A 57,671-nucleotide genomic window follows, 5' to 3' on the forward strand; every position below is an offset into this window, starting at 1 on the left:
CTTCTGGAATATCAAGTTCCGGTAAGCTATATCCAACTCGGCCTTCTTTTGTTATTTCAAATATTAGTGGTTGATTATCTTTATGCACGGAAAGTCCCCATTTCTTGCACAAGTGCATCGATTTCTTCTTTCGTACGTTGTTCAGTGACAGCAATTAGAGCGTATCCTTCTAACGTTCCCTCAACTTTACCTAAATCAAAGCCGCCAATTATGCCTTTTTTCAGCAATTCTTTGTTCAATGAAGTAATGGAAGTTTGAACATTTACAACGATTTCGTTAAAGTGAGCACCTTGGAACACAACTTCAAATCCAGCTGCTTCAAACGCTTTTTTAGCATAGTTCGTTTTTAATATATTTTGAGTTGCGATTTCCTGAACGCCTTTTTTACCAAGAGCTGTCATAGCTACAGCGGCTGCAAGGGCGTTCAACGCTTGGTTAGAACAAATATTTGATGTGGCTTTATCACGTCGAATATGTTGTTCGCGAGCTTGTAAAGTCAATACAAAACCACGACGGCCAACTTCATCAGTTGTTTCACCAACCAAACGACCTGGAACTTTGCGCATTAATTTTGTTGTTACAGCAAAGTAACCACAGTGAGGTCCTCCAAACGATTCGGAAATTCCGAATGGTTGAGCATCTCCAACTACAATATCTGCACCCAATTTCCCAGGTGAAGTCAAGATACCAAGGGCAAGTGGATTTGAAGAAACGACCATCAGTGCTTTAACATCATGTGTAATAGCTTCCACTTTACGTAAGTCTTCAACTTGACCATAGAAGTTTGGATATTGAACTAACACAGCAGCTGTATTGTCGTCGATCATCTCATTTAAAGCATCAATATCTGTCATTCCATCTTTGGTTGGAATTTGCACAACTTCAATCGATTGACCCAATGCATACATACGTACAACTTCCTGTGATTCTGGATGAACTGCCCCAGAAATGAGTAGTTTTTTACGTTTTGTTTGACCAGCTGCTAGCATCCCAGCTTCCGCTAACGCAGTTCCGCCATCGTACATTGACGAGTTTGCTAAATCCATCCCAGTTAATTCACAAATCATTGTTTGGAACTCGAAAATCGCTTGCAATTCACCTTGTGATATTTCAGGCTGATACGGTGTGTAAGCTGTATAGAATTCTGATCGTGATATTACGTGATCGACAATAATCGGTTTATAGTGATCGTAAACTCCAGCACCTAAGAACGAAGCATAGGCTTTATTATCTGCATTCTTTGCAGCCATTGCTGACAACTCTTTCAATAAAGCAGACTCTGATTTTGCTGGTTTAATGTTATATTGTCCCTGAAAACGCACTTTTTCAGGAATGTCTGAAAATAGTTCATCTATAGAAGAAACACCAATCGTCTCTAACATTTCCTTTTGGTCTTGCTCTGTCATAGGTAAATAACGATGTTTCATTGAGTCACAACCTCTTTCCAACAATTATTTTTGACGTTTATAAAATGGTGTCGCCACAGTGACAGCTTTTAATCGTTTCCCACGAATTTCCACTTCAACTTCAGTACCAAGCTCATTAAATTGACTGTCGATTAAGCCTAAACCAATATTTTTCTTCAATGTTGGAGACTGAGTACCAGTTGTTACTTCTCCGATTTTTTGGTCATCTTTATAGATTGCATAACCATGTCTAGGAATCCCTTTATCAATCATTTCAAGTCCTACTATTTTGCGAGGAATGCCAGATTCCTTTTGTTCAACAAGCGCTTTTTGGCCAATAAAGTCGTTCTCTTTTTTCAATTTCACCGCAAAGCCAATACCCGCTTCAAGAGGAGATATATCTTTAGACAGTTCTTGACCATAAAGTGCTAAACACGCTTCAAATCGAAGAGTATCTCGAGCTCCAAGACCACATGGTAGAACACCGTCTTCTTTCCCTTCTTCTAAAATCAAATCCCATAATGCAACGATTTCTGCTGGATCCCCATAAATCTCAAATCCATCTTCACCCGTATATCCAGTTCGCGATACTAATGCATCATAATCGCCAATTTTTACATTTGATTTAAATTTAAAGAATCCGATTTCACTTAAATCCTCTTTGGTTAATCGTTGTAATACTTTTTCAGCTAAAGGTCCTTGCAACGCAAGTTGGCCATATGAGTCTGAAACATTATGTATAGTGACATGATTTATACTATTCTTTTGCATCCAATCGAAATCTTTTTCGATATTAGAAGCATTTACAACTAGCAAATAATCATGATCAGCAATTTTATAAACAAGCAAATCATCTACTGTGCCGCCATCTGTGTAACACATTGCATTGTATTGAGCTTGCCCATCCTGTAATTTGGATACGTCATTGGTTAGTAATTTTTGTAAGTATGGCAGGCTATCTTCCCCACGAACGATAATCTCACCCATATGCGACACATCAAACATTCCAGCTTTCGTTCGAACAGCTTCATGTTCTTCTTTTATACTAGAAAATTGAACAGGTAATTCCCATCCTCCAAAATCAATTGTTTTTCCTCCGTATGTCTTATACGAATCAAATAAAGGCGTGCGTTTTAAATTTTCCGACAATTTAATTTCCTCCTCTTCGCATAACGGCACAAAAAAAGACAGAGAATCCCCTATTAATGAGAATTCTCTGTCCTGGTACCTGAAAGTTTACCTGATATCGGCTTTCCTCTTTGGTAGCTATAATAAATACTAGCATTCTCCAGAGATGCGTCCTATACGAGTCTTTTTGCCTGAGAGATTCATAGATTCTACTTGCTCCTTCGGCGACGTGACCAGCACGTTCTCTCCCCGTATACTCATCCGCCCAAAACATGTGTTTTGGCATATAAAGAAATCAATGTACAAAAGCCCTTATGGCTTTGTGTATATCCTAACATTGATTAAAAGAAATCGCAATCATTTTTGCATTTCCCATCAAAAGACGAACATTAAATGAAGTTCAATTCATATCGTTCGACTTTAACCGATTAACTTGGAATGCAGCATATTCAGTTATTTGTCTTAATGAGCGCCCCTCGGTTCTAATTAGTATATGAGCTGCAGATTTATAAAATCGTCTTCTTTTCGTAAATAATGTTTCCAGCTCTTCGCGCGACGAAGACTGCACAATAGGTCTGTTGACATCCCGAGAGATTCTTTTCCAAATATCCACAAACGTAGCATCTAAAAACAACACTAATCCTGTTTGTCGCATTAGCTTACTATTGCTTGGGTTAACCGCAACACCTCCACCAGTTGAAATGATACACCATTCATCTCGAAACGTTTTAAGATATTCGTGCTCTTGTTGTCGGAAGAAAGCCTCGCCATACTTTTCGAAAATTCTCGGAATGCTCATGCCCATTTTCTTTACAATTTCTTGATCCATGTCGTAATAAGGAATTTTAAGCAAAAAACTTAATCGTCGTCCAATTGCACTTTTACCTGATCCCATAAAACCAATTAAGTAAATTTTCTTCATCATCCTACCCCGTTCACTACAAATCATCATAAATCGACTACTATCGCTGATTTTCCATTTTTTTAATAGTAGCAGATAAATAATGACTTTCCAACATCTCATATATATTCATTTGAGATACATAAGACATTACGAAGTAAAGGAGAAGTCCAGAAACAACAAATAATAATATAATTGCCACTGGTAGTAAGAAACCGGAATCATTGCGTGGATACAAATACTTCAAATGTGCGAACCTCTTTTCCTCCATTACTAAACTCCACTTGAACCACAACTTGATCTTGGAGAACTTCTAGTTTACATAATTTTATTCCCGTTAACATTATTTCGTGCCCAAGTCTAAACTTTTGTTTTCGAATGACTGTTGAAGAGCATTCAATGTCAAATTCTTGCCCATCTTTTGTAAATCGGATCCCCGTTCGATCTTCTTGTTCTTCAAGTGTTGTGACAGAGGATAGATAACTCTCCATATCAAGCGCAAACATTTCCCATTCGATTTCTTCCGTAAGCACAAAATTATTTTCTATTTGATTGAACCAAACATAATAAAACATGAGGAGTTGTGAAAATAACAACAGGACGACTAATTGAATGATTGCGTCTACAAGTGTGTAGCCTCTATTTGTTAATACATATCGCATGATTCATAACTCACTTCAAAAAATGCATAGTTCACACATAGACTCGGCTGATTCCATTCCCATGTAAAGTCAATTCCATCTAGGATGACAACGCCTGAACCTTTTCCGTTCATAATGGCTGTAGCAGCTTGGTTTTTTGTAATGGCCACATGTAGCAATACTTTCCTTTCCGCTAAATTCATCATCATAAGATTGCTCAATGGCAATAACGAACCGAACAGCGTGAATAAAATACTCATCGTGAGAATCATTTCAACGAATGAAAAACCTCTTTCATTATTCAAGAGTCATCCGCCCTTTCCCTATATATACATGAATGATTTTTATTCCTGAAGGTGTTTCAAAAGTAAGCGTTCCAAACTTTACAATTGTCCCATTCGGATGAAAGGATAGTTCTTGTAAATTGCTTCGTGTTGACAATCTGTATCCAGGGGGGAGTTCTCTTCTAAATACCGACTCAAAAAAAGATTTTCTCCCTGCATATCGAGTTCCTCCCGAATCAAAGCTCAATGTGATATTTTTTCTTTCATTCATCGCAGTTAATTGTAAGTGTCTCGTATCCAGAATTAATTGATTATAAAATAAGTCGAAAGTATGTTTTTCAACGTACCGATTATTCATAACCAATGCACAAGAGCCAATTACTACAACGATGATGAGGACAAGTAGTAATTCAAGAAGTGTATATCCTTTGTTATCCAGTGACATCTTCAGTTACTGCTGTAACTAATCCCGTAGATGAATCGATCTCTACCTCGACTCCATTGGGACACACCGTTTCTCCTTCGATTAAATAATCATTTTGAACTAAGTCATCGATTGTAGGAATCTTTTTTTCATCAATTCGATAAGCCTCTACTTGACCTTGAACCATTTTTATATAAGCTTCGCACCCTTTATCATCTATAGTTGCTGAATGCTTCGTCACGTTAGGAATAGCAATTAAAATTAAAACAGAGATGATTAACAAAACAACCATCATTTCAATTAAAGTGAATCCTTTTTGACATGTTATTTTTTTCATTTGTCTTCCTCCTATTAAATAAAATCAATCATTCCATAAACAGGTAGCAGAATTGATAAATACGCAGCTAGTATGCAAATGGCTAATACACCAAATAATATAGGCTGAACAAAAGCTAAACACTTCGTCAAACTGCTTTCTAAATGTTCATTTAATAATTCACTATAAATTAATAATTCCCGAGCTAAATGACCACTTACTTCTCCATGGGAAATATATGTTGAAAAATCATCCTTAAAAATATCAGTTAACATGGCTGCATGTTTCAATGATTCTCCAGAAGACACCGAGTTATAAATATTTTCAGCAACATTTTGTATATACGGTTGATAGTTTTGGTGTCTAAGACTATTTAAAGCCAGTTGTAGTGATAGTCCACTGGCTAATAATGTGCCTAATTCTTGAGCAAAGTTTCTAGTGAGCGTCAATTTTATCCAATTCGAAAGCAACGGTGTTCGTTGTAAAATTTTGATTTGCTGAGACACTGGGCGTCTTTTAACCGTCCATCTGAAAACCAGAGAAATGAAAAGGATTACTAAACAACATCCTAATAACAGATCAGGAAGATGCAATAATAAGCCTGTCCAGTTCATTGATTCAGTCGACGTTGCAGATTGTCGCGATGAAGCTAGAGTTTTCATATTGGGTAGGAAATATGTCCGAAAAGCTACAAACAATCCCGCTAGCATTAAAAACAAAAAGATGGGGTACATCACAACTTTTCTCAAACTCGCTTTAGCCCTGTCGACCATCGCTATATGCGTGTGAAGTACTAGTAACGCTTGATGTAACTTACCATGAGATTCGGCCATTTGAACCGATAATAAATAACTTCTTGGAATTCCTAATGTTAGTAATATCGAAGTTACTCCTTCGCCATTTTTGAGTTGTGACGAGAGTTGATTTTGTGCCTCTGTACTGGACTTCACATGGTGTGGCAAAAGCATTGTGAGAGAAGCATAAAATGTGTAACCCTCAGCTAATAAAGAAGATAATCGATTCATGAACTGAGCTTGTTTTATTTTAGGAATTTGTCGATCCTTTACATTAGTTTGTGGTCGGAGATACTTGGATAACACCCATCTCAACCCCTTGTTCATATTGATAGAAGAGAGTTGATTCTTGGGGCATATTAAAAATTTCACCTTCTTTTAGAGTTGCAAAAGCCCGTTCAAGTGTGTGCCCATATAATATTTCATACAAAGATGAACGATTTGGTCTGATTCGGCTGTCTTCTCTCACATAGGACGTGATCACAAGTTGCTGACTTGTGATTCCAATGACTGATTGTTGTAAATCGTCAAGGGGTATTCCTAAATCCATTAACCGGTACAAACAACCAACCGGATTTTTCGCATGAACAGTAGTAATTACTAAATGTCCAGTCAGTGATGCCTGAACTGCTGCATGAGCCGTTTCAGCATCTCGAATCTCACCAATCATGATGACATCGGGTGAATGTCGTAAAATCGCTTTTAATCCAGAGGCATAGGAAATACCAGAGCGTTCATTTACTTGGATTTGAAGTAAGTGAGATTGACTATTTTCTACTGGATCTTCTAAAGAGATTACATGCCTCCTGAGTTTGTGTGCACTGTAACTAGTCAAGGAATACATGGTGGTCGTTTTTCCACAACCGGTCGGTCCTGTGATACAAATAAGTCCTTGACGAGCCATCATTAATTGGTGCAATACTTTGGTAGTTTCTTTATTAAGTGAAAGCTCATGTAAAGGTTTAGAGTCATCATGTAATTGAACTCGAATAACAAGGCTTTCTTTATTTTGGACAGATGGCAGCGTTGAAACACGAAAAGAACAAACTTGAGAGTTGAAACTTTGTTGAAATGAGCCACTTTGAGGTTTTCTTTTTTCACTGATGTCAAGAGAGGATAAAAATTTGAAGTACGATATCATGCGATCCCCAATATCCAGGTGAAGCTTACCTGCAGGGACAAGTTTGGCATGTAATCGAAAATATATCGTATAGAGATCTGTTGTTGGAATTAAATGAATATCCGAAGCCCGAGCTAATACCGCTTGCTTAATCAAATCTTCACTCTTCTTCTCAATTACATTCAATAGGTCAGTCATGAATTATACCAATCACCCATAACAGGGAAGGACCGCTCTTTTCCTGTTAAAAATAGTATAGTCAATGTAGAAGAAAAATGGAATATAATTCCCTAAAATGAAAAAATGCACGCTTATATTGCAACAAAAATCAATTTTGTTTTCCATTACTCGAAGAATAATTTAATTTTGCGGTCAAAAACTCATTTCCAATCTAGAATTACAATCATTATTCCTTATTTTTAACCTTTTAATATCATAATACTTGTAATTGTGCTATCTTTTTGGCTACACTAAAGTCATATCCATTCTATTATTCGTATATTTTTGTGGAAATTATCGAACTTCCACGGTTCTGTCACATTCAAAAGATAATCTAGAGTTTACATCTGCGAATGGAATCATTTATAATGAGTAAGAGATTACTGTATGGTTGCAAAAGGAGGGGACTACTCATGGGCAATATGTATAAAGTGATGGGTTTCTGGACAGGGATTTTCGCGGTTATGTTTTACTTAGGTGATATGTATCAGGCATCATTATTATTTTTAGCTAACACAGGTTTATTTATTCTTTTAGGTTTCTTGAACCTTTCAGAGCGTATGTATATCTATATCTTTGGAGCATATTTAACAGTGTTCTTTGCTGGCTTCACTTACTATACGACGTTTATTCACGTACCTGGTGCTGGACACTAATCAATAATAAGAAAAGACAGCCATATTGGGCTGTCTTTTTTGTTTGTCTGTTATCTAGCTGTTAAAAACGGGTTATGTCTCATTTCTTCTTGTGGAGTCGTAGGTTCCCCGTGACCAGGATAACAAATGGTCTGTTCAGGCAGCGTGAGAATCTTGTTGTGTATCGACTGGATTAACTCTTTATCGTTACCATACGGCAAGTCAGTTCTACCGACACTGCCCTGGAACAACGTATCCCCTACAATCGCAAATCCCTCTTCTTTAAACCAATAGGTAATGCTACCAGGTGAGTGACCCGGAGTATGGAACATCTGACATGAAAATGAGCCAATTTCTAGCAAACCATCTTGTTCAATCAAAACATCGGCAGGTTTAATTTCAATTAATGGCAATTCCCTATAACGGGCAGAACCATTTTTGGAAGCATCCATGAGCCAATTTTTTTCCGCTTGATGAATATAGACAGGAATGGAAAAAGCCTCTCTGACGATCTCTACAGCTCCAATATGATCAAAATGTGCATGAGTAAGAACAATCGCTAATGGTTTAAGTCGTAGTTTACGGATTTCTTTAACAAACATCTCACCTTGTTCTCCAGGATCAAAAATCAAACATTGTTTTTCTTTATTTGATACAACATAACAATTAGTTTGTAATGGTCCTAAAGGAAACGTTCGAATATTTAACATACCATTCACCTCTAGTTAATTGTAGCAGAAAGTGTACAAACTAACATGCTAGTTCATACATCCGACACTTTTAAAGCTCGACAAAGTGCATAATTAAACTTATAATAGGGTAGAAAACCTGTATTCGACATTCATTTTTTTGATGTCAAAAGGAGTGTCTATAATGAACTTATTAATGGTTATTTTTGGCCTTGTTGCAATTCTAGGTGCAATTGGTACTTACCAAGCATTTAAAGAAAAAAACCTTTTAGGTATCGTCTTTAATTTTGGTGCTTTTGCAATCTTTGGATGGTTCACAGTGATGACTGTCTTAAATCAAGGCTATCCACCTTCATTACATTAATTACTCGAAAAAAGCTGACGTTCACTATGAGCGTCAGCTTTTTTCAATTACTCCTTTATTTGAATCCAAGGCGTTTTTTGTCCACTCTCTATCATCAATATTTCCTCTAAATGCACACCTATCAAGCAACGTTGACCTGAAGGAGAACATGTAAATAAGTGATATGGACCTACAGAAATTTCTGTTGTAGTAGCATCAAGTGAAAGTTTTACTAGAGAATAGTTAGGTGAAATCGTATCCATTAACCCCGACTCTGATGCTTCATACGTGATTAATGATTCATCAGAAAGTAATTCAATATCTGGGATAAACCACTGCGAGTAATTGCTGATTGATGGAAGTTCAAAAATGGCTGACTTACCATTGAAATCTTTTAACGTATAGATAAATGATTTTTGATCTTCTGAAATACTAACAGTAACGCTAAGATCTTTAAAAGTTTCAATATAGATTATATTATTTTCTTTTAGGTCATGAAAACGCATGGTATCGGTATCGATTACTCGTTCTTTCCCACCGCTAATCGCATCGTTTTCCTCCCAATTTATCGCATGTATCGTCGAATCACTTCCCCATTTTCCAAAAGGATCAAGTGTATCTAATCGTTTCAATTCTTTCGTTTTACTTGAGTACACAAATGAATCAAATGACCAGTCCTCATAAAATGCACTAAAAAACAACTTGTCCGATTGATTTGCATGCCAATCCCAGTACATCTCTGATGACTCTATTGTCAACTCATCGATTTTTTCACCAGTTACTGAATAAATATGTATTGTTGCACTCAAGGAATTACTCGATGTAACAATTGCAATTTTAGTAAGATCCGGGTGTATTCGCACTTCGAGTATTGAATCTTTAATTGTCAGTAAATCACTAGTCACCCCTGAAGCAATGTGGTATGTGTGTAGCAAAAAATCATCGTGTTGTCGTGTTATGTATACAACCTCTTCATCAGATAGCCAACCAACCACTCGTTCAAAATTATCCACTTTTAATAACGCGATTTCAGCAATCTCTTCATTTGGCACTTTCTCAAATCCGGATGGGGTGGAATCATTAGGTGGAGTTTGCACTTCTACTGCACTGGGTTGACAACCTGCCATAAAAAGCAATAGTAGGCACATATTTATTATTCTTCGTGTCATTTTCATCCCCCCACCTCCACTATTATTAGTACGTATAACATGGAACTTTGTTTCAAAAAATAAAAAAAACTGAGCAAACTGATACCCGTCTAATATTGTTTCTTTTGCTGCGCAGAACCAGCATAGGCACCTTACAAGTGGTAGCACAGCGAGAAGACTGATTAGTGATGTTCTGCCTGGCTTCTCGCGGGAGCCTCTCTTGATGGTAGAATAAGCTTTGAACAGTGGTTCCCGCTAGTTCAAAATTAAAAAAAACCGTCAAAAAGTAGGTTCACTTTTTGACGGTTAAAGAAATGAAGAATTATTTAGATTTTGTTGTTTCTTCAGTTAAGAGATGACCGGTTTTTTCGTCGTAAAAACGAAGTAAGTCCCCAATAATAATCTGATCTGAATATCCGAGTTCTTCAGCAGCACGATCTATATACGGAGCACACGCTTCAGCGTCTGTTTCTTCACCTGTTTCTTTGTCATAACAAACATTCCCTGCGTAGACAACTTTGTCAGTAACGAATCTGCCATCACGGAAAACCGTAAATTCTTCATGATCTTCAGAGAAAATGTCCGCTCCCAATTGCATATCTTTACTCGTTTCAACACCTAATAGGTGCAGAATAGTTGGTCGAATATCAATTTGTCCAGATACTTCCTCAACAACTTCACCTTTATTTGATCCTGGAATATGAACAAACATTGGCACACGTTGTAATTGTGCACTTTCAAAAGGTGTGACTTCTTTCCCAAGATATTGAGCCATTGCCTCGTTATGGTTCTCAGAAATACCATAATGGTCACCATACATAACAATAATTGAGTTTTCATATAACCCTTTTTCTTTTAAGTCCTCAAAAAGATTTTTAACTGATTCATCCATATAACGTACTGTTTGGAAATAACGATTTAACGTACCCGAGTTAGAATCATACTCCGGGATTAATTGATCTTCTTCTTCCAAATGGAACGGATAGTGATTTGTTAGCGTAATTAAACGAGAGTAAAATGGTTGTTGCATTTCAGCCATATGATTGACGGATTGCTCGAAGAACGGAATATCTTTCAATCCCCAGTTTACTTTATCTTCTTTTGCCACTTCATAGCTATCTACATCATAAAATTGATCCACATCTAATGCATCATACATAATGTCACGATTCCAGAAACTCTTGTTGTTCGCATGCATAACATTTGTAAAATAGCCTTCATCATTTAATCTTTCAGCCATTGAGTTATACGTGTTCCCACTGTTTGTGAAAAATACTGCCCCGCCACCTAAACCATACAAACCATTTTCAACAATAAATTCCGAGTCGGAAGTTTTACCCAATCCAGTTTGATGGTATAAATTCGGGAAGTAATAAGTATCTTTGTCTGTCGTTAATTCATTTAAGAATGGAGTAATAACTTCCCCGTTCATTTCTTCATTCACTACAAACGATTGCATGGACTCTAATGATACAACAATTAAGTTTTTGCCTTTTGCAGTACCAAATACTTCATAATTTGGTTCTGCTTGATTAGAACGCACATAGTTATTAACTTCAACTAATTCACTGCCGTCTGCCAATGCACGTTGAGCATGTGATTTAGATTGAATATAAATATCGTATAAATGATAGTTATATGTCCCGATATTTTTCACCAATAATTCACGATCGAAGCTTCGTGTCAGCAATTGTGGACGTTCAGTTTCAGAAAGTCCTAAATTCAAGAATAATACTGCGGCAGCTAACACAAAATAAGCACGACGAATAGCCGGTTTGACGATTGCCACTTCTTTTGCATTTGGCAACCATTTCACTGCAGCAAATAACAGAATTACATCAATAAAGTAAATAAGATCGGTAGGGTATAGTGTTGCAGCTGCCGAAGCACCTAAATCACCGAAATTGCTCGTTTGGAATAATACCGGCAATGTGATGAAATCACTAAAGAAACGATAAAAAGCAACGTTTGCATATAAAATAATTGATAATATAGTACTTGTTATTAGTAAATATCGATTTCTGGCTTTAACGGATTTAAAGAAAAGTGAAACTCCATACGCCATTAGCAAGAAGCTTAATGGATTAATAAACAAAATTAATTGTTGCATTGGATTTTCAATTTTCATATCAAAACTTGTTTGATACACCACATATGTTTTAATCCATGTTAATAAAATGGCTACCAGTAAAATCGAATGTTTAGGGTATTTAATTTTTTTCATTTCCTAACATCCTCCTTATTACAATTGTATTTGGAATTTTTCTCTCATAACGTTGACGTAATAATTCCTCATTTATTCAATGAGGTAATCGACAGCTTTTCAATTTATGGATTTTTGAATCAGAAATGCAATTTATCCATCCTACTGTATTCAGCATGTAGTGTAAACATTAGTATATCTTAATCCTTTTTTAGTAACGATGCAACCTGTATTTAAGATCGTCAGGAAAAAACGAAATAATGACAGGCAATCATCGCTCAATTTCTCCAGTACCCTATATAAGACGAATGAAACAAAGAAAAGTTTCGTATTTTACAAAATTAAGTAGAATTCTATTTAGTTCTCCCTAAATTAACCAATTAAAAACAATCCAAGTCATTGAAACTTAGATTGTTTTTAGAATCACTTATTGAGAATCTTTTAATCGAGCCATTTCTTTTCTTAATATTAATATAGCCATTTGATAATCGCTCGTATCCATCATCTGCGATTTGTACAATACTCGGATTTCATCTTCCATGAGTATTAAATCTGCTTGTCGATCCGTTGTATAAATAAAGGTTCCAAATCTTTTTAGATATTGCATGACATCATATATAGATTTCATTTTTTCACTCCATCATCGCACATTGAATCCGTTTGCTTTCGGTCATAATATATTTTACTGGCAAATCGAACTGCTGAACAGGGACACACTCGACTACTTGGCAATCGAATGCCAACGAAATGGTTAGTCCGTGATAACGACTTAAATAGCGATCATAATATCCCCCACCAAAGCCAATTCGGTATCCACTCCTATCAAAGACTACACCAGGTACAATTAACAAGTCAATTTCTGAAGGGTCAACTTTACTAGTCACTGCCGGAATTGGTTCTTTCAGTTTCATATAAACTACTTCCAGTTGGTCGAATGAAGTAATTTTATAAAAGATCATTTCCCGGGTTGTCGGATTACATTTCGGAACAACTACGCTTTTACCTTGAACCCAAAGGCTCTCAACGATCCCCCATGTCTCTACTTCTGGAAATGACGATAACGTAATGCCGATGACTTCCGATTTTTTAACGTTTTCTTCTATTAATAGATTACTTTTTATTTGATTAGATTTAAGCTGGTGTTTTTGAGGATCCATGTTATTCAGTGTATGTATCATTTTTTTTCTTAGTGTCGACTTTTCCATATTGATTCCTCCATGAAAAAAACCAAAACCTAATTAGGTTTTGGTTAAATGTTTTTATTTTGTTTCACGGTGTAAAGTCATTTTCTTTTCACGTGAGCAATATTTTTTCATTTCAAGACGTTCCGGGTTGTTACGCTTGTTTTTCTTAGAAATATAGTTGCGCTCGCCGCAATCTGTGCAAGCTAGTGTGATGTTAACGCGCATCATTATCCCTCCCACTCTAATCAGGAATCATTTTTAAATCTTTATGAGCATGATTTATACGACTAACCTATTATATCACACTTGATTCAAAAATCTACTGCCAACTTTGATTTATTATTAGAAAATCTCAAAGTATCATTCTAGATACTTTGAGAATGTAGAACTTTAATGAAATTTTCATTCGAAAGGGCACTGCCTTTAGTCTAAACAATTAATGACTTCAATAAAAATGATCAATTATTTAATTCATAGTGTTTACCTTTTACTAAATAGAATAATTGCTCAGCAATATTAGTTGCATGATCTGCAGATCTCTCTAAGTAACGGCAAACAAATGATAGTTGTGTTACTTGACTTAACATTTGAGGGTTTTCCGTGCCAACATGCAGTAATTGTTGTATGGTTTGCCCATATAATTGATCCACATGGTCATCTAGTTCTGCAATTTTCCGGGCTTCTACTATGTCTTCTTCTATAAATGCTTTCATTACTTCAGTTAACATGTTAATTGTTCTTGTCCGCATTTCTTCAATGTTTTTAATAGGGGCAACAAAATCCGCTTTTCCTAATCGAATCGCTTCTTTTGCAATGTTCACCGCATAGTCCCCCACTCGCTCCATATCGTGGGCGGCTTTAAGCATAACGATTAAACGTCGTAAGTCTGTTGCTACAGGCTGTTGCTTGGCTAACAATAATATAACGCGATCATTTATTTCTTCTTCCCTGCGATTGATATGATAATCGTTTTCGATAATTGACAATGCGGTATCCACGTCATGGCTTAATAGGGCATCAATTGAATTGTTTAATGTTGAGATTGCTAATTTACTCAATGCTAAAAATTGTTCTTGAACATCTCTAAGATCATGTTCAAACTTTTCTCTAACTACCATCTTCGCATTTCCCCCTTATAATCAACCGAATCGACCTGAAATGTAATCTTCTGTACGTTTGTCAGAAGGTGTAGAAAAAATTGTATCTGTCTTATCGAATTCAATTACTTCTCCATTTAAAAAGAATGCTGTTTTATCGGAAATACGAGCTGCTTGCTGCATGTTATGAGTCACAATGATGATTGAATAATTTTGTTTTAGTTCCTGTACCAATTCTTCGACTTTTAATGTTGAGATTGGGTCAAGTGCTGAAGTGGGCTCATCCATTAAGATAACGTCTGGTTCAATTGCTAAAGCTCTAGCTATACAAATTCGTTGTTGTTGACCTCCAGAAAGTCCATAGGCATTTTCATTCAAGCGATCTTTTACTTCATCCCAGATTGCAGCTCCGCGCAAACTTTTTTCGACAATTTCATTTAACGTTTTTTTGTTTTTAATTCCATGAATTCGAGGGCCGTATGCAATATTATCAAAAATCGACTTTGGAAATGGATTTGGTTTTTGAAACACCATGCCGACCTTCGTGCGCAATTCCTCTACGCCGTAATCTGCATCGAGAATATTTCGATCACGGTAAATAATTTGGCCCGACGTTTTGACAGATGGCACTAATTCTACCATACGATTCAAAGTTTTGATATATGTTGATTTCCCACAACCTGAAGGTCCAATAATTGCTGTAACTTCATTTTCTTTAATGGCTAAGTCAATATTTTTAAGTGCATGATGACTGCCGTACCATAAATTCAGTTGTCGTGTATCGTACACAATGCCCGAATCTGTGACTTTTTGATTTGCCTTGTTACCATTTGTTCCATTTTGATTGTTTACATTCAGTTTAACCATTTTGAAACCCCCCATGCCTAAATTGGCTTAATACCGCTTTTGGAACTTATTTCGAATAATCACTGCGATTGAGTTCATTAGTAGCAAGAATATCATTAACACTATTATCCCCGCAGACGCCACATATTGAAACTCTTCTTGTGGTCGTTTAGCCCAATCAAAAATTTGCATTGGCATTGCAGTGAATTGACTAAGTAAGTTATTCGGTAAAAACTGAATAATCACTGGGATACCGATTACTACGAGTGGTGCAGTTTCACCAATTGCTCGTGATAGGGCTAATATTCCCCCTGTTAATATACCAGGAATCGCTGAAGGTAAAACTACTTTTGCAATCGTTTGCCACTTGGTTGCTCCCATTCCGTAAGAAGCTTCGCGTAATTCATTTGGTACTGCACGAATTGATTCTTGTGAAGCAACTATGATTACAGGCAGTATCAACAAACTCATCGTAAACCCGGCAGCTAAAATACTATTTCCAAGTGCTAAGGCACGTACAAAAATCGTTAAACCGAGTAAACCGAACACAACTGATGGAACACCTGCTAAATTCGCGATATTCATGCGAATGAAATCATTGAGTTTGCTTTTCTTCGCATATTCTTCCAAATATATAGCTGAACCAACACCTAATATCAATGAAACTGGTGCCACAACCGCCATCATCCAAAGTGAGCCAACTAGTGCCGCTTTAATTCCAGCCTTTTCCGGGAAGCGTGACCCAAAGTTTAATAAGAAGTCCAGGGATAAATACCCCACACCTTGACTGATGATTCGATAAAACAGTATTCCCAAAGCTAATAATGCAAATAAAGTGGCCAAAAAGAATATTGTTTTGAACAATTTATTTACAATCATTCTGCTATTCATTCGCTTGACAACTGCCGCATGATCAATATATCTCATCCTAATATTCCTCCCTAAACCGTTTTGAAATCGCATGAGCTAACCAGTTCATTAGCAACGTGAAGAGGAATAGAGTAAAACCGACAGCGTATATTGAGTAGTAGATTGTCGTTCCGTAACCAGCATCACCTGTTGATACTTGAACAATATAAGCAGTCATCGTCTGAATGGAACCTGTTAAATCACCATCAAATCTCGGCGTTGACCCTCCTGCAAGTGAAACAATCATCGTTTCACCAATTGCGCGTGATATAGCAAGAACAATTGAAGCCATTATACCCGATAGGGCGGCTGGTAGGACGACTTTCATAGCCACCTCAAGTTTGGTCGCTCCAAGGGCTAAGGCACCTTCTCTGATTGATTTCGGAACAGATGTCATCGCATCTTCTGAAAGAGAAGCAATCATAGGTAAGATCATGATCCCAACTACAATACCAGGACTTAATGCATTAAAGATTTTCAACCCTGGAATAAATTGTTGTAATAATGGCGTCACAAATGTTAAGGCAAAGAAACCATAAACTATTGTAGGTATGCCAGCTAATACTTCTAGAACTGGTTTTATAACACGACGCGTTTTATCGTTTGCAAATTCACTTAAGTAAACTGCCGATGCCAATCCAAATGGTACAGCAACAACAACTGCAATAAGTGTTACTTTAAGTGTTCCTGCAATTAATGGCAAGATCCCGTAAAGTGGTTCATTATTTGAGAATGGCAACCATTCCGTACCCAATAAATAATCCAGAAATGGTACTCTTTTGAAAAACTCAAAGGTTTCAAAAATCAGTGTAAAGACGATACCGAACGTTGTTAATACCGAAATAGAGGCAATAAGAAAAAGGATAATTGGAATGGATTTTTCAACCCAAAATTTCCCTTTTTTCCCTTTTTGTTTTGCAATCATTTCTTGAACAGACATTTTGGCTGTTTGTTCATTTAATGCCATTTGAAATCCCCCTTTACTCAAAAAAGAAGAGAGTAGCACCGCTGCTACTCACTCCTCACCCGTATGTGAAAGAACTTATTTCAGTCCTTCTAAAGCTTCAAGATCTTTATCGTATTCTTCTTCTGGTAAGCTGACATAACCTACTGCTTCTGCCATTTCACCAGCATTATCAAGTGTGAATTTCATGAAATCGTAAACCGCTTCATTTTCTTTCACTGACGAGTTTTTCACATAGACAAACAATGGACGAGATAGTGGTGAATAATCACCAGATGCAATCGTTTCGTTTGTTGGTTCAACTCCATCTATTTTAACGATATTCATTGAGTCCTTGTTCGATAAGTAGTAAGCGTAACCGAAGAATCCAATCGCATTTTTGTCACCTTTTACGCCTTGTACTAACATATTGTCATCTTCAGAAAGTGTAGCAGATTTCACGATATCTGCATCTTCAAGAATTACTTCATTGAAGTAATCAAATGTACCGGAGTCTGTACCTGGTGCGTAGAATACAACTTCTTCATCTGGCCATTCAGGGTTGATGTCAGACCATTTTTTCGTCGTTCCATCCTCTACCCATAACTTTTTAAGATCTTCAACAGTTAAGTCAGTTGCCCAATCGTTTTCTGTGTTTACAACAACCGATAAACCATCGTAAGCAATTTCTAATTCAGTATAATCAATTCCAGCTTCTTTAAGTTTAGCTGCTTCTTCTTCTTTAATAGGACGTGAAGCATTTGAGAAGTCTGTTTCACCTGCAATAAATTTTTCAAAGCCCCCACCAGTTCCAGATACACCAGCTGTTACTTTTACATCAGGTTGTACTCCTGAATATTCTTCAACTAATGCTTCCGTAATTGGAGCAACTGTAGACGAACCGTCACCATTTACTGATCCTGATAAGCTTACTGTTTCTTTTCCATCTTTTCCGGTACCTTCTTCATTACCACAAGCACCAAGTACGAGGCTTGTGCCAATCATTGTAGAGATCATAAAGAATTTGAAGTTTTTCATCTGTCTAGTTCCCCCTAAGGTTGGTTGGTTGTTTGCCTTACAAATAATACTATACGGTTTTAATGTTGAGGACATATAAACGAATTGTAAAGAGATTGTAAACTCACTTAAGTTCTATATGTGTTTCATTATCATGGCTTTTTCCTAGCACATTATACACTTCATTTCTGGTATCTTTTTGGTTTTTCATGATAAAACTAATTCGGTTTTTTTGATTAAAGCATTAGACCTTGTTCAACGATCTGCATACTCATTTATCAAAGGTATCCTATTTAAAAGGAATCTTTTTATATGGGGATTTGTTGTAAATCAAAAAAGGCTGATCCTAAAACTTTAGGGTCAGCCTTTTTTGTCTAACATTTATTCAATTGACTTTTTGATTGCTTCTTTTATTTCTGCGTCTGATAATGCGGGCTGAATCGTGTGTAAAGTTGAAGAATCATTTTCTTCGGTGTTTCCTTTTTTCTTTTCTATAGCAAAGTAAGCATCTACTATTTCACGTGCTAGAATCGTAGCCGTGCTCTCATATAATCCATTATAAAAAGGTCCCCATGGAACGACAACAGCATAAGCGATTTCTGGATTATCAAATGGGGCAAAGCCTATGTGGGTCGTATTTATTGTTTTCTGTCCAAAATTTTCACGTTGCGGTCCATAGTAAACTACTTCGGCTGTACCAGTTTTTCCTGCTGCATCATATGGTGCATCCCCAAAATATTTTCTCCCTGTTCCCTGATTACCGAAATAAACTCGAGACATCCCTTTTTTAATCTGTTCAATTTGTTCTTGTGTATTATTAATTCGATTTAATACTGTCGGTCCAATTTCTGTAACTAGTGGACCCATGGTGGTTCCATCTTTTGATGGTTCTCTTATTTCTTTTACAACATGCGGCTGAATTCGATTGCCTCCATTGGCAATCGTTGAAACAAATTGTGCTAGTTGTAGTGGTGTATATGTATCAAACTGCCCAATTGTTAAATCCATCAGTTTACCAGGTTTATTTTCAGTTCCACGATAACCGGCAAATTCACCTGGTAAATCGATACCTGTAGGCACACCTAGTCCAAACTGTGAATAAGAATTGCGTAAGACACTAAAAGCGTCTACACCATTATTTATGCTGATCGGTTGATCATATTGATAGTTAGCCTTAGCTATTTTGAAACCGATTTTAAACATATAGACGTTTGAAGACCGTTCAAGAGCCTGCAAGTCACTTACCTGAACTCGAGAGTGTCGATTAAAAACTGAACTTTTTGGATTGGTCCCTTTAATTTTAATCGGCTCATCGATTAAAATATCATTTATTTTAATGGCCCCTTGGTCATAACCCGTTAAAATAGTCGCTGGTTTAACTGTTGAACCCATTTCATATGCAGTGGTAAACGTTCCATAAGCATAGTCACTAATTTCAAGTTTACCGGTCTTCTCCGACTTACCTATTTGTTTACCTACTATTGAAAGAACATCACCTGTATACGGATCCATTATAACAACAAATGCTCGGTCCAATAAGTTCGAACCATTTTTACCCTTCATTTCAAACAATTCAGTTTCCACAAGCTTTTCCACGGTTGCTTGAAGTTCACTATCTATCGATAAAACCAAGTCTTTACCGGGCTGGCCTTCAAATACAGTAGCAGTTTCGGTTACTGTCCCTTTACCATCCGTAATATTTTTTACGACAGTTTTTTGACCTTGTAGGATTTCTTCATATTGTTGTTCGATGTAACTACTCCCGACACGATCATTACGCGTGTAATCCCGAGCTAAAAAGTAGTCAAGTTTAGATTTGGGAATCCCCTCTTTTGGGGATGTGGTGCTGCCTAAAATTGCCAAAGATGATTTAGGCACTCGAACCCAATCTGTCGTGGTGTTAACGCCTTTCATATCACTTAAACGTTCTGAAACACGGGCAAACTCTTCTGGAGTTACATCTTCACTTTTAATAATTTGTGGAGACAACGCATAGCCAGATGCCATTTCCCGATAAATTGCTAATACTTCAAGTTCATCTTCCGTTAAAGAATTAAGATCCTTTTCCGTAACACGTTCTCTAACCCACGTATCGATTTGACGTTGAATATCTAATTGAGTTAGTGATTCATCTGCCAATAATTTGTTTTTTTCTGTTTCTGTTACTTTTTCATAGGCTTCTTCTTTGTTTAACATAATCCAATAATCTTGTTTATCTCGCAAAGTAATATCATCAGATGATTTATCGATCAGTCCTGCTAATTTCTTTGCAATGGTAAGCATTTCCTCTTGTTTGGTCGTTTGCAATTTCGTATATGTTATCGCATTTTTCGGCTCATTATCTACTAAAATCCGGCCTTCACTATCATATATTCGACCGCGCGGAACGCTTGAATTGACAGGTACTTCCTCAGTTTTTGCTAATGCACGGACGTAATCTTCTCCTTGAACAATTTGTAAAAATCCGAGGCGTAAGATGAGGATAGAAAATAACAAAAAGATAGAGAAAAAGAGGATATTCATACGAAATGCAACATTTGCACGAAGTTTGGCTTTTACACTTGCAGCCCTTTTTTTAGATATTTTACGCACTGTGGCAGATCTCCTTCTAGCTCATTTCCTGTTTAGTAGTATACCATTTTAGACAAGAAAAACACACACCCATTTGACGATATGGACGTGTGTTTGGTTTCACCAATAAAAAATTTGAATAGCTTGTTTTAAGTGTCAGCTCAGATTTTTACTTGCAAAGGCAGTCAATACCCGGTATATGATTTTGATCTTTCACCGATTATCTCTTTCCACATTTCCAAGAGTAAAGCTTGATAGACACATAATGCTTTTCATTTACTATTTTGCAGATTCGAAACGTTTTGAAACTTCATCCCAGTTAACTACATTCCAAAAAGCACCAATGTAATCAGGACGACGGTTTTGATAGTTTAAGTAGTAAGCATGCTCCCAAACATCTAAACCTAGTAGAGGAGTTTTACCTTCCATTAATGGAGAGTCTTGGTTTGGTGTAGAAGTAACTTCTAATTCACCATTGTTTACTGCTAACCAAGCCCAACCTGATCCGAAACGAGTTGTTGCAGCTTTAGCGAACTCTTCTTTGAAGGCATCGAAACTACCAAATTTAGAATCGATTGCTTCTGCTAGTGCACCTGATGGATTACCACCGCCGTCAGCAGATAGTAGTTCCCAGAACAATGAATGGTTTGCATGGCCACCACCATTGTTGCGAACAGCAGTACGTGCAGATTCTGGTACTGCATCTAAATTAGCGATTAATTCTTCTACTGATTTGCTTAGAAGATCATCGTGACCAGCAAGTGCATTGTTTAAGTTCGTCACATATGTGTTGTGATGTTTCGTGTGGTGAATGTTCATTGTTTCTTTGTCGATATGAGGTTCAAGTGCGTCATACGCGTAAGGTAATTGTGGTAATTCATAAGCCATGTGTCATTTCCTCCTAAAGGATCTCAAATATTGTATTAACAACTCTTAGCGTATCAAACTTAGTTCTTTCATTCAAATAATTTCAACTCTATTTAGGTAATTCAGTCTTTCGTCTGAACTTACACAAATAAAACAAAAATGATAATCATGATAATTTGAATGATTCCTTTTGTGAAAACTGAAGTCAAGAAACCAATTACGGAACCAAATCCTGTCTTTATTGCTTGTTTGATCGTAGTCCGCGAAAAGAGTAACTCAGCAATAAACGCACCTAAAAACGGACCAAGTATGATTCCAGCGAAGGGAATAATGAATGGGCCAATTATCAATCCAATTGTACTCCCCCATATCCCAGCCTTACTTCCACCATACTTCTTCACGCCAAAAGCATTTGCCAACATATCTGCACCAAACAGTAGCACAACAAAAAACGATTCAATTACCCAAAATCCCCAAGGTAATTCTGTGAAGGAAAAAAACAATCCATATAATAAAAACCCACCAATAACAAAGACAACTGCTGGAATGATTGGGTAGACTAGACCGATGAAACCAATAATAAAACATGCAATGATTAGAAACCATCCAACAATTTCCATGTATAAACCTCCAATAAAAAATCTCCTCTGTATCGTGCCTTACATCACAAGGGATGTAAAGCACAAGAGGAGATGATGCTATTATGCTCGTTTCCCTAAGACTGCTTCCGCAATATTTACTGCGTGATCACCAATTCGTTCTAAATTACTGACAATATCAACATAAATGATTCCCGCATGAGGAGAACAAGTACCATCATTCATACGCAGAATATGATTCTTACGGAATTTACGTTCCATTTTATCAATTAGATCTTCTTGTTCAGCTACTTCACGTGCTAACTTTTCACTACTTGTATCTAATGACTCCAATGCTTTTTGGACTGTTTCAATCGTTAATGTAAACATCTCATCAAGATCGTCCATTGCATCCCCTGTTATCTTTACGTGATTAACGAGTTGATGGTCAATCAGTTCGATAATATTTTCAAAATGATCACCTACACGTTCAATGTCGCGAACGGTCTCCATTAATAAAATATGTCGAGTAGAATCAGAATTTGATATTGACTCTGCAGAAATTTTCACTAAATAATCCGTGATTTTATTGTCCAAATTGTTTATGGCGTCTTCGATTTGATAGCCTGTTTCTGCGTGTTTTTTATTGCCTGTTTTTAAATACTCATATGTTTCTTGTAGACCTTGAACACTAAAGTGACCCATACGAAGTATTTCTTCTTTCGCTTGTCCAATCGCAATTGAAGGAGCTGTATATATAAAGTGTGGATCTAAAAGTTTCGGTTTATATTCGATGATCACTTCTTCACCTGGTATGAACTTCGTTACCAAGTAAACCCAAGCACCAATCAACGGAAATTGAATTATTGTATTTACCACGTTAAATGTCCCATGTGCAAAAGCAATTTGCATTTTCGCTTCTAAGCCAAAGACACCGGTTAACCAAACTATGTAGTTCGTAAATGGTACCAAGAAAATCATGAAAATTACCGTACCAACCACATTAAATAAAACATGTGCTGCGGCTGCACGACGAGCGGCAATTGATGCACCTATTGAAGCAAGGACTGCTGTAATGGTGGTACCAATATTATCACCGAAAAGAACCGGTAAAGCTGCCTGTAGGTTCAAAATATCTTCTGCATATAACCCTTGAAGGATACCCACTGTTGCGCTGGAACTCTGGACAATTAATGTAAATACTGTTCCGACAATAACTCCTAAAATAGAATACTCACTCAAGTTAACTGTTAACTCTATAAAGGCAGGCAGTTCACGTAGTGATTTCATTCCCCCACTCATTAACTCCATCCCTAAGAATAATCCACCAAAACCAAAAATGACTTCTCCTAAATTTTGAATTTGATTTTTCTTAAAGAAGAAAATAAGGAATGCACCAAGTGCCATTACAGGCAATGCATATACGCCTACATCGAATCCAATAATAAATGCAGTAATGGTTGTCCCAATATTTGCACCCATAATTACCCCGACTGCTTGTCGCAGTGTCATAAATCCGGCACTTACAAGACCTACCGTAATGACAGTTGTACCCGAACTGGATTGGATAAGTACAGTAACCGCAATACCGACAAGTACACCCATGAATGGATTCGTTGTGAATCGATCGAGAATATCACGTAAACGGTCACCAGCTGCTTTTTGCAGGCCATCTCCCATATATTTAATTGCGAATAAGAAGATTCCTAGACCACCAATGAATTGAAACAGCATTTCTTGCCAATTAAGTTCCACGTTCCGTTTTCAACTCCTAATTCGACAATTTCCAACAATCCCAATTATGAAGAGTTCAACATCGTCATGTAAAGTCATTCACACAATATTTACAATAACTTAACAAACCAAAAATTGTTCTTTTTTTGTTCAAATGTTTATTTAAACCATTCAGTACATCGTAGTATGATGTATATAAGGAGTGATTCTCTTGACTTTAACACAAATATTCCTAGCTTCAGTGGCAAATCCTAAGAAAATGGCCGCATTTCGATTATTACCAATTGGAAAAATCATTCAATTCGTATTTATATTTGTTACGTTTATTTCTCTATTATCTTTTATTCATTTTTCAGCTGGTTTTAAACAAGACTCGTCAAGCATCACGGGGTTAAGTGAATATATTGATGGTATGCAATGGATTCTATACCCACTCGCTTTTATAATCCAATTTATCATGTCAACTCTATTAGTATTTGTGCGTATTAGTATTTTAGCTTTTGCGGGCATGATGATTTTAAAACTCTATAGACGACGTGGTGAATATAGACATGTGTGGAGAACTACAGCAGTTGCTTATACCATTCCAACGATTCTATCGATTTTATTACTTTATATCGGATTATCTGATAGTTGGATAACACTTGTCACAACCATATGTTGTCTCGTCTATCTCGGATTAGCACTAACATATTATCCAAAAAAATAAGTATAATCCCTTTTTATTTGACATACGTTGAATAAAGGGGGATTTTTTATGCGAATAATTGGACTTGCTATCTTAATATTAATACTTTCATATATTGTTAAAGAAGATTTACTGGAGGGTACAATTTCTATGGCCTCTTTCTCGGAGGCAGAACCTGTTTGTGTCAAAGAGAAGGCATATGAAGTCTTTCCAGTCCAAACTGTTGAAGGCGATACCGTTTTATCTTTGTTCGGTGTATACCCTTCAGAGGTTTGGGTTAGCTATCCCGACCGCCTAGAAGCTTTTTACAGTGAGAATCCCCATTTACGCAAACAGGCCCTTCAGGGAGGCGAAAATGTTAAGGTTCCCATATATAAAGACACACAATTGTCCTGTTCCTAGGAAACAATAAACGTTTCTTCCTTGTCAATTCCTTTTCAAGACTGCTAAAATAAAGAATACAGAAGGCTGTTAGCCCGAAAAGGAGAGAATTTTCATGAGTGAAGTACTTCATCGTTCAAAAACACGCCCAGTTCGTGTTGGTGACATTACTATAGGTGGTAGCAATGAACTATTCATACAAAGTATGACTACAACAAAAACACATGACGTCGAAGCAACGGTTGCAGAAATTCTTCGTTTAGAAGAAGCTGGCTGCCAAATTGTTCGAGTAGCCTGCCCAGACGAGCGTGCAGCTAATGCAATTGCAGATATTAAAAAGCGGATTAATATTCCACTTGTTGTGGATATTCATTTCGATTATAAATTAGCTTTAATAGCAATAGAAAACGGTGCGGATAAAATCCGGATTAACCCAGGTAATATCGGACGCCGCGAAAAAGTCGAAGCGGTTGTAAATGCAGCAAAAGCAAAAGGAATTCCAATTCGTATTGGGGTAAATGCAGGCTCACTTGAACGTAAAATTATCGAGAAATATGGCTACCCTACTGCAGACGGTATGGTTGAAAGTGCACTACACCATATTAAAATTCTTGAAGATTTAGATTTTCACGATATTATCGTTTCATTAAAAGCTTCTGATGTCAGTTTAGCCATCGAAGCATATGTCAAAGCATCTCAAGCTTTCGATTACCCACTTCACCTTGGTATTACGGAGTCTGGAACTTTAGTTAATGGATCAATCAAGAGTGCAGCTGGTCTAGGTGCACTGCTAAGTCGCGGTATCGGAAACACACTACGCGTTTCGTTGAGTGCCGATCCTGTAGAAGAAGTAAAAGTGGCAAGAGAAATGTTGAAAGTCTTTGGTCTATCTTCAAACTCAGCAACTTTAATTTCATGTCCAACCTGCGGACGTATTGAAATTGATTTAATTTCAATTGCCAATGAAGTCGAAGAATATATTTCAACAATCAAAGCTCCAATAAAAGTGGCTGTACTTGGATGTGCCGTAAACGGTCCTGGAGAGGCTCGTGAAGCGGATATTGGCATTGCGGGTGCACGTGGCGAAGGTTTGCTCTTTATGAAAGGCAAAACCGTTCGGAAGGTCCCTGAAGCTACGATGGTAGAAGAACTGAAAATTGAAATTGATAAAATTGCACAGGAATATTACGACAAGCAAGCACTTGAAAAAATAAACGCATAAAGGAGTAATTCGCATATGTCAAACTACCGATTCGGTATCGATATAGATGGGACTGTCACATGTCCTACTTCTTTATTGCCACATATAAATAAAGCTTTTTCTTGTAACCTCGTGCTAGACGATATTAAAGAATACGATTTAACAAAAGCTTTTCCTGTATCACCCGAAGACTTTTACAAATGGTTCAAAGTAGCGGAGCCTGAAATTTATGCAACGTCCCCCATACAAATTGATGCACACGGAATTTTGACTCAATGGAAAAAAGAGCATGAGTTGTATTTCATTTCCGCACGTGGTCAAAATGTTTTGGATGTAACTTACCAATGGTTTGTTGAACAAAACTTGGCATTTGATCATATCGAACTGATTGGTACACATGATAAGATTGAAACTGCTCGAAACTTTAACATTGATGTCTTTTTTGAAGATAAGCATGACAATGCTGTTGGGATTGCCGAAGAATTAAATATTCCAGTATTGCTGTTCAATACACCGTATAATCAACAAGCGGTTCCTAAGGGCGTCATACGCGTCAATAACTGGCTAGAGGCAGACGCATGGATCCAACATTCATTTCTAACACAAAAAGCGTGAGGGCTTATCCCCTCACGCTTTTTTATAGTAGCAAAGTTAAATAACTGTCTTTATCGTGCATTTGCACTGCCGCAGGTTCCGCATGAGCCAACAAGAATGAAGAGCACAAACTTGTGGGTCTCATTCTTCACGCTTTTGCGGCTGGCTAGGTGCAAATGCACTCTTTTATTTACAATGTGTAGGGCGACGGACGCATAACCCCCGCAAGATGATTTGAGAAAAGAGGGATGATGATGTGACCAAGTCACATCATCATCCCTCTTTTTCTTTTGACCATTTTGCAGTTGTTTAATGGCCAAAGTATCCACAAATCCTTCATACAGCCCTTGGTATAATTACAGAGGTTACATGATGTTAAAGACATTCAGGACATTTCCCATAAATCTCAAATTTATGATTGTCTATTTGATATGCCGGTAATTTTTCTTCTAGCATATCCATTGGACATAAATGAATTTCTTTGATTTTTCCACACGTCATGCAAATGAAATGATGATGATGATGCTCTGTTTCACATTGCATTCGGAAATGGCGTTCACCCGTCAATTCAGTTTCTTCTAATATCCCTAGTTCTACAAAGGTACTTAAATTACGATAAATTGTATCATAGCTCATTCCAGGGTAATGTTTTTTCATAACATTCAGTAAGTCACGGGCCGTCAAATAATGTTCATTATCAACAAATAAATTTAATATTTGTTCGCGTTTATCCGTCTTTTTATAGCCCTTTTCTTTTAAAAGATCCCATGCCCTCGTAATATTCATACGACACTTCCCCCTTCGTTTTTCATGACAATACTCAACCAAATCTTCTTACCTATTAACACGATTAGTAAAATAATGATTGAGGTCACGACAATTGTACCTCCGGGAGCGATATTCAAATAGAAAGCAATCACAAGCCCCAAGATTACGGCAGCTTCTCCAAAGACTACTGCATACAGAATAGCTTGTTTAAAACTCTTAGCTAATCGCATGCTTGCAGCCACTGGTAACGTCATTAACGATGAAACGAGTAGAATTCCTACAATACGCATACTCGCAGCGATAACAAGTGCTGTGACGATCATAAACAATAGATGCACCCATTTGGCAGGAAGCCCTGATGCTTTTGCATATTCCTCGTCAAATGACAACAAGAATAATTCTTTGAAAAATAATAGTAAAAACGTGATGACAATAATGGCAATCACGATTACAATCCATAAGTCCTGGCGGCTAACGGCAGATACGGATCCGAATAAATAACTAAATAAATCAGAACTAAAGCCATTTGCCAATGAAATAAAGATAGCGCTGAATCCGATACCCGCTGACATAATAATCGGGATCGCAAGTTCTTCGTAATGCTTATATAACCTTCTCAGTCTTTCAATTAATACCGAACCAGTAACTGCTGCAACAATGCCTAAATATAATGGGTTCAACAGCGCAAAAAAAGCGTAAGATTGACTTAAGAATAAACTGCCTGCAATCCCAGCTAATGTCACATGACTCAAAGCGTCTGCAATGAGAGACAATCGTCTAACGACAATGAATACGCCAAGCAATGGAGCGATTAATCCAATGATTATTCCTGATGCAAAAGCATTTTGTAAAAATTCATAGTTTATTAATGCTTCAATCATTGTGTTCCCTCACTTTTGTATGGTGAATTTTTCTAACTGAATGACCATACCAAGCCTGTAAGTCTTCATCACTTATTTGGTTAAAATCATTTTTAAAACCATGGAAATGGATGGTTTGATTCAAACAAGCAACATGGCTTATTTGGTTCGACACGGTATCCACATCATGTGTCACGAGAATAAGTGTGATATGTTGTTCCCTATTCAAATGAGCTAGCATATTATAAAACGACTGTACATGTTCATGATCTATCCCAACGGTTGGTTCGTCTAAAATTAGACATTTAGGTTCTGCAACAAGTGCACGTGCGATAAATACTCGTTGTTGTTGACCACCAGATAACTCTCCAATAGATTGTTTCATAAACTTTTCCATGCCGACTGATTGTAATGCCTTTTCTACTCGTATGGACGCGTCCTTTGGGTACTTCTTAAATAAACCTGTTTTCTTAACAAGTCCGCTTTCAACTACCTCGAAAACAGTAGCTGGAAATCCTGTGTTAAATGCGTTGGACTTTTGGGAAACATAGCCAATCCATTCTCTATTCTTAAAATCTCTACTTTTTTCACCAAATAACTGAACATCCCCTGAAGTTGGCTTTAGTAGACCTAAAATAATTTTCAATAAAGTTGATTTACCTGAACCATTTGGACCTAGTACGGCCAAAAAGTCACCTTGTTTTACTTGTAAAGAAATGTTTTTCAATACGATTGTCTGATCGTATTGAAAAGAAACATTGTTAAGTTCAATATCATATGGCGCATTCATATAGCCCGCCTCTTTCTAATTCATAATCATTACGATTTACAATGGATTAGTATAACGAAGAAATGAGAAGAAGTAAACTCTATTATCTTGAAAGGATGAAGTTATGGAAATATGGGAACTAATTCAAGCCATCAAAGATAAATCAGATGATGAAATCGCTAAGATGACAAGTGCACTTCCAGTACCCTTATCCCCCCAGGAAGTGAAGCAAGTTCGACCGATCTTTGATAAAGCATCGCTACAATGGTTATTGTTTGGTCCACCAGCAAATGTTCATAAGCAACTTGCTGGTGTATTGGGTCAAAAGCGAACAAAAAAACTTTTTGATTATTTCGGACTTAAATAATCACTTCCATCATTCAAGATATGTCTATGGGTACTACTAAAAGTTCATCCAATAATCAAAAGAGACTCAAGCGTTTTCCGCTTGAGTCTCTTTTTGATTTAAGTACGTAAATTGTCAATACTTTCTGGCATAAACGCTTGTTTCTTAAACATCTCAATTTCGTACAAATAAGGTGGTTTCTTATTTTTGGCGTCAATTCCGACAAAAGGTGTTTCTAAAATTTTGGGAACCGTTGTTAATTGTGGATGATGCACAATTTTGTTGAGTGCCTCAAAGCCAATTTCACCAAAACCAATATTTTCATGTCGGTCTTTACTAGCACCACGAACATTTTTACTATCGTTAATGTGGAGAACTTTTAAACGATCGATACCAATCAACTGATCGAATTGATTCAATACACCATCAAAATCTTCCACAATGTTGTATCCAGCATCATGTGTATGACATGTGTCAAAGCATACTGATAATCGTTCATTATTCTTTACGCCAGAAAAAATTTGTGCAATTTCTTCAAATGAACGTCCGCATTCAGTCCCTTTACCCGCCATTGTTTCCAAAGCGATTTGTACTGGGAAATCTTGTGATAGTACTTCATTCAAACCTTCGATTATCTTTTTAATGCCTTCATCCGCTCCAGCACCAACATGCGCACCGGGATGCAAGACGATTTGTTTTGCACCCAATGCCGCAGTTCGCTCGATTTCTTTTTGTAAAAACTCGACACCGAGTGCAAATGTTTCAGGCTTTAGTGAGTTACCGATATTGATAATGTATGGAGCATGCACAACAATATTCGACAATCCATTTGCCTTCATATGTGCTTGTCCTGCTTCAATGTTTAATTCTTCAATGGGTTTACGTCGTGTATTTTGTGGTGCCCCCGTATAAATCATAAAAGTAGATGCACCATATGATGTTGCTTCTTCACTTGCAGCCAGCAACATTTTCTTTCCACTCATGGAAACATGTGAACCTAATAACAATTTTATAAGCCCCTTTACTTTTTACGGTTTTTAATGCGACGTTCTCTTTTCTTAACTTTGTCCATTTCCCATCTCATGTTACGTTTATATCCAGGTTTCACTTTTTTAGGTTTACGAACTAAAGATTTAGCTTTTGCATCAATTTCATCTTCAGTCGTTTTCTTGCGGTTTTTACGTGTGTGACGTTCTTTTAATTCAGACCATTCACCATCAATTACATCAACATGAACAAATGGAATTCCCATTTTTTCGATGCGAATAATCGCGTCTTCATCTGTTGGTTCATACAATGTAATAGCAGTACCTTTTAATCCAGCACGAGCTGTACGTCCAACACGGTGAATAAAGAACTCCAAATCATCTGGAAGCTCATAGTTGATCACGTGACTTACACCTTGAATATCAATTCCGCGTGCAGCGAGGTCAGTAGCAACAATATATTGATACTCAAGATCGCGGACTTGTTTCATCATACGTGTACGTTCACGTGGAGCTAAGTCTCCATGAATACGTCCCACACGGTATCCAGCTTCAGCTAAATAATTCGCTACATCATCCGCATTCTTACGCGTATTCGTAAATATGATGGCTAAATATGGGTTTATGCCATTTAATACTTCTACTAAACGTTTCTTTTTCGATTTACTACGCACTGGTACTAAATTAAAGACAATACCTTCAGCAACTGGACGTTTATCGCCAATATTGATATGCACAGGCGCGTTCATGTATTTCTTCAAGAAAGGCTGTAATCGTTCTGGAATTGTTGCAGAAAAGACGAACATTTCTAAATTATCTGGCATTTTACCTGCAAATGCGTCAATATCTTCAATAAAACCCATGTCAAAAGCAAGATCTGCTTCATCTACTACTAAGAGCGGGGCTGTATGAACAAGCAATGCATTTTCATTAACCAAGTCTTTAATACGTCCAGGTGTTCCAACAACAATATGGGGTTGTGTTTTTAATCGGTCAATCGAACGTTGTTTATCAGTACCACCAATAAATAATTTCGTTTGAATTTCCGTTCCTTCAGTTAACTTGCCTAGTGCTTCAAAGATCTGAGAAGCAAGTTCACGTGTTGGAGAAGTAATAATCGCTTGTAATTCATTTTTTTCTGTACGAATGCGTTGGACAATCGGAATTAAAAAACTATGCGTTTTCCCTGTACCCGTATGTGCTTGGCCAATCGCACTTTTCCCTTTTAGAATCAAGGGAATCATTTCTCTTTGAATCGGTGTTGGATCTGTAAAACCTAATTTATTTATGGCATCTTGTAAAAAAGGTTGAAAATCGTAATCTGTATATTTGGACATTTTAGTCCCTCCTGACATTCTTTCATTGTACCATGTTTTGTCTATTTTGAAGACCATCTGCTAATCATAGTTGTTCTATGGTTACTGCGTCAACTAACTGTTTATTTAGAAAGGAGTTTAATTATGCGTTATCAATCATTTTACCCGTTTTCACAGTCCAATACTCCTAATACACCCCAGCAATTTCCCAATCCTCACTCACAACTTCCGAATGGTTCTCCACATATGCCGTTTGGTTTAGGCAATGCTAGGGGGCCAGCCGCTCCCAATCGATCATTTGGTCCAGGCAATCCTGGAATGCCTAATGGACAAGGAAATATGGGAGCGATTCCTTCTGCTATGAGTCGACTATTCGGCATGGGGAATTCAGGGGGGCAAGGTGGGATGGGTTCAGGAAACCCAGGCGGCCCCTCAGGACCGAATGGAATGTTTGGGGAAGGAGTAGCTGGTGCTGCTGCAGCAGCGAATCCAAATCGAGTAGAACAATACTTACAAACCGCTGAACGTTTTATGTCAACCGCACAACAGTTCACACCAATGGTGAAACAAGTTGCACCATTGGTACAAAACCTCCCTGCAATGTGGAAACTCTATCGTGGTTTTCAAAACATGCCCGATGCCACAAGTAATGTAGCCAGTACTGTTGCCAGCAATGTTGCTAGCAATATCGCCTCGTCTCCGCTTCGATCATCCGGAGTTTCACTTCCTAGAATTTTCCAACCTCCGATTTGAGTTTTGAATTTGGCACACCTCTCAGTTATAATAGAGATTAACAACTTCTGAGAGGTGTGCTACAAATGAAAGTACTCAAAATTACCCCACGTGGTTATTGTTACGGTGTCGTGGATGCCATGGTCATTGCTCGCAACGCAGCGATGGATACTACATTGCCACGCCCAATTTATATATTAGGTATGATTGTTCACAATAAACACGTCACTGATGCCTTTGAAAAAGATGGCATCATCACGTTGGACGGTGAAAATCGAAAAGAAATATTAGAAAAAGTGGATAGTGGGACAGTCATATTCACTGCACACGGTGTATCACCGGAAGTTCGTGAATTAGCAAGACAAAAAGGATTAGTCTCAATCGATGCTACCTGTCCAGACGTTACCGTTACACACGATCTAATTCGTGAAAAAACGGCACAAGGATACCAAATAATTTACGTTGGTAAAAAAGGTCACCCTGAGCCCGAAGGAGCAGTTGGTGTAGCTCCCGATGCAGTCCATCTGGTGCAGACAATCAATGACGTTGAACAGCTGGACATTCAAGCTGAAAAGTTACTCGTGACGAACCAAACGACGATGAGTCAATGGGATGTAGCCGTGATTATGAAAGAATTAGAACAAAAATATCCTCACATTGAAGTTCATAAAGAAATTTGTCTAGCTACACAAGTTCGTCAGGAAGCTGTAGCTGGTCAAGCCGGAGCGGCCGAATTATTGATTGTAGTTGGAGATCCAATGAGTAATAACTCAAATCGACTGACCCAAGTATCAGAAGAAATTGCAAATACACCTTCTTATCGTATTTCTGATTTATCTGAACTGAAGTTAGAATGGCTGGCAGGGATTGAAACCGTTGCTGTAACAGCTGGTGCTTCTACTCCTACACCCATCGTTAAAGAAGTCATAAAATTTTTAGAGAAATTCGACCCGCTTGATTCACAAACGCACATATTGGAGCGAACAGTTACCATCGATAAAATATTACCGAAAATCAAAACAGTGACTCCCGTGAAAAGAATTGAACCATATACACCAGCTTAATGTTTTAGAGGCCATCCATTTTGTGGATAGCCTCTTTTTTATAACAATCTAAATGGTTCTGTCGATATACTTGAAGGAATAAACTTACAAGTGTATTTTTGATTTTCACACAACTGATTCATTTTAATGGAGACACCTTTTTTCATAATGGACTCCACATGGTGCCCCGGGTCAACGATGGAAAGACCAATTGCTTGAGCATCTTGTGCCGTATGAAAATACATGTCCCCTGTTACTAGAACATCAGCTCCAGCACGTTTTGCCTTTTGAATATATTTATTCCCGTCTCCACCTAGAACAGCCACTTTACGAATTTCAGTGCCCCCATCCCCTACGACGCGTACAAATGGAACCGACAGCTGATTTTTTACGTTTTCAGCAAATGAATCTAATGGCAGTGGGTGTCTTAATACACCGATTCTTCCGATGCCTTGTTGCTTCGTTTTAGACTCAAGTGCCAATAAATCAAACGCCACTTCTTCATAAGGGTGGTGGGCATACATTGCCTTCAAAATTCTTGATTGTTCGGAGGATGGAAATACCACTTCTATTTTTTCCTCTTCGACTTCGGCTAGTTGATGAATATTTCCAATAGCAGGTTTCGCTCCATCAAGAGGTTTAAAACGCCCCACACCTTTCGATGAAAAGCTACAGGAATCATACGCACCGATTTTACCCGCGCCAGCTAGTGCCAATTGCTCTCGTAAACGAGTGCCATGAGTTGATGGAACAAATACAACCAATTTCATCAGAGTCTCCGCAAACGTCTCTTCAAGCACTTTTATTTGTTGCAATTGGAGGGCATCAGCGAGTAAATCATTCACTCCGCCTGGTGCTACGTCCAAATTTGTATGTGCCGCATATACCGCAATATCATGCTTGATACAAAGCTCAATCATTTTCCCAGCAGGTGTATCTGTCCGAAGATTTTGTAACGGGCGATAAATGGGAGGGTGATGTGCAAGGATTAGTTGGCAGTTTTGATCAATAGCCTCTTGGATGACATCCATCGTGACATCGAGCGTAACGAGTACATTGGTGATGGGTCGATTCAACTGTCCAATTTGCAAGCCAACCGAATCATCTTTTAAGGCAAATGATTTGGGAGACCAGGATTCAAACAATTGAATGATTTCATAGCCATTCGCTGTTTTCATTCACCTAATGCCTCCTTTACGATTTTTAGTTTTTGTTGCACTTCTTCTTTTTTCAATTGCACTTCTCCTGATAATTCCGCAAAGCGAATCGCTTCTAAAATTCGATTCCATTCGGCTGATTCTTTTTTCCACTTGATCGTAAACACATCATTTTGATTGTCCATTAAAAACGGACCCAGTAGTTTTTGTGACGGCGACAACGTCATCTTGCCCTTTTCAAGTACTAGAATTTCATAAATTTTATTATCTTCTTGCAGAATGTCTTCCGCAATCAATTTCCAACCATTTAATTCTGCCCAGTCTCTAATCGCTTTTGCATAAACATTAGGTTGCAAGATCAGACGAGAGACGGAAGCTAAACGATCCTTGTCCTGATCTAAAATCATCGCAATCAATGGACCTCCCATTCCAGCAATGGTCACTGTATCGACATCATCTTCTTGTTCAATTGCTTTCAATCCATTTGCCAAGCGTACAGTAATTTGGTCTTGAAATTGTTCTGCATTCACATGACTTTGTGCTGATTCGAATGGCCCTTTTGCCACTTCACCTGCAATTGCTTTTGAAGCAAGTTTATGATGAATTAGGTAACAAGGTAAATAGGCGTGATCACTGCCAATATCAGCAACAACTGCCCCTTCTTTTACATATCCAGCCACTCGCATTAATCGTTCTGAGAGATGTTGTGCGTTCAACAAAATCCTCTCCTTTCTGTTATATCAAGATTGTACCATAACCAAGAAAAAACCCTTATCCTAAGTTAGGATAAGGGTCAATTTATTATTTTAAAGTTAAAATGTAGTCTGCCATTGCTTCTTCTTGACCTGGTAGTAAGCCTCCAGGCATTATCGTGCCTTCAATGCCGTTTGTAATAATCTTAACCAGTTCCTCTTTCGATAGATCAGTGCCAACTAAAGCTGGAACATCTCCTTGACCCGCAAGGTCTCCACCATGACAAGTAATACATTTTCCTTGAGCTACTTCTGGATCGAATTCTGCACCTTCAGCAGTTTCTCCTCCAGTACCCTCTTCGTGACCAGCAGCAATTTCCTCTTTTTTATCAACACCTGTCATTGATAAGAAGAAAATAAGTCCAATACCAAATGCCATAATTAATATGAAAGGAACAATTGGATTTTTTTGCATTGTGTAACCTCCTAATTTCGTTCATCTTTTCTAGAATTGAATGAGTCAACACTGTAATTGTACTGCATTCTAGCAAAAACGAAAAGTCTTAACTCGGAAGTTTTCCTGCTTTGTACTAATTTCGACATATTCGTGAAGTTTAAAGACCAATCTGTCTTGCAATCACCATACGTTGAATTTCTGAAGTTCCTTCACCGATTTCTAGTAATTTCGCATCACGCATATAACGCTCAACTTCATATTCTTTCATGTAGCCATAGCCACCATGAATTTGCACTGCTTGATCTGCAACTTGCATAGCAATCTCCGAAGCATATAACTTACACATAGATGCTTCTTTTGTAAAAGGTCGTCCTTGATCTTTTAACCAGGCAGCTTTATGAACCATTGTACGTGCCAGTTCAATCTTCATGGCCATGTCAGCTAATTTAAATTGCGTGATTTGGAAGTCTGATAATGGTTTCCCGAATTGCTTGCGCTCTTTTGAATAACGTAGTGCACGGTCAAATGCAGCTTGTGCAATCCCGACTGCCATTGCACCGATTCCAATACGTCCACCATCAAGAGTTACAAGGAACTGATTAAACCCGTAACCTCTCTTACCTAATAGATTTGCTTTAGGTACCCGGACATTTTCTAAAACAAGTTCAGTTGTATTCGACGCATGCAAACCCATTTTTTCGTAGTTATCGATGATTTTAAAACCCTCTGCATCAGTCGGCACAATAATGGCACTAATTTCTTTCTTCCCATCCTTTTCACCTGTGATGGCAGTAATTGCTAGATGTTTTGCGTAGCTGGCATTTGTAATATATACTTTGCTGCCGTTAATAACAAAATCATCACCATCTTCAACTGCACGAGTCTGTGTTCCACCCGCATCAGAGCCTGCATTGGGTTCAGTTAAACCGAATGCTCCAAATGACTCCCCAGTACAAATAGGCGTTAAATACTTTTGTTTTTGCTCTTCAGTTCCAAATAGATTAAGTGGTGCTCCACCTAAAGAAATATGTGCTGAATATGTAATTCCTGTTGACGCACAGGCACGACTAAGTTCTTCTGTCACAATGGCAAAACTGATTGTATCTGCCCCTGCCCCACCATATTCTTCTGCAAAAGGTAAGCCCATCATCCCCATGTCGGCTAACTGTTTAAAGATCTCTTTAGGAAAAGCTTTTGTACGATCACGCTCTATCGCGCCTGGTGCTACGACTTTATCCGCAAACTCTTTCATTGTTTTACGAATCATTTGTTGTTCTTGCGATAAATCAAAATTCAAGTTATACAACCCCTTTATTTTATAAAACGCTTTCATCGTTCATTATATCTGAAATTTTCTAACATTCACAACTATTATTCTAATTTCACTTTTACTAGAAAAAAAAAAGACATCCACTGTTGTGAATGCCTTAAATGTCAAACTATTCTAAAAAGTCCTTCAATCGTTTACTGCGTGAAGGGTGTCGTAACTTACGCAAAGCTTTCGCTTCGATTTGGCGGATACGCTCGCGTGTTACACCAAATACTTTCCCTACTTCTTCAAGTGTTCTTGTGCGACCATCATCCAAGCCAAATCGCAAGCGTAGAACGTTCTCTTCGCGATCAGTCAAAGTATCTAAAACGTCCTCTAACTGCTCTTTTAATAATTCATAGGCTGCATGATCAGATGGTGATTGAGCATCGGAGTCCTCAATGAAGTCCCCAAGATGCGAATCATCTTCTTCACCAATTGGTGTTTCAAGTGAAACAGGTTCTTGTGCAATCTTTAAGATTTCGCGAACCTTTTCAGCTTGCAACTCCATTTCTTCACCAATTTCCTCCGGAGATGGCTCACGGCCTAAATCTTGAAGTAATTGACGTTGTACACGAATTAACTTATTGATGGTTTCAACCATGTGCACAGGAATACGAATCGTTCGTGCCTGGTCAGCAATCGCACGTGTAATCGCTTGACGAATCCACCATGTGGCGTAGGTACTGAATTTAAATCCTTTACGGAAATCGAATTTTTCTACAGCCTTGATCAAACCCATATTTCCTTCTTGAATTAAATCCAAGAACAACATTCCACGTCCAACGTAACGTTTTGCAATACTTACAACTAGACGTAAGTTAGCCTCAGCCAATCGTTTTTTCGCTTCTTCATTGCCTTCTTCAATCTTTTTAGCAAGAGCAATTTCTTCCGCTGCAGAAAGTAAGTCAACTCGACCAATTTCTTTTAAGTACATACGAACTGGATCATTAATTTTTACTCCAGGTGGTACACTTAAATCATTCAAATCGAATGTTTCTTCTTCTTGCCCTTTTTTCATTAACTTTTCCAAGTCTTCTTCATCGCCATCTTTACGACCAAGTTCAACACCCTGTGCTTCAAGCTGTTCAATAAATTCTTCAATTTGATCGGTTTCTAACTGAAATACCGACAATTTTTCAGCTATATCAGAAAATGATAACTCTCCCGATTTTTTTCCTGATTCGAGTAAAGATTTTTTTGCTTCTTCTAATGTTACCTCAGTTTCAACCTCTTTTGAACGCTCAGACTTGTCCGCCATAAGTCTTCCTCCTTCTAAAACCAATCAATTTACATCGTTGATAACGATTTCTTCAAATCGATTATTTGTTTTGCTAACTCTAAAGCTCGGGTCATGTCTTGCAGTTTTTCTGCTTCTTTTGACTCGTGCATTTTCATTTGAATTTGAAGCTCGATTCGATGTTTATTTATTTGTCGTAAGCAGTCGGAGACTTCTTCACTCGCATGTTCTGGGTCTCTTTCTGTTAACGTTGCTTCCATTACCAACTTACGCAACTCGGTATCTTCTAAAATTTCCAGAAAACGATGAGTATCCGCTTGTGAATGTGAGTCGTAGAAACCGATCAGTCGCACAAATATCGCTTCGTAAGAGTCGTGGATGAATACTTGAAGACCATGCTCTTGATGCAAACGATCGACTATATCTACTTGGTCTAACATATGAGCGAGCAACAATTTTTCAGCACGGTCGATTGCTTGTACACGCTTTCGAATGACAGGCGTATTTTGGGCAATAGGTGGCGCTTGTTGTCTCGAGTTTTGCTTAATTGATTTACCTTCCAATTTACTGAATTGTTGGTAAATCGCTTCTTCCGATATATTGGTTTCTTTCGCCAATTGTCGTATATATAAATCACGTTCGACAGGTGAAGAATTCCCAACAAAATGTTCAAGAACTTCTTGCACGTATTGTAACGTGTCATTTTCAAACTGAAAATTCTTATTGCGCCTTGCAACCATCATCATAAAGGCTAAGTATGCATGAGGACGGTCTATAATTTGTTTCTCAAAAGCTTCTGCTCCATTTTTTCGAACAAAATCATCTGGATCCATTTGATCAGGAAGTAAGGCAATTTCCGTCTTCATTTTATCTTGCACTAACAGTTGTGCAGCTCGTTTTGCAGCTTCAAACCCTGCAGCGTCACCATCATAACAAATTATGACTGTATCAGTAATACGTTTTAACTTCTGAATATGTTCCCGCGTTAGCGAAGTACCCATTGTTGCTACAGTATTTACAATACCCGCTTTTGCTGCTGCCATAACATCCATAAAGCCTTCCATAATAATCACTTTATGTTTTTTACGAATAATAGGTCGTGCAACATCCAAATGATACAGAACTTTACTCTTTTGGAAAATCGGTGATTCAGGACTGTTCATATACTTTGCATCTTGCGAATCCGTATTTAAAACACGGCCAGAAAAGGCAATAACATGACCCATTTCATTGCGAACCGGAAACATGATCCGCTCTCTGAATCGGTCAAAATATTCATTTTTATTTTCTTTTTGAATGAGAAGTCCACATTGTGCCATTTCGGCTTGATTGAATCCTTTACGTTCTAATAATGACGTTAAGGCATCCCAGTTAGGAAGTGACCACCCAATCTTATATTGTTCAATAATCTCCCTCGAAAATCCTCTTTCTTCTAAATATTGAAGAGCCTTTTCCCCTTCTTCGGTATTAAGAAGTAAGTGGTGGTAATAATTCATTGCAAATGTATGCGCTTCTTTCATTCGTGTTTCATCTTTATTGACAACTTGTGAATCACTAGTTTGTGGTTCAATATCTAGTTCAATACCTACTCGTGATCCCAACTTGCTTACAGCTTCTTGAAAAGAAAGATTGTCAATATCCATTACAAATGTAATGGCATTTCCTCCAGCACTACATCCAAAACAATGAAAGATTTGTTTGTCTTGAGAGACAGAAAATGATGGTGTTTGTTCCCCATGAAAAGGACATAGACCAAACCAATTTCGTCCTCGCTTTGTTAACTGAACATATTCGCTAATGACATCAACAACATCATTACTTGTACGTATTTGTTCAATCATATCTTCAGGAATTCGTTGCATGTTATCATCACCATCTTTACTTGCTATATATTGAATTCGAGATAATTGATGAAAATCCTGCAAGTTTCGACATAAAAAACAGAAAAAAAATAATTCACACTGAGAGTGGTTCAATATCGTATCTTCTATTCTGATATAATAAAAAATTACTTCGACCAGAGCTAGAGAAACAGTTAATATTTTACACATTATAATGCGATAAGTCAGCTCTTCTTATACAGATATCTGAAACTTCCCCATTATATCAGTAAACAAAACTTTAGGAAAGACTATCCTTAATATTTTTACCACAATTTTTTATTATAAAACGTTTTCCTAAAAAAATCTAGAAAATTATTTTTATGCCAAAAGAAAAAACCTTCCCACAATGGGATGGTTTTACTTACTGGATTTTGTTCAAGATCACATTAGCTGTTTCTTCAACTGCCCGGTTAGTAACATCTATTACTTGACAACCTATGCGAGAAACTACTTTATCAAAATGAACAATTTCTTGTTTAATCCGATCTAGTTTTGCATAACTTGCATCATTATTTAATCCAAGTGCTATCAAACGTTCTTTTCTAATCGAATTAAGTTTGTCAGGTGAAATTACCAGTCCGAAACATTTTTCAGGGTTGACTTTAAATAATTCTTCTGGTGGTTCCACTTCTGGTACTAGCGGAACATTGGCCACCTTGTATCGCTTATGAGCCAAATATTGCGACAATGGAGTCTTTGAAGTGCGAGATACACCCACTAAAACGATATCTGCCATAAGTAAGCCTCTAGGATCTCGACCATCGTCATATTTCACAGCAAATTCAATAGCCTCAATTTTCTTGAAATAATCTTCATCTAGCTTTCGAACTAATCCAGGTTCTTCAAATGGTATTTCATTCAAGTCTGACTCAATCGTATCCATGAGAGGACCTAACAAATCAATTGAACGAACGCCGGCATGAGCACATGCTTTCAGTAAAGTTGAACGCATGTTTTTTTGTACTAATGTAAAGACAATCATTGCTCTTTCTAGTTTTGCTAATTGAACAATTTCTTTAATATGATCAAACGTTTCAATATGTGGAAAGCGTTTTAATGAAGTATCCTGTAAACCTGGTCTAAATTGGCTGACAGCCGCTTTCGCAACTAATTCTCCTGTTTCGCCTACTGAATCCGAAACGATAAATATCTGGAGTTTATTCAACGCTCATTTCACCTCACAAGTCGTGATTTTCTGCAAGTGACAGAAAGGCACCAGTAATGTTTGTTTTCGTTAGTCGACCAATTACTTCATATCCATCTGAATGTTCCTTAACGACGGGTAATGCATCGATTTGTTTGTCAATTAATTTTTTAGCTGCATGAATGAGAGCATCATTTCTAAAACAATATGTGATATTTGGCATACGTGTCATAATAATGTTAACTGGAACTTTATTTAAATCTTGTTGACCTAAACTCGTACGCAGTAAATCTTTTCTAGATAATACTCCTGTTAAATAGGCATTTTTGTCAACTACAAATAATGTTCCTACGTCTTCTAAAAACATATGAACGATGGCATCATAAACGGTCATGTTTTCTGATACCACAACCGGGATAGACTGAAAATCTCTTACCTTCATCTTCATCATGCTATCAGTAACTGCCTGACCTGTCTTTTTACCTGAATAAAAATATCCTACTCGAGGTCTTGCATCTAAAAAACCAGCCATAGTTAATATCGCTAAATCCGGGCGAAGTGTAGATCTTGTTAAATGCAAGCGTTCTGCAATTTGTTCTCCTGTAATTGGACCATTTTCTTTTACAATTACTAAAATGTCCTCTTGACGTTTGTTGAGTTCGATCGGACTCACCACCTCAAAAAGTGTTATACTTAATCTTAAATAGTATATACTAATTACCTACTGTAATCTAGTTTACTGCTTAGTTGCACTTTTTACTTTCTAATGATAAAATGGTTTGAACTTTATAGACAAAGATAGGAACATAAGTATTGTTCAATGTTAGCGAGCAGTGATAGTGAAAGGCTGCAACGAACAAGAAAAGGCATCCTGGAGTCATGATTTTTTGAAAGTGGATTGCCTATGCAATCAACTGGGGTGGAACCGCGGGTATCAAGCACTCGTCCCCGGACATTATTTGTCCGGGGACGAGTGCTATTTTTATTTTGGAGGGATTTTTGTGACAATTACAATGGAAAACGTAGTAAGTTTAGCGAAACACAGAGGATTTGTATTTCCTGGTTCAGATATTTACGGTGGATTAGCCAATACATGGGATTATGGCCCACTAGGAATTGAACTAAAAAACAATATTAAAAAAGCTTGGTGGCGTAAGTTTGTTCAAGAATCACCTTATAATGTTGGATTGGATGCAGCCATCCTTATGAATCCAAAAGTATGGGCGGCTTCAGGGCACGTTGGAAACTTTAACGATCCAATGATTGACTGTAAAAAATGTAAAGCTCGTCATCGTGCAGATAAGCTAATTGAAGATGCATTGGAAGTAAAGGGCATTGAAATGATTGTCGACGGACTGCCATTTGAAAAAATGGAAGATCTAATCAAAGAACATGAAATTGCATGTCCTGAATGTGGCGAAAAAGATTTTACTGGCATTCGTCAGTTCAATTTGATGTTCAAGACGTCACAAGGTGTAACCGAATCTTCGTCAAACGACATTTATCTGCGCCCTGAAACAGCACAAGGTATTTTTGTAAACTTTAAAAATGTTCAACGTTCAATGCGTAAAAAAATGCCATTTGGAATTGCACAAATTGGTAAAAGTTTCCGCAATGAAATTACACCAGGGAATTTCACATTCCGTACCCGTGAATTCGAACAAATGGAACTTGAATTTTTCTGTAAACCCGGCGAGGATTTGGAATGGTTTGCATTCTGGCGTGAGTATTGCAAAAACTGGTTACTAAATTTAGGTATGACTGAAAGCAATATGCGTTTACGTGACCATGATGAAGATGAATTATCACACTATGCTTCTGCTACAACAGATGTGGAATACAAATTCCCATTCGGTTGGGGAGAATTATGGGGAATCGCAGATCGTACAGACTTTGATTTAAAACGTCATATGGAACATTCTGGTGAAGACTTCAACTACATCGATCCTATTACAAATGAACGCTATGTGCCTTACTGCATAGAGCCTTCATTAGGTGCAGACCGCGTAACCCTTGCATTCCTGTGCGATGCCTATGCGGAAGAAGCGCTAGAGGGTGATGACAAACGTACAGTGTTACGATTCCATCCAGCGATCGCTCCAGTAAAAGCAGCGATCTTACCTTTATCAAAAAAACTTGCTGAAGGCGCGGGAGAAGTTTTTGCGAATTTAAGCAAATCATTCATGGTCGATTATGATGAATCTCAATCAATTGGTAAACGTTACCGTCGACAAGATGAAATCGGGACTCCTTTCTGTATCACATATGATTTTGATTCTGTAGAAGACGGGCAAGTTACTGTACGTCACCGTGACTCAATGGATCAAACTCGTATGCCAATCGCTGATGTTAAAGCTTACATCGAAAAACATTTAGAATTTTAATCTCCAAATAATAAAAATAGGACTGTCTAATAAGTTCCTAAAATGAAACAGGTGAAGAAAAACGAATCGTTTTTCTCCACCTGTTTTTATGTTTTCACTTGTTTTCCTTTTTATAGCTATGTTGTATATACCCGTTGATTTTTAAACACTTTATAGATTGTAGTGGAACGCGTCCGCCTGTTTCTGCATCGCTACGCTAGCTTCGAAACATGAAAGTACGTTGGAACGGAAATCAGCATATTAATATGAAGAGAGCTGCCCTAAAAGTCATTTTCTATGACTTTTGGGACAGCCCCGTCTTTATTTTTATTGAAACGGTCGCTATGAATTCTTGAATGCTGCACTATAATTTAATGAACAAAATGGTGGGTGCTATGTGACTTCGTTACTTCGCACCCACTTCTCTTTTTTAAAACATCTTGCGGCGTTTAGGCATCCGCGGCTTCCTTGTTTCCTCAATATGGTTTCTTTTGCTAGTAGTGTGAAATACTCAATCGCATTTAGGGTAGCCCATTTAAAAGTCATTTCGTTCTAAACAAGCGAGCTTTTCTCTATAAAAACAAGGAAAGGTCCGTTTGTTATTTGTTACACTTCACTAAATTATGTGGTAGCAATCTGCCTAGATCGATCCAGCGAAAGCGCCTTTCAAGTGGTAGCCGGAGCGTTATTATAGGGAATACTTAGTCCAGTCTATAATTGGGCAGGAGAAGCTTTGAACACAGGGTTCAGGGGAGTCCCCATTTTTTTTTACAAAAGAACCATCTTACTCTTCCTTCTCAGGAGCAGTAGACGGATTTTCTTTTTTCGGAAAAAACTGAGGAGATCGATCAAGTTGATCAAGAAATGACCTTGACTTTAATCGAATGCCTGTTTGTTCTTCATAAATCGTACGCACTATTTTTTTGATGAATATTTTTGTTTCTTTTTTAAGCGACAATCTCCCTACTTGCTCAATTGGTACGGTATAGAACGTTCGAATCAATTTTACCTGAGCAGGAGTTAATCGAATGATATATCGATCGACGCCAAAACAGCGATGACATAAAAACCCTATTTGTTGAAAGGAAAAAGCAAATTCACCATCAGTTGCACTACAATTGGCGCATTGATGTAAAGTCGGATAGATACCGGTCACAGGTAACATCTTCCATTCAACAAACAACGCAATGGCTTCGGGATCATAGTGTTCAGAGATTGCATGAAGTGCTTGTTGAAGTAGATTGAAAATAGAGGCTTGCGGTGTTCGTTCATCAACTGCCCGGTCGACAAGTTCCACTATAAAACTCGCATATGCTGTTGCTTCAATATCTTCCCGAATATGTCGATACGATTCTACTTGCTCCCCTTGTTGCATGGTACCCATTCCCCGTCCTTGTTGAATGAGAAATGAACCATGTGTAAAGGGTTGTGTAATGGCTGCTAAACGACTAGCAGGCTTTTTTGCTCCCCTAGCCATTGCTGTAATCTTTCCTGCATCTCTCGAGTAAAGTGTAACGATTTTATTCGTTTCACCATAATCTTGCGTTTTTAAGACAATGCCTTCAATACGATTCAGCATCTGTCCACACGCCCCTTATTAATATTCGTCGTCGCGGAATCCGAAATCTCGTAAATGAGTTGACTTATTACGCCAGTCTTTTTGAACTTTTACCCATAGCTCGAGGTAGACTTTGCTCCCGAGTAACATCTCGATGTCTTTACGTGCACGCATACCAACCTCTTTTAAAAGTGCACCTTTTTTTCCGATGACGATTCCTTTTTGTGAATCGCGTTCCACCATGATGGTTGCACTGACTTTTATCTTATCTGTCTCAGGATCGCGTTTGATTTTCTCAATGACAACCGCAATTGAATGCGGAATTTCTTCGTGTGTTAAGTGAAGAACTTTTTCGCGGATTAATTCAGAAATAATAAAACGCTCTGGATGGTCTGTCACTTGATCAGCTGGGTAATATTGAGGTCCTTCAGGGAGGTTTTCAATCAATACTTTTAGTAGTCCCTCGATATTGATCCCTTCTAAAGCAGAAATCGGTAAAACATCTGCGAAATCATATTCATTGCGGAATGATTCAATCACGCTCATTAACTTATCCGGATGGATGAGATCAATTTTATTCATAACAAGAAATACAGGCGTTTCATTCCCTTTAAGCATCTCGAGAATATAGCGATCTTGCTTACCGATTCGATCAGTTGAATCGACCATCAATAGAATAGCATCGACTTCTCGTAGCGTATTTTTCGCTACTTTCAACATAAAGTCTCCAAGTTTGTGTCTAGGTTCATTGATCCCAGGCGTATCAATAAAAACAATTTGTTCGGTTTTGGTCGTCAAAACACCTTGGACTTTGTTTCTTGTAGTTTGAGGTTTATCACTCATAATGGCTATTTTTTGTCCAATTACGCGGTTTAAAAAAGTAGACTTACCTGCGTTTGGTCGGCCGATAATTGAAATGAATCCTGATTTGAATCCTTTATTTACTTCCAGCATTGTTTAAATCCTCCAGTGAAAATGCTCCAGGCAATAGCTCAGCAACAGTTGTTTCAAGTACATTTCCTTTTAAGTTGATCAAATATACGGGCATATTCGGCTCACAGAATTCAGCAAGTACTTGTCGACAAGCTCCACAAGGGGATACAGGCCCTTCTGTATCTGCTACCACTGCTAGTGATTCGAATTCTCGAACACCTTCCGAAACAGCTTTAAACATTGCTGTACGTTCAGCACAATTTGTCATACTATATCCAGCATTTTCAATGTTACATCCGTGATAGACCTTACCTTCTTTTGAAACTAAAGCAGCACCCACTTTGAATTTCGAATATGGTACGTACGCATTCTCGCGTGCGATTTTGGATTCTTCCATGACTTGTAATTTGTCCATTTTTCTAACACCTCAATTAATAATTTCCATCCACTTTGGTAAAAAGATGAGTATTCCGATTATAGCACTTGCACCAGCAAATACAAGAACAGCAGCTGCACTCATATCTTTCGCTCGCTTAGCTAATTCATGGATTTCTGGTGAAGCTAAATCAACTACAGATTCAATTGCCGTATTGATTAATTCCAAACTTAACGTACCCGAAATACAAAGAATAATCAGGATCCATTCAATCAAAGATAAATCACTGAACATCCCTGCCAAAATTACGACAACTGCCGCAATTAAATGAAATTGAAAATTTCGTTCTTTTTTTCCGGCAAAAAGGAAACCTTCAAAAGCATATTTAAATGAAGAAGCAAAATTAATGTTTTTCATCCTGTTCCCGTCTCAGTCCAAACGATTGTAAGATGGCCTCTTGTTTTTCCGTCATCTCTTTTTCATCTGCTACTTCCATATGATCATATCCGAGAAGATGTAAAAAGCCATGAATAGCTAAAAAGCCTAATTCTCTTTCTTCACTGTGACCATAATCTGCTGCTTGCTCTTTCGCTCGCTCAACAGAGATGATAATATCCCCAAGCATTCGTGGTGCCCCTTCAATTTCAATGGCCATTTCACCTTCACCAAGCTCTTCCATTGCAAATGATATGACGTCAGTAGGAACATTTTTCCCTCTATAATCATTGTTGATTTGTTGAATCTCTTCATTGTTTACGAATGTTACCGATAGTTCACTACCTAAATCAATTCCTTCAGCTTGAGCTGCATGATGTAACATTTTTTCAATTAGTGCAAGATCTTCAGCATTTAATGATTCTGTTTTGTCGATTAAATCCAATGATAAGTACATGGAACTCCTCCTCTATTGTGGGTATTCAATCCGTGAATGGAAAATACCATTTAACGTTTCACATAACACGCGTTCAATTGTTTTAAGCTCTTTTAATGATAAATCACATTCATCAAACTGCCCATCATGCAATTTGTCCTTAATAATCGAAACAACGATTTCTTGGATTTTCTCAGATGTCGGGTGTTTCATAGAACGTACGGCTGCTTCAACACTGTCTGCAATTGAAATCACAGCAGTTTCTTTTTTCTGAGGTTTCGGACCTGCATATCGATATTCTTCTTCTTTTGCAGGTTTTCCATCCTCTTTTGCTTTGAAATAAAAATATTTTAGTAAACTAGTTCCATGATGTTGTTCTGCAATATCAATAATCTCTTTTGGCATTTTATGTTTTTGTAATAATTTCGCACCATCCGTGCCATGGGACAAAATGATATCTCTGCTCGTTTCTGGCGGCAGAGAGTCATGAGGATTCGTGTGACTCATTTGATTTTCAATAAAGAATCCTGGTCGTTTGGTCTTCCCAATATCATGGTAGTAACAACCAACTCTAGCAAGTAAACCGTCGGCACCGATCGATTCACATGCCGCATCAGCTAAATTAGCAACCATCACACTGTGATGATAGGTTCCTGGAGTTTCTGTCAGGATCTTTTTTAGTAGTGGATGGTTCGGATTTGATAACTCGATTAATTTCATCGCCGAAAGCAAACCAAAAGCGGTTTCGAAAAAGGGCAAAAGACCGATTGTCAATGCGCCTGATAATAAACCTGATGTAATCGCAGCAACACCATAAAACAAGTATTCACTCGCTCCGTATTCAGATTGTGTCATCAACAAATAGAACGCTGTAAATATGACATTAACAACCGCAACAATCATACTCGTTTGAAGTAAATGTGACCTTTTTTCAGCCCCTTGAATGACGTATAACCCAGCCATACCACCAAACAAAATATACAGGGCAATGTCCATTTGGAAAACAACTGAGTAGCCTTCTTGGAAGACAACGCCTGCTATTGCTGCAGTTAAAAATGCCATTAGTACTGCAAATCGTTCATTGATGAGTGAACGGACGAGCATTGGTGCTAAAGCTGTCGGGAATAAAAATGCAATGGTAACGTCAAAGTTATTAGATACTAGACTGATTAACTTCATTCCACCTACCGAGAAAATGAAAATGATCATTACTACTACGAATGCCCTTTGACGTTCTTCATTATCTGCATCCCATTTTGACATTTGCATATAAACGAGCCACATACATAGTACAATAAATAGAATTAAACCTACAATTGGTTTTAGTGAAGATTGATTTGTTAACATCCCGACAAGTTCCAGTTGACGGTATACTTCACGATCAACAATTTGTCCTTCTTGAACAATAACTTGTCCTTGTAAAATACGTGTTGGTTCAATACTAGAACGAGCTTGCTCAACCCGTGCTTGTGTAAGGTCTGTATTCAATAGTTCATTTTCGATTATGCTATAACGTCCGATTAACACTGCTGTTGGCAAAATAGTTCCAGGAATCGACATGTTTGCACGAATTCGTTTTTCGATTTCATTTTTCGAATTTGCAACGTCTTCCAATCGAATCGGTTTGCTCATGATATCGCGTATAGAAGTGGTTAGTGACTCTCTAATGGATTTTAGTGTAGTGGGATTTAGGGCAAGTAGTGATTTAAGAGCATCATCCGTAAAACGAATGCCTTCCCCTTCTGATTCAAGAATATGAAGGTTTTCTTTTAATGCTACTACTTGTTCTTCAACTGGCTTGTTTTTCAAGCTAGCATCCTCTTTTATTTCTATTACATAATCAAATACTGAAGTGACGATTGCTGCACGATTATCTGCAATTTCTTCAGAGAATTCATAGACACTCGTTACTTCGTCAGCAGCTCTTTCTCGTTCCTCCTCTGTCTTCACAGGATCTTCAATCGTTTTAACAGAGCGTATGGTTTCATTTGATAGTTGGAATCGTTCAATATCATATTGATCAGGTCGTACGCCATTTACTAACAATAAGAAAAGAATTAGTCCAGTTAGAACAATAGCTGAAAGAATAAAAGTTCGATAGCCCACTAGTTTCTGCATTTTTTTATACCAGTTAATCACAATATCACCCCATCTTCTTCCTACTATCATATCAAGAATTTTCAATCATTACATCGAAATATGTAAAAGAATTAAGAACTATGGGAATTATGAAGATTTCTTGTTGCAGAACATGGGATGTTATGTAACTTCGGATTGGGATGTGCAAAAGTACTTTTCGTTTTTCAATATTTGTTTTTTTTCACTAACATTGTTAACAAACTATAAGAAAAAACGGGTAATGTGCGCCCGATCCTATAGTAATTTATAGAATTAATCACTGAATCATGAAGGATTGTAGGTCGCTGTGGACGCCTTACTGCTGCACCCTTATGGGCGAATGACTTCGTCATTTCGCCTATACGCTTTTATTCTAGAAATCCTGCGGCGGATGTATGTCCGTCGCTCCCTTGTTTCTTCAATGTGATCAGTGATATTGATAATGAAAGAATAGACGACTTTCTTTAACCGACAATCGGTCGAAGATGAAATTTCGACCTCCCATCACCTTCTTTATTTTCATATACTCTCTTATAATATGTCATTTTAGTAAGAATTCTGCACTGAATTAGATGGAAGCATTATGTTTTTAGGCAGAACCAGCGAAGGCGCCTTTCCGGTGGTAGCCGGAGCGAGAAGACTGACAGTGATCTCCTGCCTGGCTTCTGCGGGAGGCATCCACAAAGCGCCAAAGCGTTATACAAAGGAATACTGCTTATTTCCGTCTATAAAGGTGGACTTCTTCAGTGCTCTATTTAGGATTGGAAGTGCTTTGAATACTGGGTTCTGGTAGTCTCGAATTTTAAAATTTCTTATCTTATAATAAAAAAAACAGCAGTCTTATTCCGACTGCTGTTCCTCATATGCTTGAATAATTTTAGCTACCAATGGATGTCTGACGACGTCACCTTGCTCGAGCATTTGGAAATGGATACCGCCTACATTGGACAAAATCTTTTCAGCGACTTTTAGTCCGGACTCTGCACCACGAGGTAAATCTATTTGCGTTTTATCTCCGGTAATTACCATTTTCGAACCAAAACCTAAACGTGTCAAGAACATCTTCATTTGGGCTTTTGTTGTATTCTGAGCTTCATCCAGGATGACAAAAGCATCATCGAGTGTACGTCCACGCATATACGCAAGAGGAGCAATTTCAATGGTTCCTCTTTCTAAGAAGCGATCGGTTTGTTCTGTTCCTAGCACATCATGCAGAGCATCATATAAAGGACGTAAATAAGGATCCACTTTTTCTTTTAAATCGCCAGGTAGGAACCCTAGACTCTCACCTGCTTCTACAGCCGGTCGAGTTAATATAATTCGTTTGACGTGACCATTTTTCAATGCTTGAGTCGCAAGTACAACTGCTAAATATGTTTTCCCTGTCCCAGCAGGACCGATACAAAATGTTAAATCTTTATGACGAATGGCATCAATATATTCGCGCTGTCCAATTGTTTTGGCACGAATCGCTTTGCCTTTTACATTTCTTGCAATTTCAACATCATACAATTCAGCAAAATACTCTAATGTGCCAGCAATACTCATTTCAATTGCTGTACTGACATCTCGTTGATTAATATTTATACCTTTTCGAATGACTTTTAATAACTGTTCGATTAGTTGTTTGGCAGTTGCTCTTTTTTCCACATCTCCTACTAGACGAATTGATTCGCCTCTAGTGATGACTTGAACACCCATCTCTCGCTCGATTAATTTCATATTTCCATCAGAAATTCCTAGCAGTAAGATGGCTTCATTTGGGTCTTGTACATGTAATTCAGTCAATTGTTCTTCCTGCATTCTCAGTCTCCTTGGTGTATAGGTCTTTTGGATGCGATATTATCATTCATGTAGTACAATACTTTCCCTTTTACTGTATCATTTGTCCATGTTATGTGTAAAATTTTTTCATCCTTAATCTTGCCTTTAGGTGTAAGTGTTGATGCTGTCCTCATTCTTAGCATGGGGAGAAATGCTTCATTTATCCACTGTTCGCTTACAATAAATTCGGATTTCCCAATAATGGTCTGTCGTTCAATTCGAAATGCACTCTTTACCAATTCTACAAGATGATCAACACTTTGTGTTTCTTGAAATTTTTTCCAAGCTGGGCGTATTTGAAATAAATTCACTTGTTCAGATGAGAATTTGTCATAGACAATTTTAGTTGGCAATTGAAAAGACATTTCGACCCAATAATCAGCAAATACTTGCCCTTGTGCACCTACAATAATATCTGTATCTCCTTGTTTCAATACTCCAGTAACCAGAACGTCACCTTTTTTGACTGTTTCATTAATCGGGATTAACCGTTCTCCGGATGTCAGATCGTAATTAGTAATAACCCCTCTACGAAATGCAACTAAATCTGAAGGTGCTTTTTGATCGCTAGGTTCTCTTGAGATGACTGGTGCGGGTACAGAAGTAATGTGCATTTTAGAACCCGTGCGCTTGATATGAATCCACGAAAGATCATGATTTTTCGCTAATAGGACTTGTCTAATTTCCGAATCAGAAACGAGTTTACTCATCATTTTTCTTTCATTAACTTTAAGATCGTGTAACTCACTAAACAGTTTAACTTGTCTTTCGTCTGAGACATCATCTATTGATATTTGCCACAGGAATAACGAGAATATATAAGGAAGGAGGATAAAGCCGAATAAACCAAGTAGCGTCATCCACTGAAACTGAATAATTGAATCCGAATCAGGTCTTGTAAAATGGATGGGAATCTTATGTTGCTTCCGAATACGGCGAACGATTGATAAATCTTTTTCAAATAAAGTAAAGGAAGTACCTGATTTGTCTTTGGATAATTTTATTATGTAAACTTTATTTTCTTTTAAAGCTTGAATAAATGCGTAGGTGTGCTCATGTGGCTTGATATGACAGTTAATTTTTCGACCACTTTGTATTTTGGCCATTTACACAATATCCATTTTCTTAAGCTCGAATCGAGTTAAATCTTGCACCTTTATTGTAACTTCCTCAACATTCATGGACGAAATACGAGCATCCCCCGCTTCAATTAGTAATGTAAATCCCTTTCCATTCAGTTGACAAGCATATGGGCTAAGCATGATTAACTCAAAAGGTCCATTAACACGGATATTTTGAAAGTCCTCAATGTGAATAAATGGAGTTAATTGCAAATGATTGTTTAACAAAAAGAGACCTCCTTTCCATCAGTGTATGCTGATAGTTAAGAGGTCATGAGTTATCGTTTAGATTTTGGAGGAGCTAATATTTCAGAAAAGATAATTGCTTGAACCAATTCTTGTTTTGTAGATGGTACAAGTGATTTTTTATCAACGGTCTTTTCTTTTTCAACATCGGCTGGTTGATGTACTGATAATCTACCAGTTCTTTTAGGCGATGTATTGATTTCCTTTAGCTGCACTCTAGATGGTAAGGTTTTTTCTTCCAGTTGATTCATCTGACTTTTCAGTTCGGATTTGGGTTGTACATGAGACTGTCTCTCAGAAGTACGCTGTTGTACATCCTTAAAGACTTCTCTAGCGTAATCTTCCACTTTTTTCAACGGTTGAGAATCAAGTGGCTTCGACATAAAAGGTTTGCCCTTTCCGTTCGCATCATCTGCATTTTTCTTTTTTGAAAACGCACCTATAATCATTGTGATAATCGCAATGAGTATAACTTCCACTGTTTCATCCCTCCTTCAAGGGTTACTCGCTAAGCCTCAATCTTTTGTTAGATCCTTTTTCGATTTATCGCTGTCTATTTTACTAATTGAATCCCTCATACTTGTATCTGCCTGTATGTTTTTGTAATTCATATAATCCATAACGCCAAGATTTCCTTCACGTAATGCTTCTGCCATTGCAAGTGGAATTTCTGCTTCTGCTTCAACAACTTTTGATCGCATTTCTTGAACTTTAGCAATCATCTCTTGTTCAGTCGCTACAGCCATTGCACGACGTTCTTCCGCCTTAGCTTGCGCAATTTTTTTATCTGCTTCGGCTTGCTCTGTTTGTAGTTCAGCACCAATATTTTTACCGATATCAACATCCGCGATATCGATTGATAGAATTTCAAATGCCGTACCTGAATCAAGACCTTTAGATAAGACAGTTTGAGAAATCATATCTGGATTTTCAAGAACTTTTTTATGGTTCTGACTTGAACCAATTGTTGATATAATACCTTCACCAACACGAGCTACAATCGTTTCTTCACCAGCACCACCGACTAAACGGTCGATGTTAGCACGAACTGTAATACGAGCTTTTGCTTTCACTTCAATACCATCCATTGCTACACCCGCTATAAATGGAGTTTCAATCACTTTTGGGTTAACGGACATTTGGACTGCTTCCAATACGTCACGACCAGCTAGGTCAATGGCTGCTGCACGTTCAAATGGTAATTCGATATTCGCTCTATGAGCTGCAATCAAGGCATTCACAACTCGGTCAACATTACCACCAGCTAAATAATGGCTTTCAAGTTGATTATTAGTTACTGTGATTCCTGCTTTATGTGCTTTAATTAATGGATTTACGATACGAGACGGAATAACTCGACGTAATCTCATTCCCACTAATGTTAAAATGCTAATTCGAACACCAGCTGCTATGGCAGAAATCCATAATGCAATTGGTACAAATGTAAAGAAGATCGCCAGTAAAATGAATACTGCTATAATGGCAATTATTATTCCAATCGTGCTACCTGTAATTCCTTCGATCATGTTAAATCCTCCCCTTCTTTGACTTCCCGTACAACCGTACGAGAGCCTTCCACTTTAATTATTTTGACAGTTTTCCCAGCATCCACGTAGCCACCTTCTGTGACTGCATCGATTCGTTCACCTTCTAAAGTGATTGTACCCGAAGGTCTTAGAGGTGTCATGCTTTGCCCTAATTTCCCAATTAACTCATATCTGTTGACGTTCGATACATAGCCACTCTTCGTATCCGTCGCATCTTTCAATATCATGTTATTAAAGATTTTGATATTCTTGCCAAAAAATTTCACGATAATCACCATCCCGACAATTGCGACGACTAATGCAATCAATACGGCAATTCCCATATGAACTACATTGCCACCTGCAAGAAGTATACTAACAATTACTAATGCTAACCCAACAATTCCAGCTATTGCACCCGGCAGGAAAAATTCGGCAATAATGAATGCCACACCAATAAGAAAGATAATGATAGATTCATACCCAGCAAGTCCAGCCACCGTATGCCCAAAGAAGAATAAGGCAATCGCGGTCAATCCCATGGTGCCCGCAACCCCAAAACCAGGAGAGTACAGTTCAATAATCAATCCTAAACTGGCGATTGAAAGAAGAATGGGCACAATAAAAGGATCTGTAATAAAGCGTGCAACCTTCTCTGCAAATGTTTCATTTACTGAAGTTACCGTTGCATCTGTAAGATCTAAATGCTCGATTAATTCTTCAAATGATGCAAATGTTCCTTCCGAATATTCCACTTCTATCGCTTCTTTTGCTGAAAGAGTCAGAAGTTCTCCACTTTGGGCACGGTACTGTGGTAAATCAACTTTTTCATCTGCCATCGCAAGTGCATATTGTGGATCTCGATTTGATGATTCCGCCGCTTGGATCATAGCTGTTCGCCATGCACTATTCGCTTTTGTTTCAGCCGCATTCCCTGCACCGTTAACAGCAGCCGCAGCCCCTATCCGACCGTTTGGCACCATATAAATTTCATCTGCATGCAAGGCTAGAAATGCACCGGCTGAGAGTGCATCGTCGTTAATAAATGCAATCGTTTTTATAGGGGTTTCATCCATCAGTTTTGCAATATCTTGTGCAGAGTCTACAAATCCTCCTGGCGTATCTATGTCTAATATTACGACATCTGCACCAGCTTCCTCCGCTTCTTCAAACGCTCGTTGTAAAAAGGCATGCAACCCCTTTTCCACTTTTTTATGAATTGGTATACGGAATATTTCCGATGCACTTACAGACAAGCTTGGTAAGATTAATAAACAAGAAAATAAAAGCAATAAAATTCCACTCATAAACCGCGGCATTTTCATATCGGCCCTCCTTTTCCATGTGACATTCATACTATCTCTAGTATATACGGATAACTAGCTAAAAAGATTCAAATATATAAAATAAGCCGAGAAATCAAATGATTTCTCGGCTTACATATGGAATTTCTTTAGTCATCAAGTAGTACGTGTTAAGAACGTAGGGATTGTGGGATTTTGACCACTTACGTTTACGCGCAGCTTCTGATTTCTTTTTTCGCTTGGTTTTTTAATGAACCCGCGATTTCAAACCGTTGTAAAATTCTAAATTAGAATTTACGTTTACGCGCAGCTTCTGATTTCTTTTTACGCTTTACGCTTGGTTTTTCATAAAACTCGCGTTTTCTAACCTCTTGTATTGTTCCACTTTTAGAAACAGTACGTTTGAAGCGGCGAAGAGCATCTTCAAGCGATTCGTTTTTGCGAACGACAGTTTTTGACATCTCTCTTTCCCTCCCTCCGAACACACGTCAATCCATAACCTAGTGTCATGTACTCCAAAATTATATCGTATCATATCATTTTGGTCAATACGTTATCAATAATTAATAGTCTGAATTAGATGTTAGACCTTGCGCAATCAAAACGCCTGAACTAGCGCCAATGCGAGTTGCTCCTGCTTCGATCATTTTTTGCACATCTTCTAAGCTACGAACTCCGCCAGAAGCTTTCACTCCAAGGTCTGGTCCTACAACTTCACGCATTAGAGCAACATCCTCAACTGTCGCCCCACCTGTTGAAAATCCTGTAGAAGTTTTAACAAAATCTGCACCAGCATCTTTAGAAAGTTTACTAGCAACTTTAATTTCTTCTTTCGTTAACAAACAAGTTTCTAAAATAACTTTTACAATTGCCTTGCCTTTTGCTGCATTAACAACTGCTTCGATATCACGTTTCACCAATTCGATGTCTTGAGATTTTAAAGCACCAACATTTAATACCATGTCGATTTCACCAGCGCCATTTTTAATTGCATCTGTTGTTTCAAACGCTTTCGTTTCAGGTGTAGAAGCACCAAGAGGGAAACCAATAACTGTACATACTTTTACAGGTGTACCAGCTAGTAGTTCAGCAGAAATTTTAACCCATGTTGGATTAACACAAACTGATGCAAACGTATATTCTTTCGCTTCTGCACAAAGTTTTTCAACTTGCTCTTTTGTAGCTTCAGGTTTTAATAATGTATGATCGATCATTGACGTGATATTTGTAGTCAAATTGATTCACCCTTTCGATGTTGTCCGTACCTCTTAAGTTTACCATGCTTGTCTTTGCAAATCATTAAAAATGAAAGAATATCCAGTACACCGAAATGCACTGAATATTTAACATACGCATTATTTTGTAAAACTCGTAAACTTGATTAAAATCACTTATTTTTATGATGCCCAAATTATCGCATTTAATTCAAAAATTGATTACTCAAACTCATACGAGATTGCCGAAAGGACATATAGAGGTGCTGTTTCTGCCCTTAGAATACGCGGTCCTAATGAAATAGCATGGAAACCATTATCCATAAGTGCTTGTATTTCATTTCGTGATAAACCGCCCTCCGGTCCAAAAACAACACAAATGGACTGTTGATCATGAGCTTTTGTTAAGATTTCCGCAAATTGTGTTCTCTTCTCTAGCTTTGCGTCTTCCTCATCAGCTACTAGCAGTACATCATATTGTTTTGATAGCTCAAGAAGTTGTTTAAACGATACAATATCACGAATTGCCGGAATCACATTTCGATGTGATTGTTCTGCAGCTTCTTTAGCAATTTTTTGCAGACGTTCTTGTTTCTTTTTCCCTTTTTGTGCATCCCATTTCACAATCGAACGCTCTGCTTCAAAAAGGATAAG

At 37.7% G+C, this 57,671-nt stretch carries 63 protein-coding genes and 1 riboswitch (2 of these 64 only partly in view); of the genes, 10 read left to right on the forward strand and 53 right to left on the reverse strand.

Features of this window, described 5'->3' with window-relative positions; all coding sequences use genetic code 11:
* From gcvPB to comGA, 10 genes are all read right to left on the reverse strand, one after another.
* A protein-coding gene (gene gcvPB, locus GY23_RS04985; protein ID WP_425434957.1) for an aminomethyl-transferring glycine dehydrogenase subunit GcvPB crosses the window boundary here: on the reverse strand, positions 1-118 show its 5' end (the start). It extends 1,373 nt beyond the left edge of the window; 118 of the gene's 1,491 nt are visible here — the first part of the coding sequence; its start codon is at positions 116-118; its stop codon lies off the left edge, out of view.
* Entirely contained in the window at positions 81-1,427 is a 1,347-nt protein-coding gene (gene gcvPA, locus GY23_RS04990; protein WP_075618069.1) for an aminomethyl-transferring glycine dehydrogenase subunit GcvPA, read from the reverse strand. Before gcvPA ends, gcvPB begins: the two co-directional genes overlap by 38 nt.
* 24 nt (positions 1,428-1,451) lie before the next feature.
* The gene (gcvT, locus tag GY23_RS04995; RefSeq protein ID WP_075618070.1) at positions 1,452-2,555 is read right to left on the reverse strand and encodes a glycine cleavage system aminomethyltransferase GcvT; all 1,104 of its coding nucleotides are present in this window, start codon (positions 2,553-2,555) and stop codon (positions 1,452-1,454) included.
* Between the two features lie 148 nt (positions 2,556-2,703).
* Positions 2,704-2,795: riboswitch (glycine riboswitch) on the reverse strand.
* A 139-nt stretch (positions 2,796-2,934) separates the two neighbouring features.
* On the reverse strand, positions 2,935-3,456 hold the full coding sequence (locus GY23_RS05000; RefSeq protein ID WP_075618071.1) for a shikimate kinase: 522 nt from the start codon (positions 3,454-3,456) through the stop codon (positions 2,935-2,937).
* A gap of 200 nt (positions 3,457-3,656) precedes the next feature.
* Positions 3,657-4,097 carry a competence type IV pilus minor pilin ComGF gene (comGF, locus tag GY23_RS05010; protein WP_075618073.1) on the reverse strand — a complete coding sequence of 147 codons (441 nt, stop codon included), beginning with the start codon at positions 4,095-4,097 and terminating at the stop codon, positions 3,657-3,659.
* Positions 4,082-4,381, reverse strand: coding sequence for a prepilin-type N-terminal cleavage/methylation domain-containing protein (locus GY23_RS05015; protein ID WP_075618074.1), 300 nt, complete (start codon positions 4,379-4,381; stop codon positions 4,082-4,084). Before GY23_RS05015 ends, comGF begins: the two co-directional genes overlap by 16 nt.
* A complete protein-coding gene (comGD, locus tag GY23_RS05020) occupies positions 4,374-4,805 on the reverse strand; it encodes a competence type IV pilus minor pilin ComGD (RefSeq protein WP_075618075.1) in 432 nt (143 codons plus the stop codon). Before comGD ends, GY23_RS05015 begins: the two co-directional genes overlap by 8 nt.
* Positions 4,792-5,121, reverse strand: a complete 330-nt coding sequence (comGC, locus tag GY23_RS05025; RefSeq protein WP_075618076.1) for a competence type IV pilus major pilin ComGC — start codon at positions 5,119-5,121, stop codon at positions 4,792-4,794. Before comGC ends, comGD begins: the two co-directional genes overlap by 14 nt.
* 14 nt (positions 5,122-5,135) lie before the next feature.
* Entirely contained in the window at positions 5,136-6,200 is a 1,065-nt protein-coding gene (comGB, locus tag GY23_RS05030) for a competence type IV pilus assembly protein ComGB (RefSeq protein WP_075618077.1), read from the reverse strand.
* Positions 6,169-7,212 carry a competence type IV pilus ATPase ComGA gene (gene comGA, locus GY23_RS05035; RefSeq protein WP_075618078.1) on the reverse strand — a complete coding sequence of 348 codons (1,044 nt, stop codon included), beginning with the start codon at positions 7,210-7,212 and terminating at the stop codon, positions 6,169-6,171. Before comGA ends, comGB begins: the two co-directional genes overlap by 32 nt.
* A gap of 434 nt (positions 7,213-7,646) precedes the next feature.
* Between comGA and GY23_RS05040 the strand changes: the two genes are divergently transcribed.
* The gene (locus tag GY23_RS05040; protein ID WP_075618079.1) at positions 7,647-7,889 is read left to right on the forward strand and encodes a DUF2626 domain-containing protein; all 243 of its coding nucleotides are present in this window, start codon (positions 7,647-7,649) and stop codon (positions 7,887-7,889) included.
* A gap of 50 nt (positions 7,890-7,939) precedes the next feature.
* Here the strand turns inward: GY23_RS05040 and GY23_RS05045 are convergent, their stop codons facing one another.
* On the reverse strand, positions 7,940-8,578 hold the full coding sequence (locus GY23_RS05045; protein ID WP_075618080.1) for an MBL fold metallo-hydrolase: 639 nt from the start codon (positions 8,576-8,578) through the stop codon (positions 7,940-7,942).
* Positions 8,579-8,741: 163 nt separating this feature from the next.
* Here GY23_RS05045 and GY23_RS05050 point away from each other — a divergent pair, with 163 nt between their 5' ends.
* Positions 8,742-8,921, forward strand: coding sequence for a DUF2759 domain-containing protein (locus GY23_RS05050; protein ID WP_075618081.1), 180 nt, complete (start codon positions 8,742-8,744; stop codon positions 8,919-8,921).
* Positions 8,922-8,968: 47 nt separating this feature from the next.
* Here the strand turns inward: GY23_RS05050 and GY23_RS05055 are convergent, their stop codons facing one another.
* The 14 genes from GY23_RS05055 to GY23_RS05120 form a co-directional block, all read right to left on the reverse strand.
* On the reverse strand, positions 8,969-10,069 hold the full coding sequence (locus GY23_RS05055; RefSeq protein ID WP_139311071.1) for a YqgU-like beta propeller domain-containing protein: 1,101 nt from the start codon (positions 10,067-10,069) through the stop codon (positions 8,969-8,971).
* A 301-nt stretch (positions 10,070-10,370) separates the two neighbouring features.
* Positions 10,371-12,272, reverse strand: coding sequence for an LTA synthase family protein (locus GY23_RS05060; RefSeq protein WP_075618083.1), 1,902 nt, complete (start codon positions 12,270-12,272; stop codon positions 10,371-10,373).
* A 406-nt stretch (positions 12,273-12,678) separates the two neighbouring features.
* Positions 12,679-12,879, reverse strand: coding sequence for a YqgQ family protein (locus GY23_RS05065; protein WP_075618084.1), 201 nt, complete (start codon positions 12,877-12,879; stop codon positions 12,679-12,681).
* 4 nt (positions 12,880-12,883) lie between these two features.
* On the reverse strand, positions 12,884-13,456 hold the full coding sequence (locus GY23_RS05070; protein WP_075618085.1) for a 5-formyltetrahydrofolate cyclo-ligase: 573 nt from the start codon (positions 13,454-13,456) through the stop codon (positions 12,884-12,886).
* 54 nt (positions 13,457-13,510) lie between these two features.
* The gene (gene rpmG / locus GY23_RS05075; protein ID WP_016426933.1) at positions 13,511-13,660 is read right to left on the reverse strand and encodes a 50S ribosomal protein L33; all 150 of its coding nucleotides are present in this window, start codon (positions 13,658-13,660) and stop codon (positions 13,511-13,513) included.
* Positions 13,661-13,893: 233 nt separating this feature from the next.
* Entirely contained in the window at positions 13,894-14,553 is a 660-nt protein-coding gene (gene phoU / locus GY23_RS05080) for a phosphate signaling complex protein PhoU (RefSeq protein WP_075618086.1), read from the reverse strand.
* A 21-nt stretch (positions 14,554-14,574) separates the two neighbouring features.
* Positions 14,575-15,399, reverse strand: coding sequence for a phosphate ABC transporter ATP-binding protein PstB (gene pstB, locus GY23_RS05085; RefSeq protein WP_075618087.1), 825 nt, complete (start codon positions 15,397-15,399; stop codon positions 14,575-14,577).
* A 27-nt stretch (positions 15,400-15,426) separates the two neighbouring features.
* A complete protein-coding gene (gene pstA, locus GY23_RS05090) occupies positions 15,427-16,305 on the reverse strand; it encodes a phosphate ABC transporter permease PstA (RefSeq protein ID WP_075618088.1) in 879 nt (292 codons plus the stop codon).
* Position 16,306: 1 nt separating this feature from the next.
* Positions 16,307-17,254, reverse strand: coding sequence for a phosphate ABC transporter permease subunit PstC (pstC, locus tag GY23_RS05095; protein WP_075618089.1), 948 nt, complete (start codon positions 17,252-17,254; stop codon positions 16,307-16,309).
* Between the two features lie 75 nt (positions 17,255-17,329).
* The gene (locus tag GY23_RS05100; RefSeq protein WP_075618090.1) at positions 17,330-18,268 is read right to left on the reverse strand and encodes a PstS family phosphate ABC transporter substrate-binding protein; all 939 of its coding nucleotides are present in this window, start codon (positions 18,266-18,268) and stop codon (positions 17,330-17,332) included.
* A gap of 360 nt (positions 18,269-18,628) precedes the next feature.
* Positions 18,629-20,839, reverse strand: a complete 2,211-nt coding sequence (locus GY23_RS05105; protein WP_075618091.1) for a peptidoglycan D,D-transpeptidase FtsI family protein — start codon at positions 20,837-20,839, stop codon at positions 18,629-18,631.
* A 258-nt stretch (positions 20,840-21,097) separates the two neighbouring features.
* Positions 21,098-21,706, reverse strand: coding sequence for a superoxide dismutase (locus tag GY23_RS05110; protein WP_075618092.1), 609 nt, complete (start codon positions 21,704-21,706; stop codon positions 21,098-21,100).
* Between the two features lie 119 nt (positions 21,707-21,825).
* Positions 21,826-22,305: a DUF456 domain-containing protein gene (locus GY23_RS05115; protein WP_075618093.1), complete on the reverse strand. Its 480-nt coding sequence runs from the start codon at positions 22,303-22,305 to the stop codon at positions 21,826-21,828.
* Between the two features lie 81 nt (positions 22,306-22,386).
* Complete coding sequence (locus GY23_RS05120) at positions 22,387-24,018, reverse strand: Na/Pi cotransporter family protein (protein WP_075618094.1); 1,632 nt, start codon at positions 24,016-24,018, stop codon at positions 22,387-22,389.
* 181 nt (positions 24,019-24,199) lie between these two features.
* Between GY23_RS05120 and GY23_RS05125 the strand changes: the two genes are divergently transcribed.
* The 4 genes from GY23_RS05125 (at position 24,200) to GY23_RS05140 (ending at position 26,882) form a co-directional block, all read left to right on the forward strand.
* Positions 24,200-24,706 carry a DUF1189 family protein gene (locus tag GY23_RS05125; RefSeq protein WP_245827575.1) on the forward strand — a complete coding sequence of 169 codons (507 nt, stop codon included), beginning with the start codon at positions 24,200-24,202 and terminating at the stop codon, positions 24,704-24,706.
* Positions 24,707-24,754: 48 nt separating this feature from the next.
* The gene (locus GY23_RS05130; protein WP_075618095.1) at positions 24,755-25,087 is read left to right on the forward strand and encodes a hypothetical protein; all 333 of its coding nucleotides are present in this window, start codon (positions 24,755-24,757) and stop codon (positions 25,085-25,087) included.
* Positions 25,088-25,181: 94 nt separating this feature from the next.
* The gene (gene ispG / locus GY23_RS05135; protein WP_075618096.1) at positions 25,182-26,288 is read left to right on the forward strand and encodes a flavodoxin-dependent (E)-4-hydroxy-3-methylbut-2-enyl-diphosphate synthase; all 1,107 of its coding nucleotides are present in this window, start codon (positions 25,182-25,184) and stop codon (positions 26,286-26,288) included.
* A gap of 15 nt (positions 26,289-26,303) precedes the next feature.
* Complete coding sequence (locus tag GY23_RS05140) at positions 26,304-26,882, forward strand: hypothetical protein (RefSeq protein ID WP_075618097.1); 579 nt, start codon at positions 26,304-26,306, stop codon at positions 26,880-26,882.
* Between the two features lie 354 nt (positions 26,883-27,236).
* Here GY23_RS05140 and GY23_RS05145 read toward each other — a convergent pair whose 3' ends face one another.
* From GY23_RS05145 to GY23_RS05155, 3 genes are read right to left on the reverse strand one after another with little or no spacing between them, the layout of a single operon-like run.
* A complete protein-coding gene (locus GY23_RS05145) occupies positions 27,237-27,647 on the reverse strand; it encodes a Fur family transcriptional regulator (RefSeq protein WP_075618098.1) in 411 nt (136 codons plus the stop codon).
* Positions 27,644-28,510 (reverse strand): metal ABC transporter permease, encoded by an 867-nt coding sequence (locus tag GY23_RS05150; protein WP_075618099.1) that lies wholly within the window; start codon positions 28,508-28,510, stop codon positions 27,644-27,646. The genes GY23_RS05145 and GY23_RS05150 overlap by 4 nt, the downstream gene beginning before the upstream one ends.
* Positions 28,503-29,279 (reverse strand): metal ABC transporter ATP-binding protein, encoded by a 777-nt coding sequence (locus GY23_RS05155; RefSeq protein ID WP_075618100.1) that lies wholly within the window; start codon positions 29,277-29,279, stop codon positions 28,503-28,505. The genes GY23_RS05150 and GY23_RS05155 overlap by 8 nt, the downstream gene beginning before the upstream one ends.
* 103 nt (positions 29,280-29,382) lie before the next feature.
* Here GY23_RS05155 and GY23_RS05160 point away from each other — a divergent pair, with 103 nt between their 5' ends.
* Positions 29,383-29,625: a hypothetical protein gene (locus tag GY23_RS05160; protein ID WP_075618101.1), complete on the forward strand. Its 243-nt coding sequence runs from the start codon at positions 29,383-29,385 to the stop codon at positions 29,623-29,625.
* 98 nt (positions 29,626-29,723) lie between these two features.
* Here GY23_RS05160 and GY23_RS05165 read toward each other — a convergent pair whose 3' ends face one another.
* On the reverse strand, positions 29,724-30,611 hold the full coding sequence (locus GY23_RS05165) for a deoxyribonuclease IV (protein ID WP_075618102.1): 888 nt from the start codon (positions 30,609-30,611) through the stop codon (positions 29,724-29,726).
* A 14-nt stretch (positions 30,612-30,625) separates the two neighbouring features.
* On the reverse strand, positions 30,626-31,927 hold the full coding sequence (locus GY23_RS05170) for a DEAD/DEAH box helicase (RefSeq protein ID WP_075618103.1): 1,302 nt from the start codon (positions 31,925-31,927) through the stop codon (positions 30,626-30,628).
* Positions 31,928-32,050: 123 nt separating this feature from the next.
* On the opposite strand from GY23_RS05170, the gene vrrA reads away from it, so the two are divergent.
* Positions 32,051-32,659, forward strand: coding sequence for a VrrA/YqfQ family protein (gene vrrA / locus GY23_RS05175; RefSeq protein WP_075618104.1), 609 nt, complete (start codon positions 32,051-32,053; stop codon positions 32,657-32,659).
* 65 nt (positions 32,660-32,724) lie between these two features.
* On the forward strand, positions 32,725-33,702 hold the full coding sequence (locus GY23_RS05180; RefSeq protein ID WP_075618105.1) for a 4-hydroxy-3-methylbut-2-enyl diphosphate reductase: 978 nt from the start codon (positions 32,725-32,727) through the stop codon (positions 33,700-33,702).
* 38 nt (positions 33,703-33,740) lie between these two features.
* Here the strand turns inward: GY23_RS05180 and GY23_RS05185 are convergent, their stop codons facing one another.
* From GY23_RS05185 to ccpN, 8 genes are all read right to left on the reverse strand, one after another.
* A complete protein-coding gene (locus tag GY23_RS05185) occupies positions 33,741-34,859 on the reverse strand; it encodes a Nif3-like dinuclear metal center hexameric protein (protein WP_075618106.1) in 1,119 nt (372 codons plus the stop codon).
* Positions 34,856-35,554 (reverse strand): tRNA (adenine(22)-N(1))-methyltransferase, encoded by a 699-nt coding sequence (locus GY23_RS05190; protein WP_075618107.1) that lies wholly within the window; start codon positions 35,552-35,554, stop codon positions 34,856-34,858. The genes GY23_RS05185 and GY23_RS05190 overlap by 4 nt, the downstream gene beginning before the upstream one ends.
* Positions 35,555-35,639: 85 nt before the next feature.
* On the reverse strand, positions 35,640-36,005 hold the full coding sequence (locus GY23_RS05195; RefSeq protein ID WP_075618108.1) for a c-type cytochrome: 366 nt from the start codon (positions 36,003-36,005) through the stop codon (positions 35,640-35,642).
* A gap of 139 nt (positions 36,006-36,144) precedes the next feature.
* Positions 36,145-37,284, reverse strand: coding sequence for an acyl-CoA dehydrogenase family protein (locus tag GY23_RS05200; protein ID WP_075618109.1), 1,140 nt, complete (start codon positions 37,282-37,284; stop codon positions 36,145-36,147).
* A 142-nt stretch (positions 37,285-37,426) separates the two neighbouring features.
* Entirely contained in the window at positions 37,427-38,557 is a 1,131-nt protein-coding gene (rpoD, locus tag GY23_RS05205) for an RNA polymerase sigma factor RpoD (protein WP_075618110.1), read from the reverse strand.
* A 29-nt stretch (positions 38,558-38,586) separates the two neighbouring features.
* Entirely contained in the window at positions 38,587-40,398 is a 1,812-nt protein-coding gene (gene dnaG / locus GY23_RS05210; protein ID WP_075618111.1) for a DNA primase, read from the reverse strand.
* Positions 40,399-40,780: 382 nt separating this feature from the next.
* Complete coding sequence (locus GY23_RS05215) at positions 40,781-41,584, reverse strand: pyruvate, water dikinase regulatory protein (protein ID WP_075618112.1); 804 nt, start codon at positions 41,582-41,584, stop codon at positions 40,781-40,783.
* 13 nt (positions 41,585-41,597) lie between these two features.
* Positions 41,598-42,236 (reverse strand): transcriptional regulator CcpN, encoded by a 639-nt coding sequence (gene ccpN / locus GY23_RS05220; RefSeq protein WP_075618113.1) that lies wholly within the window; start codon positions 42,234-42,236, stop codon positions 41,598-41,600.
* A 340-nt stretch (positions 42,237-42,576) separates the two neighbouring features.
* Between ccpN and GY23_RS05225 the strand changes: the two genes are divergently transcribed.
* A complete protein-coding gene (locus GY23_RS05225) occupies positions 42,577-43,947 on the forward strand; it encodes a glycine--tRNA ligase (RefSeq protein ID WP_075618250.1) in 1,371 nt (456 codons plus the stop codon).
* Between the two features lie 763 nt (positions 43,948-44,710).
* Here GY23_RS05225 and recO read toward each other — a convergent pair.
* From recO to GY23_RS05305, 15 genes are all read right to left on the reverse strand, one after another.
* Positions 44,711-45,505 carry a DNA repair protein RecO gene (gene recO, locus GY23_RS05230; protein ID WP_075618114.1) on the reverse strand — a complete coding sequence of 265 codons (795 nt, stop codon included), beginning with the start codon at positions 45,503-45,505 and terminating at the stop codon, positions 44,711-44,713.
* Between the two features lie 18 nt (positions 45,506-45,523).
* Entirely contained in the window at positions 45,524-46,438 is a 915-nt protein-coding gene (era, locus tag GY23_RS05235) for a GTPase Era (protein ID WP_075618115.1), read from the reverse strand.
* Positions 46,422-46,832, reverse strand: coding sequence for a cytidine deaminase (locus GY23_RS05240; RefSeq protein WP_075618116.1), 411 nt, complete (start codon positions 46,830-46,832; stop codon positions 46,422-46,424). Before GY23_RS05240 ends, era begins: the two co-directional genes overlap by 17 nt.
* 12 nt (positions 46,833-46,844) lie before the next feature.
* Positions 46,845-47,210: a diacylglycerol kinase family protein gene (locus tag GY23_RS05245; protein ID WP_075618117.1), complete on the reverse strand. Its 366-nt coding sequence runs from the start codon at positions 47,208-47,210 to the stop codon at positions 46,845-46,847.
* A complete protein-coding gene (ybeY, locus tag GY23_RS05250) occupies positions 47,197-47,685 on the reverse strand; it encodes an rRNA maturation RNase YbeY (protein ID WP_075618118.1) in 489 nt (162 codons plus the stop codon). The genes GY23_RS05245 and ybeY overlap by 14 nt, the downstream gene beginning before the upstream one ends.
* 12 nt (positions 47,686-47,697) lie before the next feature.
* Complete coding sequence (locus GY23_RS05255; RefSeq protein WP_084544022.1) at positions 47,698-49,782, reverse strand: HD family phosphohydrolase; 2,085 nt, start codon at positions 49,780-49,782, stop codon at positions 47,698-47,700.
* Between the two features lie 840 nt (positions 49,783-50,622).
* Positions 50,623-51,585, reverse strand: a complete 963-nt coding sequence (locus GY23_RS05265) for a PhoH family protein (RefSeq protein ID WP_075618120.1) — start codon at positions 51,583-51,585, stop codon at positions 50,623-50,625.
* 2 nt (positions 51,586-51,587) lie between these two features.
* On the reverse strand, positions 51,588-52,712 hold the full coding sequence (locus tag GY23_RS05270) for a sporulation protein YqfD (protein ID WP_075618121.1): 1,125 nt from the start codon (positions 52,710-52,712) through the stop codon (positions 51,588-51,590).
* On the reverse strand, positions 52,713-52,955 hold the full coding sequence (locus tag GY23_RS05275; RefSeq protein WP_075618122.1) for a hypothetical protein: 243 nt from the start codon (positions 52,953-52,955) through the stop codon (positions 52,713-52,715).
* A 50-nt stretch (positions 52,956-53,005) separates the two neighbouring features.
* Positions 53,006-53,452, reverse strand: a complete 447-nt coding sequence (locus tag GY23_RS05280) for a hypothetical protein (RefSeq protein ID WP_075618123.1) — start codon at positions 53,450-53,452, stop codon at positions 53,006-53,008.
* 36 nt (positions 53,453-53,488) lie between these two features.
* Positions 53,489-54,499, reverse strand: a complete 1,011-nt coding sequence (gene floA / locus GY23_RS05285) for a flotillin-like protein FloA (RefSeq protein ID WP_075618124.1) — start codon at positions 54,497-54,499, stop codon at positions 53,489-53,491.
* Positions 54,496-55,824: an NfeD family protein gene (locus GY23_RS05290; RefSeq protein ID WP_075618125.1), complete on the reverse strand. Its 1,329-nt coding sequence runs from the start codon at positions 55,822-55,824 to the stop codon at positions 54,496-54,498. Before GY23_RS05290 ends, floA begins: the two co-directional genes overlap by 4 nt.
* A gap of 266 nt (positions 55,825-56,090) precedes the next feature.
* Positions 56,091-56,264 (reverse strand): 30S ribosomal protein S21, encoded by a 174-nt coding sequence (gene rpsU / locus GY23_RS05295; protein ID WP_016426884.1) that lies wholly within the window; start codon positions 56,262-56,264, stop codon positions 56,091-56,093.
* Positions 56,265-56,366: 102 nt separating this feature from the next.
* Positions 56,367-57,017 (reverse strand): deoxyribose-phosphate aldolase, encoded by a 651-nt coding sequence (gene deoC / locus GY23_RS05300; RefSeq protein WP_425434964.1) that lies wholly within the window; start codon positions 57,015-57,017, stop codon positions 56,367-56,369.
* A 222-nt stretch (positions 57,018-57,239) separates the two neighbouring features.
* Positions 57,240-57,671, reverse strand: the 3' portion of a protein-coding gene (locus GY23_RS05305) for a 16S rRNA (uracil(1498)-N(3))-methyltransferase (protein ID WP_075618127.1). Its footprint extends 306 nt past the window's final position; 432 of the gene's 738 nt are visible here — the last part of the coding sequence; its start codon lies off the right edge, out of view; it ends in the stop codon at positions 57,240-57,242.

The sequence above is a fragment of the Paenisporosarcina indica genome (genome assembly GCF_001939075.1).
Taxonomy (GTDB): Bacteria; Bacillota; Bacilli; order Bacillales_A; family Planococcaceae; genus Paenisporosarcina; species Paenisporosarcina indica.

Coding starts and splice junctions, on each gene's coding strand:
- GY23_RS05245 (WP_075618117.1), bottom strand. CDS start 47,210: ATGAAAAACATTAATTTTGCTTCTTCATTTAAATATGCTTTTGAAGGT.
- GY23_RS05155 (WP_075618100.1), bottom strand. CDS start 29,279: ATGAATGCGCCATATGATATTGAACTTAACAATGTTTCTTTTCAATAC.
- GY23_RS05265 (WP_075618120.1), bottom strand. CDS start 51,585: ATGCAGGAAGAACAATTGACTGAATTACATGTACAAGACCCAAATGAA.
- era (WP_075618115.1), bottom strand. CDS start 46,438: ATGCTGGAAGTAAATAAAGGATTCAAATCAGGATTCATTTCAATTATC.
- GY23_RS05130 (WP_075618095.1), top strand. CDS start 24,755: ATGCGAATAATTGGACTTGCTATCTTAATATTAATACTTTCATATATT.
- GY23_RS05150 (WP_075618099.1), bottom strand. CDS start 28,510: ATGATTGAAGCATTAATAAACTATGAATTTTTACAAAATGCTTTTGCA.
- pstC (WP_075618089.1), bottom strand. CDS start 17,254: ATGGCATTAAATGAACAAACAGCCAAAATGTCTGTTCAAGAAATGATT.
- GY23_RS05140 (WP_075618097.1), top strand. CDS start 26,304: ATGTCAAACTACCGATTCGGTATCGATATAGATGGGACTGTCACATGT.
- GY23_RS05045 (WP_075618080.1), bottom strand. CDS start 8,578: ATGTTAAATATTCGAACGTTTCCTTTAGGACCATTACAAACTAATTGT.
- GY23_RS05240 (WP_075618116.1), bottom strand. CDS start 46,832: ATGGACAAATTACAAGTCATGGAAGAATCCAAAATCGCACGCGAGAAT.
- deoC (WP_425434964.1), bottom strand. CDS start 57,017: ATGATCGATCATACATTATTAAAACCTGAAGCTACAAAAGAGCAAGTT.
- GY23_RS05195 (WP_075618108.1), bottom strand. CDS start 36,005: ATGCAAAAAAATCCAATTGTTCCTTTCATATTAATTATGGCATTTGGT.
- pstA (WP_075618088.1), bottom strand. CDS start 16,305: ATGAGATATATTGATCATGCGGCAGTTGTCAAGCGAATGAATAGCAGA.
- GY23_RS05000 (WP_075618071.1), bottom strand. CDS start 3,456: ATGAAGAAAATTTACTTAATTGGTTTTATGGGATCAGGTAAAAGTGCA.
- pstB (WP_075618087.1), bottom strand. CDS start 15,399: ATGGTTAAACTGAATGTAAACAATCAAAATGGAACAAATGGTAACAAG.
- GY23_RS05180 (WP_075618105.1), top strand. CDS start 32,725: ATGAAAGTACTCAAAATTACCCCACGTGGTTATTGTTACGGTGTCGTG.
- vrrA (WP_075618104.1), top strand. CDS start 32,051: ATGCGTTATCAATCATTTTACCCGTTTTCACAGTCCAATACTCCTAAT.
- GY23_RS05055 (WP_139311071.1), bottom strand. CDS start 10,069: ATGACACGAAGAATAATAAATATGTGCCTACTATTGCTTTTTATGGCA.
- comGD (WP_075618075.1), bottom strand. CDS start 4,805: ATGTCACTGGATAACAAAGGATATACACTTCTTGAATTACTACTTGTC.
- GY23_RS05060 (WP_075618083.1), bottom strand. CDS start 12,272: ATGAAAAAAATTAAATACCCTAAACATTCGATTTTACTGGTAGCCATT.
- GY23_RS05170 (WP_075618103.1), bottom strand. CDS start 31,927: ATGTCCAAATATACAGATTACGATTTTCAACCTTTTTTACAAGATGCC.
- comGA (WP_075618078.1), bottom strand. CDS start 7,212: ATGACTGACCTATTGAATGTAATTGAGAAGAAGAGTGAAGATTTGATT.
- GY23_RS05070 (WP_075618085.1), bottom strand. CDS start 13,456: ATGGAAAAGTCGACACTAAGAAAAAAAATGATACATACACTGAATAAC.
- GY23_RS05110 (WP_075618092.1), bottom strand. CDS start 21,706: ATGGCTTATGAATTACCACAATTACCTTACGCGTATGACGCACTTGAA.
- GY23_RS05225 (WP_075618250.1), top strand. CDS start 42,577: ATGGAAAACGTAGTAAGTTTAGCGAAACACAGAGGATTTGTATTTCCT.
- GY23_RS05065 (WP_075618084.1), bottom strand. CDS start 12,879: ATGAAATCTATATATGATGTCATGCAATATCTAAAAAGATTTGGAACC.
- GY23_RS05270 (WP_075618121.1), bottom strand. CDS start 52,712: ATGGCCAAAATACAAAGTGGTCGAAAAATTAACTGTCATATCAAGCCA.
- comGF (WP_075618073.1), bottom strand. CDS start 4,097: ATGCGATATGTATTAACAAATAGAGGCTACACACTTGTAGACGCAATC.
- GY23_RS05040 (WP_075618079.1), top strand. CDS start 7,647: ATGGGCAATATGTATAAAGTGATGGGTTTCTGGACAGGGATTTTCGCG.
- GY23_RS05255 (WP_084544022.1), bottom strand. CDS start 49,782: ATGCAGAAACTAGTGGGCTATCGAACTTTTATTCTTTCAGCTATTGTT.
- GY23_RS05100 (WP_075618090.1), bottom strand. CDS start 18,268: ATGAAAAACTTCAAATTCTTTATGATCTCTACAATGATTGGCACAAGC.
- floA (WP_075618124.1), bottom strand. CDS start 54,499: ATGATCGAAGGAATTACAGGTAGCACGATTGGAATAATAATTGCCATT.
- gcvPA (WP_075618069.1), bottom strand. CDS start 1,427: ATGAAACATCGTTATTTACCTATGACAGAGCAAGACCAAAAGGAAATG.
- comGC (WP_075618076.1), bottom strand. CDS start 5,121: ATGAAAAAAATAACATGTCAAAAAGGATTCACTTTAATTGAAATGATG.
- GY23_RS05050 (WP_075618081.1), top strand. CDS start 8,742: ATGAACTTATTAATGGTTATTTTTGGCCTTGTTGCAATTCTAGGTGCA.
- GY23_RS05290 (WP_075618125.1), bottom strand. CDS start 55,824: ATGAAAATGCCGCGGTTTATGAGTGGAATTTTATTGCTTTTATTTTCT.
- GY23_RS05115 (WP_075618093.1), bottom strand. CDS start 22,305: ATGGAAATTGTTGGATGGTTTCTAATCATTGCATGTTTTATTATTGGT.
- ybeY (WP_075618118.1), bottom strand. CDS start 47,685: ATGTACTTATCATTGGATTTAATCGACAAAACAGAATCATTAAATGCT.
- rpoD (WP_075618110.1), bottom strand. CDS start 38,557: ATGGCGGACAAGTCTGAGCGTTCAAAAGAGGTTGAAACTGAGGTAACA.
- ispG (WP_075618096.1), top strand. CDS start 25,182: ATGAGTGAAGTACTTCATCGTTCAAAAACACGCCCAGTTCGTGTTGGT.
- phoU (WP_075618086.1), bottom strand. CDS start 14,553: ATGGTAGTTAGAGAAAAGTTTGAACATGATCTTAGAGATGTTCAAGAA.
- rpsU (WP_016426884.1), bottom strand. CDS start 56,264: ATGTCAAAAACTGTCGTTCGCAAAAACGAATCGCTTGAAGATGCTCTT.
- recO (WP_075618114.1), bottom strand. CDS start 45,505: ATGCTGAATCGTATTGAAGGCATTGTCTTAAAAACGCAAGATTATGGT.
- rpmG (WP_016426933.1), bottom strand. CDS start 13,660: ATGCGCGTTAACATCACACTAGCTTGCACAGATTGCGGCGAGCGCAAC.
- GY23_RS05185 (WP_075618106.1), bottom strand. CDS start 34,859: ATGAAAACAGCGAATGGCTATGAAATCATTCAATTGTTTGAATCCTGG.
- GY23_RS05145 (WP_075618098.1), bottom strand. CDS start 27,647: ATGAATATTACGAGGGCATGGGATCTTTTAAAAGAAAAGGGCTATAAA.
- GY23_RS05160 (WP_075618101.1), top strand. CDS start 29,383: ATGGAAATATGGGAACTAATTCAAGCCATCAAAGATAAATCAGATGAT.
- dnaG (WP_075618111.1), bottom strand. CDS start 40,398: ATGCAACGAATTCCTGAAGATATGATTGAACAAATACGTACAAGTAAT.